Origin of the sequence: Neptuniibacter sp., assembly GCF_024231755.1 — a bacterium.
Classification (GTDB): Bacteria; Pseudomonadota; Gammaproteobacteria; order Pseudomonadales; family Balneatricaceae; genus Neptuniibacter.
Genome location: NZ_JAAEQH010000104.1, coordinates 1 through 55791 on the forward strand (window position 1 = coordinate 1; position 55791 = coordinate 55791).

68 protein-coding genes (1 of these 68 only partly in view) are annotated in these 55791 nt (G+C 46.6%); 62 read left to right on the forward strand and 6 right to left on the reverse strand.

Features of this window, described 5'->3' with window-relative positions; translation table 11 throughout:
• The first annotated feature begins 48 nt into the window (after positions 1-48).
• The 10 genes from GY843_RS04580 (at position 49) to GY843_RS04625 (ending at position 5045) form a co-directional block, all read left to right on the forward strand.
• A complete protein-coding gene (locus GY843_RS04580; protein WP_297306991.1) occupies positions 49-561 on the forward strand; it encodes an ASCH domain-containing protein in 513 nt (170 codons plus the stop codon).
• A 2-nt stretch (positions 562-563) separates the two neighbouring features.
• Complete coding sequence (locus tag GY843_RS04585) at positions 564-821, forward strand: hypothetical protein (RefSeq protein ID WP_297306993.1); 258 nt, start codon at positions 564-566, stop codon at positions 819-821.
• The gene (locus tag GY843_RS04590; RefSeq protein WP_297306995.1) at positions 818-1192 is read left to right on the forward strand and encodes a dATP/dGTP diphosphohydrolase domain-containing protein; all 375 of its coding nucleotides are present in this window, start codon (positions 818-820) and stop codon (positions 1190-1192) included. Before GY843_RS04585 ends, GY843_RS04590 begins: the two co-directional genes overlap by 4 nt.
• A complete protein-coding gene (locus GY843_RS04595; protein WP_297306997.1) occupies positions 1185-1502 on the forward strand; it encodes a hypothetical protein in 318 nt (105 codons plus the stop codon). The genes GY843_RS04590 and GY843_RS04595 overlap by 8 nt, the downstream gene beginning before the upstream one ends.
• 378 nt (positions 1503-1880) lie before the next feature.
• Positions 1881-2156, forward strand: a complete 276-nt coding sequence (locus GY843_RS04600; protein WP_297306999.1) for a hypothetical protein — start codon at positions 1881-1883, stop codon at positions 2154-2156.
• A 31-nt stretch (positions 2157-2187) separates the two neighbouring features.
• Positions 2188-2508, forward strand: a complete 321-nt coding sequence (locus GY843_RS04605) for a Gp49 family protein (RefSeq protein WP_297307000.1) — start codon at positions 2188-2190, stop codon at positions 2506-2508.
• A gap of 21 nt (positions 2509-2529) precedes the next feature.
• On the forward strand, positions 2530-2772 hold the full coding sequence (locus GY843_RS04610; protein ID WP_297307003.1) for a hypothetical protein: 243 nt from the start codon (positions 2530-2532) through the stop codon (positions 2770-2772).
• A 48-nt stretch (positions 2773-2820) separates the two neighbouring features.
• Positions 2821-3267, forward strand: coding sequence for a hypothetical protein (locus tag GY843_RS04615; protein WP_297307005.1), 447 nt, complete (start codon positions 2821-2823; stop codon positions 3265-3267).
• Positions 3268-3269: 2 nt separating this feature from the next.
• Positions 3270-3755, forward strand: coding sequence for a hypothetical protein (locus GY843_RS04620; protein WP_297307007.1), 486 nt, complete (start codon positions 3270-3272; stop codon positions 3753-3755).
• Positions 3756-3827: 72 nt separating this feature from the next.
• Positions 3828-5045, forward strand: a complete 1218-nt coding sequence (locus tag GY843_RS04625) for a hypothetical protein (RefSeq protein ID WP_297307009.1) — start codon at positions 3828-3830, stop codon at positions 5043-5045.
• A gap of 60 nt (positions 5046-5105) precedes the next feature.
• On the opposite strand, the gene GY843_RS04630 is transcribed toward GY843_RS04625, so the two are convergent.
• The 3 genes from GY843_RS04630 to GY843_RS04640 all read right to left on the reverse strand — a co-directional run bounded on the left by GY843_RS04630 (position 5106) and on the right by GY843_RS04640 (position 6473).
• The gene (locus GY843_RS04630) at positions 5106-5531 is read right to left on the reverse strand and encodes a PDZ domain-containing protein (RefSeq protein ID WP_297307011.1); all 426 of its coding nucleotides are present in this window, start codon (positions 5529-5531) and stop codon (positions 5106-5108) included.
• A gap of 132 nt (positions 5532-5663) precedes the next feature.
• A complete protein-coding gene (locus GY843_RS04635) occupies positions 5664-5990 on the reverse strand; it encodes a hypothetical protein (protein WP_297307013.1) in 327 nt (108 codons plus the stop codon).
• Positions 5991-6062: 72 nt separating this feature from the next.
• On the reverse strand, positions 6063-6473 hold the full coding sequence (locus GY843_RS04640) for a type II toxin-antitoxin system RelE/ParE family toxin (RefSeq protein WP_297307015.1): 411 nt from the start codon (positions 6471-6473) through the stop codon (positions 6063-6065).
• 270 nt (positions 6474-6743) lie between these two features.
• Here GY843_RS04640 and GY843_RS04645 point away from each other — a divergent pair, with 270 nt between their 5' ends.
• The 21 genes from GY843_RS04645 to GY843_RS04745 all read left to right on the forward strand — a co-directional run bounded on the left by GY843_RS04645 (position 6744) and on the right by GY843_RS04745 (position 20356).
• Positions 6744-7193 (forward strand): lysozyme, encoded by a 450-nt coding sequence (locus tag GY843_RS04645; RefSeq protein ID WP_297307017.1) that lies wholly within the window; start codon positions 6744-6746, stop codon positions 7191-7193.
• A gap of 11 nt (positions 7194-7204) precedes the next feature.
• Complete coding sequence (locus tag GY843_RS04650; RefSeq protein ID WP_297307019.1) at positions 7205-7420, forward strand: phage holin; 216 nt, start codon at positions 7205-7207, stop codon at positions 7418-7420.
• Entirely contained in the window at positions 7417-7764 is a 348-nt protein-coding gene (locus GY843_RS04655) for a hypothetical protein (RefSeq protein ID WP_297307020.1), read from the forward strand. Before GY843_RS04650 ends, GY843_RS04655 begins: the two co-directional genes overlap by 4 nt.
• A 186-nt stretch (positions 7765-7950) precedes the next feature.
• On the forward strand, positions 7951-8313 hold the full coding sequence (locus GY843_RS04660) for an HNH endonuclease signature motif containing protein (RefSeq protein ID WP_297307021.1): 363 nt from the start codon (positions 7951-7953) through the stop codon (positions 8311-8313).
• A 103-nt stretch (positions 8314-8416) separates the two neighbouring features.
• Positions 8417-9610 carry a site-specific DNA-methyltransferase gene (locus GY843_RS04665; RefSeq protein WP_297307022.1) on the forward strand — a complete coding sequence of 398 codons (1194 nt, stop codon included), beginning with the start codon at positions 8417-8419 and terminating at the stop codon, positions 9608-9610.
• The gene (locus GY843_RS04670) at positions 9610-10083 is read left to right on the forward strand and encodes a phage terminase small subunit P27 family (RefSeq protein WP_297307023.1); all 474 of its coding nucleotides are present in this window, start codon (positions 9610-9612) and stop codon (positions 10081-10083) included. The genes GY843_RS04665 and GY843_RS04670 overlap by 1 nt, the downstream gene beginning before the upstream one ends.
• Positions 10080-11741: a terminase TerL endonuclease subunit gene (locus GY843_RS04675; protein WP_297307024.1), complete on the forward strand. Its 1662-nt coding sequence runs from the start codon at positions 10080-10082 to the stop codon at positions 11739-11741. The genes GY843_RS04670 and GY843_RS04675 overlap by 4 nt, the downstream gene beginning before the upstream one ends.
• Positions 11735-11920 carry a hypothetical protein gene (locus GY843_RS04680; protein WP_297307025.1) on the forward strand — a complete coding sequence of 62 codons (186 nt, stop codon included), beginning with the start codon at positions 11735-11737 and terminating at the stop codon, positions 11918-11920. The genes GY843_RS04675 and GY843_RS04680 overlap by 7 nt, the downstream gene beginning before the upstream one ends.
• Positions 11917-13182, forward strand: coding sequence for a phage portal protein (locus GY843_RS04685; RefSeq protein WP_297307026.1), 1266 nt, complete (start codon positions 11917-11919; stop codon positions 13180-13182). The genes GY843_RS04680 and GY843_RS04685 overlap by 4 nt, the downstream gene beginning before the upstream one ends.
• Positions 13170-14114: a S49 family peptidase gene (locus tag GY843_RS04690; protein WP_297307027.1), complete on the forward strand. Its 945-nt coding sequence runs from the start codon at positions 13170-13172 to the stop codon at positions 14112-14114. The genes GY843_RS04685 and GY843_RS04690 overlap by 13 nt, the downstream gene beginning before the upstream one ends.
• A gap of 81 nt (positions 14115-14195) precedes the next feature.
• Positions 14196-15479: a phage major capsid protein gene (locus tag GY843_RS04695; RefSeq protein WP_297307028.1), complete on the forward strand. Its 1284-nt coding sequence runs from the start codon at positions 14196-14198 to the stop codon at positions 15477-15479.
• A 65-nt stretch (positions 15480-15544) separates the two neighbouring features.
• Entirely contained in the window at positions 15545-15775 is a 231-nt protein-coding gene (locus tag GY843_RS04700) for a hypothetical protein (RefSeq protein WP_297307029.1), read from the forward strand.
• Between the two features lie 68 nt (positions 15776-15843).
• Entirely contained in the window at positions 15844-16404 is a 561-nt protein-coding gene (locus GY843_RS04705) for a head-tail connector protein (protein WP_297307030.1), read from the forward strand.
• Positions 16401-16718, forward strand: coding sequence for a phage head closure protein (locus GY843_RS04710; protein ID WP_297307031.1), 318 nt, complete (start codon positions 16401-16403; stop codon positions 16716-16718). Before GY843_RS04705 ends, GY843_RS04710 begins: the two co-directional genes overlap by 4 nt.
• Positions 16699-17217: an HK97 gp10 family phage protein gene (locus GY843_RS04715; RefSeq protein WP_297307032.1), complete on the forward strand. Its 519-nt coding sequence runs from the start codon at positions 16699-16701 to the stop codon at positions 17215-17217. Before GY843_RS04710 ends, GY843_RS04715 begins: the two co-directional genes overlap by 20 nt.
• Positions 17214-17924 carry a hypothetical protein gene (locus tag GY843_RS04720; RefSeq protein ID WP_297307033.1) on the forward strand — a complete coding sequence of 237 codons (711 nt, stop codon included), beginning with the start codon at positions 17214-17216 and terminating at the stop codon, positions 17922-17924. The genes GY843_RS04715 and GY843_RS04720 overlap by 4 nt, the downstream gene beginning before the upstream one ends.
• 17 nt (positions 17925-17941) lie before the next feature.
• A complete protein-coding gene (locus GY843_RS04725) occupies positions 17942-18079 on the forward strand; it encodes a hypothetical protein (protein ID WP_297307034.1) in 138 nt (45 codons plus the stop codon).
• Positions 18066-18992, forward strand: a complete 927-nt coding sequence (locus GY843_RS04730) for a phage tail tube protein (protein WP_297307035.1) — start codon at positions 18066-18068, stop codon at positions 18990-18992. The genes GY843_RS04725 and GY843_RS04730 overlap by 14 nt, the downstream gene beginning before the upstream one ends.
• Before the next feature lie 101 nt (positions 18993-19093).
• Positions 19094-19519, forward strand: a complete 426-nt coding sequence (locus tag GY843_RS04735; protein ID WP_297307036.1) for a hypothetical protein — start codon at positions 19094-19096, stop codon at positions 19517-19519.
• Between the two features lie 65 nt (positions 19520-19584).
• The gene (locus GY843_RS04740; RefSeq protein ID WP_297307037.1) at positions 19585-19884 is read left to right on the forward strand and encodes a DUF1799 domain-containing protein; all 300 of its coding nucleotides are present in this window, start codon (positions 19585-19587) and stop codon (positions 19882-19884) included.
• Between the two features lie 52 nt (positions 19885-19936).
• The gene (locus tag GY843_RS04745) at positions 19937-20356 is read left to right on the forward strand and encodes a hypothetical protein (protein ID WP_297307038.1); all 420 of its coding nucleotides are present in this window, start codon (positions 19937-19939) and stop codon (positions 20354-20356) included.
• Positions 20357-20454: 98 nt separating this feature from the next.
• Here GY843_RS04745 and GY843_RS04750 read toward each other — a convergent pair whose 3' ends face one another.
• Positions 20455-20742, reverse strand: coding sequence for an Arc family DNA-binding protein (locus tag GY843_RS04750; protein WP_297307039.1), 288 nt, complete (start codon positions 20740-20742; stop codon positions 20455-20457).
• Between the two features lie 105 nt (positions 20743-20847).
• Here GY843_RS04750 and GY843_RS04755 point away from each other — a divergent pair, with 105 nt between their 5' ends.
• The 21 genes from GY843_RS04755 (at position 20848) to GY843_RS04855 (ending at position 42069) form a co-directional block, all read left to right on the forward strand.
• Complete coding sequence (locus GY843_RS04755; protein ID WP_297307040.1) at positions 20848-21012, forward strand: hypothetical protein; 165 nt, start codon at positions 20848-20850, stop codon at positions 21010-21012.
• A complete protein-coding gene (locus GY843_RS04760) occupies positions 21009-21797 on the forward strand; it encodes a BRO family protein (protein ID WP_297307041.1) in 789 nt (262 codons plus the stop codon). The genes GY843_RS04755 and GY843_RS04760 overlap by 4 nt, the downstream gene beginning before the upstream one ends.
• Complete coding sequence (locus tag GY843_RS04765) at positions 21794-22138, forward strand: Arc family DNA-binding protein (protein WP_297307042.1); 345 nt, start codon at positions 21794-21796, stop codon at positions 22136-22138. Before GY843_RS04760 ends, GY843_RS04765 begins: the two co-directional genes overlap by 4 nt.
• Positions 22139-22207: 69 nt before the next feature.
• The gene (locus tag GY843_RS04770) at positions 22208-22564 is read left to right on the forward strand and encodes a hypothetical protein (protein WP_297307043.1); all 357 of its coding nucleotides are present in this window, start codon (positions 22208-22210) and stop codon (positions 22562-22564) included.
• 258 nt (positions 22565-22822) lie between these two features.
• Positions 22823-28819: a DUF4214 domain-containing protein gene (locus GY843_RS04775; protein ID WP_297307044.1), complete on the forward strand. Its 5997-nt coding sequence runs from the start codon at positions 22823-22825 to the stop codon at positions 28817-28819.
• Positions 28816-29721: a hypothetical protein gene (locus tag GY843_RS04780; RefSeq protein ID WP_297307046.1), complete on the forward strand. Its 906-nt coding sequence runs from the start codon at positions 28816-28818 to the stop codon at positions 29719-29721. The genes GY843_RS04775 and GY843_RS04780 overlap by 4 nt, the downstream gene beginning before the upstream one ends.
• Positions 29721-30434, forward strand: coding sequence for a hypothetical protein (locus GY843_RS04785; RefSeq protein ID WP_297307048.1), 714 nt, complete (start codon positions 29721-29723; stop codon positions 30432-30434). The genes GY843_RS04780 and GY843_RS04785 overlap by 1 nt, the downstream gene beginning before the upstream one ends.
• Positions 30434-31744 carry a hypothetical protein gene (locus tag GY843_RS04790; protein ID WP_297307051.1) on the forward strand — a complete coding sequence of 437 codons (1311 nt, stop codon included), beginning with the start codon at positions 30434-30436 and terminating at the stop codon, positions 31742-31744. The genes GY843_RS04785 and GY843_RS04790 overlap by 1 nt, the downstream gene beginning before the upstream one ends.
• Positions 31741-32277, forward strand: coding sequence for a hypothetical protein (locus GY843_RS04795; RefSeq protein WP_297307053.1), 537 nt, complete (start codon positions 31741-31743; stop codon positions 32275-32277). The genes GY843_RS04790 and GY843_RS04795 overlap by 4 nt, the downstream gene beginning before the upstream one ends.
• Positions 32278-32284: 7 nt before the next feature.
• Entirely contained in the window at positions 32285-32677 is a 393-nt protein-coding gene (locus tag GY843_RS04800; protein WP_297307055.1) for a hypothetical protein, read from the forward strand.
• 42 nt (positions 32678-32719) lie between these two features.
• A complete protein-coding gene (locus tag GY843_RS04805; RefSeq protein WP_297307057.1) occupies positions 32720-33085 on the forward strand; it encodes a S24 family peptidase in 366 nt (121 codons plus the stop codon).
• Between the two features lie 405 nt (positions 33086-33490).
• Entirely contained in the window at positions 33491-33724 is a 234-nt protein-coding gene (gene acpP / locus GY843_RS04810) for an acyl carrier protein (protein WP_007019607.1), read from the forward strand.
• A gap of 195 nt (positions 33725-33919) precedes the next feature.
• A complete protein-coding gene (gene fabF / locus GY843_RS04815) occupies positions 33920-35158 on the forward strand; it encodes a beta-ketoacyl-ACP synthase II (protein ID WP_297307061.1) in 1239 nt (412 codons plus the stop codon).
• A 23-nt stretch (positions 35159-35181) separates the two neighbouring features.
• A complete protein-coding gene (pabC, locus tag GY843_RS04820) occupies positions 35182-36015 on the forward strand; it encodes an aminodeoxychorismate lyase (RefSeq protein ID WP_297307063.1) in 834 nt (277 codons plus the stop codon).
• Positions 36012-37037, forward strand: a complete 1026-nt coding sequence (gene mltG / locus GY843_RS04825) for an endolytic transglycosylase MltG (RefSeq protein ID WP_297307066.1) — start codon at positions 36012-36014, stop codon at positions 37035-37037. The genes pabC and mltG overlap by 4 nt, the downstream gene beginning before the upstream one ends.
• Before the next feature lie 19 nt (positions 37038-37056).
• A complete protein-coding gene (gene tmk / locus GY843_RS04830; protein ID WP_297307068.1) occupies positions 37057-37692 on the forward strand; it encodes a dTMP kinase in 636 nt (211 codons plus the stop codon).
• 2 nt (positions 37693-37694) lie between these two features.
• The gene (locus tag GY843_RS04835) at positions 37695-38690 is read left to right on the forward strand and encodes a DNA polymerase III subunit delta' (protein ID WP_297307070.1); all 996 of its coding nucleotides are present in this window, start codon (positions 37695-37697) and stop codon (positions 38688-38690) included.
• A gap of 16 nt (positions 38691-38706) precedes the next feature.
• The gene (locus tag GY843_RS04840) at positions 38707-39057 is read left to right on the forward strand and encodes a PilZ domain-containing protein (RefSeq protein WP_297307072.1); all 351 of its coding nucleotides are present in this window, start codon (positions 38707-38709) and stop codon (positions 39055-39057) included.
• A 98-nt stretch (positions 39058-39155) separates the two neighbouring features.
• On the forward strand, positions 39156-39935 hold the full coding sequence (locus GY843_RS04845; RefSeq protein ID WP_297307074.1) for a TatD family hydrolase: 780 nt from the start codon (positions 39156-39158) through the stop codon (positions 39933-39935).
• Positions 39936-40003: 68 nt separating this feature from the next.
• On the forward strand, positions 40004-40834 hold the full coding sequence (locus GY843_RS04850; protein WP_367183797.1) for a radical SAM protein: 831 nt from the start codon (positions 40004-40006) through the stop codon (positions 40832-40834).
• A gap of 134 nt (positions 40835-40968) precedes the next feature.
• Entirely contained in the window at positions 40969-42069 is a 1101-nt protein-coding gene (locus tag GY843_RS04855; protein ID WP_297307078.1) for a malate dehydrogenase, read from the forward strand.
• A gap of 116 nt (positions 42070-42185) precedes the next feature.
• On the opposite strand, the gene rne is transcribed toward GY843_RS04855, so the two are convergent.
• Positions 42186-44999: a ribonuclease E gene (rne, locus tag GY843_RS04860; protein WP_297307080.1), complete on the reverse strand. Its 2814-nt coding sequence runs from the start codon at positions 44997-44999 to the stop codon at positions 42186-42188.
• A gap of 521 nt (positions 45000-45520) precedes the next feature.
• Here rne and rluC point away from each other — a divergent pair.
• From rluC to GY843_RS04910, 10 genes are all read left to right on the forward strand, one after another.
• Complete coding sequence (gene rluC / locus GY843_RS04865; protein ID WP_297307083.1) at positions 45521-46486, forward strand: 23S rRNA pseudouridine(955/2504/2580) synthase RluC; 966 nt, start codon at positions 45521-45523, stop codon at positions 46484-46486.
• Between the two features lie 15 nt (positions 46487-46501).
• Positions 46502-47602, forward strand: coding sequence for a DNA-binding protein (locus GY843_RS04870; protein ID WP_297307085.1), 1101 nt, complete (start codon positions 46502-46504; stop codon positions 47600-47602).
• Positions 47603-47710: 108 nt separating this feature from the next.
• On the forward strand, positions 47711-48685 hold the full coding sequence (cysB, locus tag GY843_RS04875) for an HTH-type transcriptional regulator CysB (RefSeq protein ID WP_297307088.1): 975 nt from the start codon (positions 47711-47713) through the stop codon (positions 48683-48685).
• 102 nt (positions 48686-48787) lie between these two features.
• A complete protein-coding gene (locus GY843_RS04880) occupies positions 48788-49402 on the forward strand; it encodes a hypothetical protein (RefSeq protein WP_297307090.1) in 615 nt (204 codons plus the stop codon).
• A gap of 313 nt (positions 49403-49715) precedes the next feature.
• Positions 49716-50180 (forward strand): hypothetical protein, encoded by a 465-nt coding sequence (locus GY843_RS04885; protein ID WP_297307092.1) that lies wholly within the window; start codon positions 49716-49718, stop codon positions 50178-50180.
• A 28-nt stretch (positions 50181-50208) separates the two neighbouring features.
• A complete protein-coding gene (locus GY843_RS04890; RefSeq protein WP_297307094.1) occupies positions 50209-51684 on the forward strand; it encodes a hypothetical protein in 1476 nt (491 codons plus the stop codon).
• Positions 51685-51718: 34 nt separating this feature from the next.
• Positions 51719-52351: a hypothetical protein gene (locus GY843_RS04895; RefSeq protein WP_297307096.1), complete on the forward strand. Its 633-nt coding sequence runs from the start codon at positions 51719-51721 to the stop codon at positions 52349-52351.
• Between the two features lie 65 nt (positions 52352-52416).
• Complete coding sequence (locus GY843_RS04900) at positions 52417-52779, forward strand: roadblock/LC7 domain-containing protein (RefSeq protein ID WP_297307098.1); 363 nt, start codon at positions 52417-52419, stop codon at positions 52777-52779.
• A gap of 41 nt (positions 52780-52820) precedes the next feature.
• On the forward strand, positions 52821-53279 hold the full coding sequence (locus GY843_RS04905) for a PAS domain-containing protein (protein ID WP_297307100.1): 459 nt from the start codon (positions 52821-52823) through the stop codon (positions 53277-53279).
• A 12-nt stretch (positions 53280-53291) separates the two neighbouring features.
• On the forward strand, positions 53292-54041 hold the full coding sequence (locus tag GY843_RS04910; protein ID WP_297307102.1) for a phosphate/phosphite/phosphonate ABC transporter substrate-binding protein: 750 nt from the start codon (positions 53292-53294) through the stop codon (positions 54039-54041).
• Positions 54042-54123: 82 nt separating this feature from the next.
• Here the strand turns inward: GY843_RS04910 and acnA are convergent, their stop codons facing one another.
• A protein-coding gene (gene acnA, locus GY843_RS04915; RefSeq protein WP_297307104.1) for an aconitate hydratase AcnA crosses the window boundary here: on the reverse strand, positions 54124-55791 show its 3' portion. 1050 nt of this gene lie beyond the right edge of the window; only the last 1668 of its 2718 coding nucleotides appear in the window; its start codon lies off the right edge, out of view; it ends in the stop codon at positions 54124-54126.

Sequence of the window (55791 nt, forward strand, 5' to 3'; positions counted from 1 at the left end):
CGATGATATCCCTTTCCAAAATCCCTATAAGGGCATGGAGCTGGTGGTATGAGCGGTCATCCGGATTGCTTGGTATGCAAGGGGAAGGGGTTTATCTCCTCCCCGGTTCCAGGGGAAGTTGGAACTTGGCCCTGTGACTGTAACCGAGTGGATCTGGATAAGGCTATAAAGCAACTTTGTCTATCAGATAACGGCCATTTTGAGACACAAACCGTTTTGAGTGCAGAAAGTGAGACGCAAATGGAACAAGAAGAAAAACAAGCGATCGATTTTACGGCAAAGAACTTCGAACTAATCAGGTCTGGTAAGCGCACGACTATCCGTTTGGGTCGTAAAGACTACCCGCTGACAGGCTTTGATTTCACTTGTGATGGACTCCTTAGCGAATACACACCTGTTATCACTGAGTTACGACATATGCGCTTTAAGGGGCTGACTGTTCAGGATGCTATCAATGATGGCTTTAGTTCTATCGAGCAGCTTAGACAGGAACTAGAGCAATGCTACAGCCGCCGTGTTTCTGATTTTGACGAAGTAACCGTTGTTCGGTTTGAGGTGTGAGCATGTTCAAGGTAACTGATTTTTCTGGGCTGCCAGTAACTAAAGACCTGCGGTTCCCTCTGCCCGTCGAAGAGTACAAGAAGAACCCATCACCAGAGGGCGGTGATATATCGGTAATGGTACTGACTAACGAAGATGACACCGAAGTGCTGGGAACCATTCAGCATTGGAAGGATATGCCTACCGGTATCGTGTGTGGGCAAGAATTATTCGAGACGTTGTCGAGCCATAAAAACATTCCAAATGGGGCTAACGCATGAGTGATTACGAGCCTGGCTTAGAGCCGCAGGAAACAGACCCATCTGGTAAAAGCCAGCATGAAGTCGGTGCCAAACTGGACCACGGAAAGAATCGACTAGCGCTGGTTCTGGGTGGTTTCACTAACGCCCTGCAGGCAGTGGGTGAGGTAGGCACGTTCGGCGCGAATAAGTACACCGACAATGGCTGGAAGTCTGTAGAAAACGGTACCGAACGCTATACAGACGCAATGCTTCGCCACCAGTTTAAGGAGTTCGCTGGAGAGATTACGGATCCAGACAGCGAGAAAATGCACGCAGCGCATACCGCTTGGAATGCATTGGCTCGACTCGAGTTATTACTCCTGGAAGAGAAGGTCGCTGCTAATGCCTGAATATACCCAAGGGCTGGCACTGGATGGCGTTGCTGTTCTTAAAGATGGTGTTCGGTTAACTGCTGAGGAGGTTATGGCAGAACTGAATGGCATCAATGGTTTGATCGAATACATCCATTTCCTTGAGCGTAAGAACCTTGTCCCCAAAGAAGCAATCACCGAGGAGATAGCTGTTAAAGCGACAGCAGCTGCAGCTCGGGTGCTGGGAATCGACGCTGATGAGTCGCAACCCACCAAGCTGGAACGATCGCAACTTCGGGAAGTGGTTATTGCCACTGTGGAATCTATTAAGGATCAGCTAGGGCGATGAGACGAAACCTGCTTTGGCTGTATATGGAACACGCTTACTACGAACTAGGGTGGGAACAAGCATGAGCACAGTAACACTGCCTTGGAAGATATTCTCAGTGGTGTTTTGGGCCGCACTGGTTTTGGTGCCGCTTGGGTTATTAGCCCTGGCTATACGGAGCTGCGCTTAATGGATAAGGGTAGAAGACCTATGCGGATTATCAGTACAGACCATCTGCCATGGCGGTTCTTAGCGGTGGTGATATATACAGGGTGTTCTCTAATGTTTTTCCTGTTGCTGTCAGCTCTTGGTGTAAGTGACAGCAGGGCGATGATATCTGCAGTCGTGTTTGCTTCTTTGCTAGGAGCATTTAATAAGTTCGAGCCGAGGGGATAAGGGATGTATAGCTGTGCATCTGGTTGCGGTGGGACGGTTAGAGTTTACGGGTGTAAATGGTGTCCTGACTGTTACCCAAATTTCAGCATGGGGCATGCCTGTAAAGAAAGAGCCTTTGTCGTGGTGGCGGGGAAGTATGACGAATTCGAAGGCGAACAGATCGAAAACTTTAAATACTGCTCTGAGCCAATGTTGTTAGAAGATGCTGAGAAGGATTTAGAAAGATTTAAAGGCTATCCGTTTGCTCGGATTGAGTATCAGGCGGCAGATAACAGCTAGCAACCAATCGTTATACCTACGAGGTGAAATTATGAACGATATAGATATTGAAAAAGAGATTCAGGAAAAAGGTTTGAACGCTCCGCGTGTGCCACTGGACAACCTGCACGCGAAGATTAAAGAGGTCGAAATCGTTAAGCACGTTTCTGTTTCAGGGCAGGTCCTCCGTTGGGCGGTACTGACAATGGAAAACGGCTTTGCTGTGACTGGCAGTCCGTCATGTTCAGTATCTTGCGAAAATGATGATGTAGAACTTGGCGAGAAGATCGCTATCAAGAATGCAGAGAATGAGGTATGGGCGCTTGAAGGGTACGCGCTGAAGCAAAAGTTGTATGAACAACCCTCTACATAACTTTCTCATGGAGGATTGAACATGGAGCCAAAAGCAGGAAACGAGTATCCAGACAAGGATTTAACACCTGAGCACTCTAAGCGTAATACGCCAGACGATGAGCCTCTACACCCTGATATATCCGCTGCATATGACTATGTTGATTCAGTTCTGGATACGAGCGATTTCAAAGACTCATATGCATGGCACGGGTGGGCATTAAGAGAAGCTTTTCTAGCTGGCATAAGCCACGCAGAGAAGCACGCAGAAGGCAAACAGCCCTAAGTTAGTCGGCCATACGGTCTTATATGCACGCAAGAGGTCTACAAAATAATGAGAATCGGAATAGATCCGGACTTGATTAAAAGTGGTGCAGCTGTAGTGGTAGATGGGCAGCTGCAGGAACTCCACGCTCTGACATTCTTTGAACTGATCCAGTTCATTGATAAACACAGGGAAGGCACTCGGTTCTTCCTGGAAGATGTAGAGCATGACAAGGCTGTTTATATACGCCCCGGTACGAATCGCAAGCAGATGCTAAAGATTGCCCAGAACGTTGGGAGTGTTAAAGCGATTGGACGACTGTTGCATGGTTACCTGCAGGACTCCGGTGCTGACTATGTTCTGGTTAAGCCTCTGCAGGGTTACTACAAGCGAGCTAAGAAAGACGCGGATTTCTTTAAAAAGTTAACTGGCTGGGAAGGCCGAACAAACGAAGACAAACGAGATGCCGCTCTACTGGCATTGTATGGCGATACTTCCAAACTCAGACTGGGGTAAGCATGGCTTCTGAAAACATTAGAGCTGACGTTATCAATGTTGTTGACCGCTATATAGCAGTCAGCCTGGTAAAGGAACTGAATAAGGATGCTGGGTGGCGCTCTGAGCACATGCTAGGGCGTATGGCTGACTATTTAGGTCAACTGCCTCACTCGCAGGGTGGTGGTAACAGTAACGGTGCCATGATCCACCAGCTTTCTATGATGTTTGCAGAGCCTGACGATCCACATACTAAATGGGCGTGTGCTGCTATGGATTTATTGAAGCTTAAGAGCGAGCGTAACCATGATGCTCTATTCGGATATGTATTGCTCCGCAATCGTCCGGATCCGCTGGTGGAAGGTAGCGAGTGCCATACAGCTGCAGCGATCGGAAGGGCAGTGGAGATGTCTCGTTCTGCTCTTTATAAGAATCTCGCAGCGGCGGAAGAGTTTCTGATTAAGCTGATTGATATGTATGAGATGGGTGGTCTACTTAAGGCCGCATGAGAATATGCGTAGATGAAACTTTAAAAGCCTTCACTGACACTTCTTAGGGAATAATAGTGAAGGTATACTGGCTTGAACTTAGATTCATTTTCTACAGGGACGACGTTACAACACATGGAAACACCCAAAAACGAACAAGCGATAAAAGCTGTAGCTTATCGTGATGCAATCAACTTGACTCGCTCGCAGCTGGTGAGCACTACTCCTTTACTCGATCCTAACGATCCGTTAATAACTGAAATTGACGGATTGATTGAGACGTTCGACATTCTCCATCAGAAGTATCAAAAAGGTATAGCGCATTATCTGTCTGCATTAGAGAGCGTGCCTATTCAAGATAAGTGCATTAGTGTTACCAGAAAATTAGAGGCCCGAGGGGAGCCTTTCATTGATATTGCTGCCCAAGTAACAAGATACTGGGGGAAAGTGGATCCATCGTGCATTGAAGAGGCAAAGAGGATTGAAAGGCGAAACAGCTCTTCTTCTGATCTAAATTTATTAGACAAGCCCATCACAAGCCTTGAAGCAGATATTGAATCTAAGCCTACTACTGAACGATTAGCTCAGCTCGAAACCCAAGTCCGAGGCATTTCAGAAGCTATCTCCGCAGAGTCTCTTAAAGAACTTAAAGCCGAAGCGGAAACCAATATTGAATTAAGTAAGAACTATATAGCAGATGCTAAAGTGGCCTCGATAGCTACGAGGGCAGCAGCTGATAAAGCGATAAAAGAAATAAAGGACAGTAATTCAGAGGCTTATCAATACACGGTAGCTAGAGAGTATATTGAAAGCGCTGACGATGAAGAAGGACATGCTAACAAGTATCGATTGCTATCAGTGATTAGTCTCAGCACAGCGATCGCTTTGGTGTTCTCAGCATTATTCTTGCTGTCTGATACACAGACTATAACCCGGACAAGCTCTGAACCTACGGTCACAACTGTAATCCAGGAGGTTAGCTACACCTTTGACCCTGTTAAAGGTTATTTGCTGGGATCGTTGACCCTATTACTGACTATTCTCTCTGCGTATTTGGCGAGAGAATCGGCAAAGCATCGTATACAGATGAATGCTTATAGGCAGATTGCCATGAATACATCTGTAGTAAAAAATATTACAGGTAGTTTAGATAAGGATACAGAGGCTGAGATAGTCTCTAACCTTGCGAAATACTTATTCTCTAATCCCGTTGGGGTCGGTCTAACAGCGCCTAATGACGGCCCGCCAATCAATGTGGCAGAGTTAATTACTAAGCTGGTGGAAAAAATAAACCCACCTGACAAGCCATAGAGCTATTTGGTAATTAGAAGAAAGCCTTCCCGTTCATTATGAATAGGAAGGCTAAATTTTTTAGAGAATCATTGCTGCAAGGATGCCGTATATAAACATAACGATGGCTATGGCAGGTATCGAAGCGAGAGACCACTTAACCATAAAGAAGACCATAGATATAAAGCTCATGTTTATATCGGTAACCACAACTTCTTGAGGCAGTGGTTTGACCCGTTTCTTTGGCTTAACATCTTCCTCTGTACAGACTAAGCCAAGCGGAGCGGAAGTTGTTAGCTCAATTTCAATAGGCTCATCATTGCGTAATAGGGTTAATGTGACATTTTCTTTTCCTTGTGACTTAGCTTTTCCAACGCAAACCGATAGGTCTCTATTAGTCTGTATTGGGTTGCCATCGTAATCCTTTAATATGTCTCCTTGCTGAAAACCTAATTCAGCCGCTTGTCCCTGATCCTTGACCGTTTCTATCACTAAACTTTTAGACATTTAATAATCCTTATATTTCCCTAATGGTTTAAAAGCGGGATGGATTGTAGCACTTAATGCCTAAAAGGTTTGTCTGTGGGATGGGTGATCCGATCGGGTAGTAGGTGTTCGATCGGATCACATTTATAGGGGCTAGTGGCTTAAGCTGAATAGCTCGCCTGGCGAATGAATGCCTTCACGTTCTTGGCATAGTTTGAATAAGCGGAAAATGTTTTTGCAGGTTCCGTTGCCTGCTGGGCTTAACATTCGGCGTAGCCCTGATTCTTTCATTTGCATGTCTTCAGACACTTCTTTAAATGCCTGAGTACCGTTTAGGTAATCTCGAAACATTGAGTTGCCAACTGCAATGTCGCCTTCGAGATAGGATTCTAGTGCTTCAAGTAGTAATCCTTTTCTGTATTCTGGATCTTTACAGAGCTCCATTACGGTGTCTTTGAATTCACGAGTTAGTGCCATCACTCATCTCACTTTTTCATTATGGCGCTTTTATTATTCTTGTTAGTAGCTATACCTGATTAGGTTCGTCGATATTTAATTTTTTCGTTTGGTTTTCTTTTTTCGCTTTCTATTAGCGATATTAGATCGGTTTGGTTGTTTAGGTTTTCTGCTTAGGTAGTCCTGGTGGTAATCCTTTGCTTTATTAATAGCCGCTTGCTGGTCTGATTTATCACTGCCTGCAAACAGGATAATTAGATCGCCGCCTTCAGTTATGTAATAGATCCGGTAGCCGGGGCCATAGTCGATTCTATGTTCGTGTAATCCATTACCGTCCGTAATAGCTTTATGGTCACCAAAGTTACCTGCTTCCATTCGGGTAATTGCCTTGGTAACTTTGGTCTTAGCTCGTACATCCTTGAGGTCGAACATCCATTCTTTAAATGGGGCTTTACCTTCCTCTGTTTCGTACTCTTTTGCTTTACGCTCTACTACTGGTATCGGCATCTAAGGTGCTTATCCTTCTTATAAGATAACATATATGTTATTAAGTTCAATGCTACCTAGGTTTGTAGTTTGATGCCAGTGGGTTTAAAGGGAAAAATGCATAATTACTGTTTTTTTATCCATGCTGTAAAAATAATCAGTAAGTGTCTTGATTAAACGAGACAAATAACATACCCTAATTTGTAAGTTGGGAGAGTTGCCTAAAGGCGCTCTCCCTTTTTATTGGGCCTCGCTAATCAGCGGGGCTTTTTCGTTTCTGGAGTATGCAAAGTGATTAAGCGCCCTAAGACATGGCTGGCTATTGCATTGACTGCTGTAGCAGGTTTCGAGGGTGTCAGAACTAATGCTTATATAGATCCGGTTGGTATCCCGACAATCTGTTTTGGATACACGCACGATGTGCAGATGGGTGATACAGCAACAATTGAAGAGTGCAAAACGTTGCTGACCGATGAAGTTGTTGAGTTTGGTCTACAGGTTAGTAACTCGGTTACCGTTCCGCTCTCTAAGCAAGAACAGGCCGCATATACATCGTTTGCTTATAACGTAGGCATTGCCAACTTCAATAAAAGCACGCTTCTTAGAAAACTAAATTCAGGCGACCGAGAAGGTGCCTGCAATGAACTCCCTCGCTGGGTATACGCGAAAGGGGTAAAGCTACCAGGGCTGGTTAATCGACGTGAGTCGGAGCGGCATTTATGTTTATCGGGCATCAAGTAAGGGGTAAAGCTGTGAATATAGATCATCAAACAGCAGCCCTAGGAAAGATCGCGTCAGTTGCATCTGGTGCTTCTTATACTGTGTCGGGCGGTCTGGTTGCTGGGGATTACCTCCAGTTTCTAAACGCTAATTACGGCGCGATCGGTGTCTTTATTGGCGTCGCCACTTTTGCTGTTAACTGGTACTACAAGCGCCAAGAAATCAAAATATTGGCTAAAAAGTCATGAAATCCGTATTCGTCATGATCATGATGCTTTCTGTGAGTATGGCTTTGCTATACCAGCAGGTAAGCCGGAACGGCAAGCTAGCAGCTGAAAACAATCAGCTTCAACAAACCGTGGTAGATCAGACAGAAGAGATACATAAACAGCGGGAGCGAATCGTCGAGATTGACTCTATCGCTGCTGATGTACGCATTCAAAATGAAACCATTAGAAGGCAGAGCAATGAACTACGTCGTGCACTTGAAAGCGCCTCTGACTGCTCTGGCTCTTATATTGATCCTACTGTCGCTGAGCGGGTGCGAGAATACCGTAATAAAAACAGTGACCGTTCGGGAAAAGATTCCTGAGTCATTTCTGGTTCCATTAGAGCCTCCTGCCTTAACGGGAACGTATGGCGATTATATAGCCGACTGTGAAGCTGCCATTAAGAGTAGTAACACGGATAAAGAAGCGCTTCGGAAGTGGTCTGAGTAATCGGTCCCCCCAATCCCTCTGTTAACAATTCCTTAAGATGATTCATCGAGGTGTAGGCAGTGCCTAGACGTGCTCCTAAAGCGTGCCGTGTGCAAGGGTGTGGCGGGCTTGCCACAGCAAGTCACGGTTACTGCGACAAACATTCTGATAGAGCTAAAGCCTGGAGTAGAGGCCGTGGCGGTAGAGGTCGTGGTGGTAGAGAGTGGCGGCGAATAAGAGAGCAAATCAAAGAACGAGCTAATGGGCTGTGTGAAGAGTGCCTACGCCATGGTCGTCTTACTCCTGGGCAGGTCTGTGACCACGTAGTGCCAGAGGCAGAGGGCGGCACCACAACGGACGACAACCTGCAGTGGCTCTGCCAATCATGCCACGACAAAAAGACTCAAGAGGAAAGCAGGAGAGGTCGCGACCGTATCTCCTAGGGGTAGGGGGGGGATCAAAACTTCCCACCTTTCGATCCCGGACACCGCCGCCCAACGTTTTCTCACACGCGTGCAAAATTAGAGTAGGGGGGAGTCGCCACATATGAGCGATCTCAATCTGACGTATCAACCTGTGGGTGATCTTATTGAATACATCAATAACTCACGCACTCACAGCGACGAACAAGTCAATCAAGTAGCTGCCAGCATCAAAGAGTTTGGTTTTACTAACCCAATTCTGGTGGACGGTGAGAACGGAATTATTGCCGGTCACGGTCGCTTAATGGCCGCTAAAAAGTTGGGGCTGGATAAGGTTCCGACAATCGAGCTTTCGCATCTGTCCGATGCGCAGAAGAAAGCTTATGTCATTGCTGATAACAAGCTGGCTCTAAATGCAGGCTGGGATAACGACCTGTTAGCACTTGAAATTCAGGGGCTGGATGAACTCGGTTTTGATCTCGAGCTACTGGGTTTCTCTGATGATGAGCTTCAGGAGTTTAAGCTTGATGAAGAGGTCGAAGGTTTAACGGATGAAGATCAGGTGCCAGATGTTCCAGCAGAGGCAATTAGCCGTGAGGGAGACCTTTGGCTGCTCGGGAATCACCGTGTGTTGTGTGGTGATAGCACAAGTATGGATGCCATCGACAGGTTGATGGGTGGCGTGAAGGTCGACATGATTTTCACAGACCCACCTTACAATGTCGCTATCAATGGTAGAAGTGGAAAGCATGACGTAATCAAAAACGATGATCTGCCTGAAGCTGATTTCAACTCATTTATCGATGATGTTTTACAGAATATAAAGCTAATTAATCCGGCAGCCTATTACATCTGGTGCAATTGGGATTTCTATGGGGTTTTGCAGGAAAAGCTAGCTTATAAAAGCTGCATCGTCTGGGCTAAAAATGTTTTCGGGATGGGGAACGGATATCGCCACCAACATGAATTTTGCTTATTTAACGGCAAGATTGATGAGGTCATAAAAAATGAGAGTGATCTTTGGTCAATTAAAAAAGACACCAATTACGTCCACCCTACACAGAAGCCTGTCGAGTTAAGCGTTCGTGCTTTTGGTAACCACATAAAATTATTGAACGTTCTTGATCTATTCGGTGGGAGTGGTAGCACGCTTATTGGTGCCGAACAAACCGGCCGAAAAGCGTTTCTGATGGAACTGGATCCTAAATACGTTGATGTAATCATAAACCGCTGGCAAGACTTTACCGGCAAGAAAGCAATGCATGCTGAGCTCGGTAAATCCTTTGATGAGATGAAAGGCGATCGGGAGGGAGAATAATGGCTCAGGGCAGAAAACCATTACCAACCAACCTTAAGCTGCTAAAGGGTACCGCTCAGCCTTGTCGTATGAACAAGAACGAGCCAAAGCCGAAGTCGGATAAGGTTAAGATGCCAACCTTTCTATCTCCTGCAGCTAAAAAATGTTGGCGTAGAGTATCTAAGACATTATCTGAAGCAGGCCTTCTGACTAACTTAGATGTCGATGCTTTGGCGACATATTGTGAAGCCTTTGCAAGATGGGTAGATGCTAACGAGAAAGTCGAAAAAATGGGTGGTGTCATTAAATCACCAAACGGCTATCCAATCATTAACCCATATCTGTCGATTTCCAATAAAGCTCAAGAGCAGATGAAGACCATGATTACCGAGTTCGGTATGACTCCATCGAGCAGAACTAAGATCGACGTTAAAGTCGAAGAGGAAATCGAGGATCCTGTAGAAGCTTATCGGAAACGTAAGAATACACCGTGAGTGCAGGTGTAGCTGAAGGGCATCAGTATGCGTTAGATGTCGTTGAGGGAAAGGTTGTAGCGGGCAAATGGATAAAGCTCGCCTGCAAGCGGTACTTAGATGACCTAGAGCGCGATGATATTTACTTCGATGTTGACGATGCTCAGCATCATCTAGATTTTTATCCAATATTTTGCACCCACGTAAAGGGCAAGCTCGCTGGAGAACCCATTGAGCTAGAGCCTTGGCAAGCATTCGGCCTGATGAATGTCTTCGGGTGGAAAACGCTAGATGGTTTGCGCAGGTTCAGAACCGCTTACGAAGAAGTGGCGCGTAAGAACGCTAAGTCTACAAAGCTGTCTGGTGTTGGCCTGTATATGCTTGGTTTCGACGGCGAGGGTGGTGCTGAAGTATACAGTGCTGCCACAACCCGGGATCAGGCAAAGATCGTATTTAACGATGCCAAAGAGATGGGGCGAAAATCCCCACAGCTCCGTAGAACCTTTGGTTTTCACCAGAGCAATATCCACGATTTACAGTCGGCATCAAAGTTTGAGCCTTTGTCATCTGATGCGGGGACGCTGGATGGTAAGAACGTTCACTGCGGTCTAATCGATGAGGTTCACGCCCATAAAACCCGCGATGTTTGGGATGTAGTAGAAACGGCGACAGGCGCTCGAGAGCAGCCGTTGATGTATGCCATAACTACTGCTGGCTCCAACAAGCTGGGCATTTGTTATGAACTTAGAGAGTACTTGTGCAAGATCCTCGAAGGTGTTTTCGAGGATGACACATTCTTCGGTCTAATTTTTACGCTCGATGAGGGTGATGACTGGACTGATGAAAACTGCTGGATAAAGGCTAACCCTAATCTTGGAATCTCCAAGAAATGGGATGATATGCGCCGCCTCGCTAAGAAAGCGCAGGAGATGCCAACAGCACGGAATAACTTCCTCACTAAGCACCTTAACATCTGGGTAAACGCTGCTGTTTCCTGGATGAACATGGATAAGTGGGAGCGAGCGCCAAAGATAGCGCCTGATGAAACGCTGCAGCAGCTTCCTTGCTTTATCGGTACCGACTTGGCAAATAAGCTGGATATTGCAGCTGTAGTAATGGTTTTCCCTGATTCTGATGGGCATTACCACATTCTCTGCAAGTTTTACCTCCCTGAAGAAGCGATTCAGATAAAAGCGCGATCGATCGGGAATATGTACCAAGCTTGGGCAGATGACGGTTATATCACGTTAACTGAGGGCAACATTATCGACCACGAGTATATCGAGGACGATATTAGAGCCATTCTCAGCGAGCACGATGTTAAAGCGATCGGCTTCGACCCTTGGGGTTCTACACAGCTTTCCATAAAGCTGGCAGAAGATGGTGCGCCGATGGTTGAGGTACCGCAGACGGTTAAAAACCTCTCTGAATCCATGAAGGAAGTAGAGGCGCTTGTTCATGCCGGTAAGCTTCATCACGGCGACAACCCGGTTCTAAATTGGATGGCATCCAACGTGACTGCCAAAGAAGACAAAAACGAAAACGTCTTCCCTAACAAAGAACATAAAGACAACAAAATCGACGGCATGGTCGCACTGTTTATCGCAATGAACAGGATCCTCTGTTTTGAGGACATCGATCAAGACTCCGTTTACGACTCCTCGGATGTAGCATGTTAATAGCAATTATCACATTTCTGGTGGGCATTATCGGTGTCGGCTTGGTGTCTTTTGGTGCTTGGCAGATATTCCCGCCTGCGGGGCTTATTGTTTGCGGCACGCTTTGCCTAGCCTGGTCCTATTTGATGTCTAAAGCTGCAGCTAGTCGCAGTGTTACCCCAACCGAAGGAGACGAATGATGTTTATCCCTATGCTGTTCAAGGGCTCGTCTCCAATGCAAGGGAAAGCGGATTTCTCTAAATGGATCAGTTCAGTTTCCGGTCGAAACACTAAGGCCGGGACACACGTAACCACTGAAACAGCCTTGGCGCTATCAGCGGTTAGGGCGTGCGTTACCTTACTGGCAGAGTCCGTGGCACAACTACCTTGCGAACTGTATGAGCGAGATGAAGAGAACGGGCGCTCTAAAGCGGTAGATCATCCACTGTACGATGTAATCCGGTACCAGCCGAATCGTAAAGACACTGCTTTTGAGTACTTCGAACAGGTGCAAGGTGCTTGCGGGCTTGAGGGGAACAACTTCTCTCTGATAGAGCGCGATGAGCGCAGCTATGTCAAAGAGCTAATCCCGATCAACCCGAAGAAGGTCCGAGTGCTTAAAGGCCCTGACCTGATGCCGTACTACGATATCGAAGGCATTGATGGCTTGCTGCCGATGCGAATGGTTCACCACACCAGAGCCTTTTCGTTAGATGGCTATCTTGGGCTTTCACCGCTGCAGACTAACGCAGATGTGGTTGGTTTAAGTCTGGCCACAGAAGAGCACGCTGCTGCCGTTTTTAGTCGGGGTACCACTATGAGCGGTGTGATCGAGCGACCGAAAGAAGCTGGATCCATTAAAACTCAGGAAGGTGTAGATCGCCTGCTGAGTAAGTTCGCTGATAAGCATAGCGGTTTAGGCAATGCCTTTTCTGTTGCGCTGCTGCAGGAGGGTATGAGCTATCGCCAGTTATCCATGGATAACGAAAAAGCCCAGCTTATAGCGAGTAGGCATTTTGGTGTAGCTGAAGTATGCCGTCTGTACAAAGTGCCGCAGCACATGGTCCAGGAGATAGAAAAATCCACCTCTTGGGGTAGTGGTATTGAGCAGCTTTCGCTGGCGTTTGTGATTTACACGTTGCTGCCATGGCTGAAGCGTCACGAAGCAGCAATGATGCGCGACCTATTGCTACCTGAAGAGCGCAAGAAGTATTACATCGAATTCAATGTTTCTGGTCTGTTGCGTGGTGACCAGAAGTCACGATACGAAGCATACGCACTGGGCCGTCAGTGGGGCTGGCTATCAGTAAACGATATCCGCCGCATGGAGAATATGGCACCGATAGATGGTGGCGATAAGTATCTAACGCCTCTAAATATGGCTGATTCACAGCTTCAGCAATCGCTGAACGCAACACCTGAGCAAATGAAAGAAATTGAGGGCATCCTATGCAGGGCTTAATTAACTACCCACATATCGCAAGCATGGCTTTCAATACGCCACTGTATGCGACACCAGAGCTTATTGCTGGCGTTAAATCGGTTCTGATTCCACGTCTGACTGGTGGACAGGCTGAAACTGTTTCTCTGGAAGCGGCGAGTGAAGACGCTACTCCGTTGATGATGACGGAACAGGAAGACCGCGAAATTCGCCGTATGACAATCTCGGGTAATATCGCCGTGATCAATGTCCATGGCGTTCTGGTTTCCCGTCGTGGCACGATCGATCAATCTTGTTCTGAGCTGATTAGTTATGAGCGCCTACGAACTCAGATTTCAGCAGCGCTAAACCACGATATGGTTCAAGAGATCGTCTTGGATTTCCATTCCGGTGGCGGGATGGCGATGGGCTGTAAAGAGTTGGCCGACTTTATTCATGCAGCTACAGAGATCAAGCCTATTACAGCGATCGTTAACTTCGCTGCTTACTCCGCGGCATATTTCTTGGCCGCTGCTTGTTCGAAGGTGATTTGTAGTCCCACTGGCGGTGTAGGATCCATTGGCGTAATTCTGGAAACCTTCGAGGTCAGTAAGTGGGAAGAGGAGGTGGGTATCACTTACAACACCTTCTACCGCGGGGGCCATAAAAACGACATGAGTCCACATGAGCCGATTACAGAGCAGGCGGTTGCAGAGATAAATCAGAAGCTCGATAAGTCTTATCAAATTTTTACTGAATCTGTTGCTCAGTACCGCGAAATCGACCCGCAGCTGGTGGTTGATACTGAAGCGCGTTTGTTTGATCCGGAAGAAGCCCTGTCACTGGGTTTGATTGATGAGATCAGCCCCGCTCAGGATGCAGTAAACCAGATTGCACAGAGTTACGTTCAACAGGAAACACGTCCAAGCATTGGCCTCCGGGCTGCAGCGATCAATCTAGAATCCCAGCTCTAGCCCTGCGGCGGAGCTGAAAACCTGAACCGGCATTGAGCCGGTTTTTTTATGCCTAAAACAATCCAACAAAGGTAATAAACCATGAGTAAAATCGACCAACTCCGCCGCGAGCGAGCTGATGTAAACGATCAGATTCAGGTGCTTGCGAAAGCTGAAGCTGAAGGCTCCCTGACTGATGAGCAAGTAAGTCAGTTCGAAGAGCTTTCCGCTTCTTTTACTAGCCTTACGGCACAGATCGAACGACTGGAAACAGCTGAGCAGATGAATGCGCAAGCTTCGGTACCAGTAACAACTACGATCGGTGCTGCAGCTCCAGCTGTCCACGTTAAGAAAGAAGCCGAAACCTATAAAGGTTCTGCGTTCGCACGTACCGCTATGGCTATCGCTGCCGGTGATGGTGATCTTAACCTTGCCGCTAAATTCGCCCGCGATGAAATTCGTGACGCGAATGTAGCGATGGCGATCGAAACGACCAACGGTAGTGGTGGTGCGCTGATTCCTCAGAACACCCACGACGAAGTAATCGAGCTTCTACGTCCTAAGACTGTAGTTCGCCAGCTGGGTGCTCAAGCTCTGCCACTGCCTAACGGCAACCTGAGTATTCCTCGTATGTCCGGTGGTGCTACTTCCGGCTATGTTGGTGAGGGTGCTGACGTTCTGGCGACAGAAGCGACTACTAACGATGTTCAGCTGTCCGCGAAGACAATGATTACGATCGTTCCGATCTCTAATCAGTTGATTGGGCGTTCAGGTTTCAACACAGAGCAGCTGTTCCTGAACGATATGCTGAGTGCGATGGCTGTCCGTGAAGATAAAGGCTTCCTCCGCGACGATGGTACTAACAACACTCCTGCAGGCTTCAAGAAGACTGCAGAAGATGCTTCTCGTACTGTTGCGTGGTCTGGTACTGCGGATCTGGCAACGATCGATGCTTACCTTGATAGCTTGATCCTGAAACTGATGGAAAGCGATAGCATGATGCTGCGCTGTGGCTGGGCTCTGTCTCCACGCTCCTTTATGAAGCTGGCAGGTCTGCGTGACGGCAACGGCAACAAAGCTTATCCAGAAATGGCTCAGGGCATGCTGAAGGGCTGGCCGGTACTACACACAACCACAATTCCTGTGAATTTGGGTGTGGGTACAAATGAGTCTGAGATCTACTTCGCAGACTGGAATGATGTAGTTATCGGTGAAGATGACAGCATGAAAGTCGACTTCTCCCGCGAAGCTACCTACAAGGACAGCGGCGATAACCTGGTTTCTTCGTTTGCTCGTAACCAGTCGGTTATCCGTGTGGTTAACGAACACGATATCGGTTTCCGTCATCCAGAAGGTCTGGTGCAGGGCACAGCGGTTACTTGGTAATCCCTGTTTAAGCAGGCTCCAAGTGAGCCTGCTGTCTCTATCACAAATAAAGTAGGTAATTATCCATGACTGACCCTAAGAAAGCTCCAGAAAAGAAGCCTGCAGCTCAGAAGCCTGCAGCCCAGAAAACAGAACAGAAGAAAACTGCTGTTGAGTTCATTAAGCCACACGGTCGTTACGTCCGTGGTGATATCGCAGGGTTTGATCCTGAGACTGCTGAATGGCTGATCACTAAAAAATATGCTGTAAAGCCAGGTGAAGCACCAAAGGACGATTCTGAAGATCCAGCTGCTTAACTGCGACTAGTACGTTCACTCAAAGGCATTCAGTGAGTGCCTTTCGGTGAAAATTGAGGATTGAATTCATGCCAATTATCCAGGCTACACAACCTGCAGAGACACCAATCTCTCTGGTTGAAGCGCGATTACAGTGCCAAGTTGATGCTGATATCACAGATGAAGATACGCTCATCGAATCATTGATAAAAGCAGCCACAGGATTCTGCGAGAAATATACGGGCCGCCCCCTGATTACTCAGCAAAAAAAGTATGTCGGCTGTTTTGCTCCTGAGCTTGTGTTGAGTCCCAACCTTGTATCAGTCGAGTCGGTGAAATACCTGGATTCTCAAGGCGCACAGCGCACTGTAGATGCTTCCGACTACTTCGTTGATGTTGCATCGATAGAAGGGCAGGTTTCAGCATATGAGGTGTGGCCTTCTACTAAGGCGAATCATCCGCAGCCAGTAACCGTTAGTTTTACTTGTGGCTACGGTGATGCTGCTGATGTCCCTGAAGCGATAAAGCAATGTATTCGTTTACTGGTCGGGCATTGGTTTAACAACCGGGAAGCGGTTGGCAAGGTCGATGGCGAATTAGAGTTTTCAGTGTCGAGTTTATTAAGCCTTTACCGAGTTCCTGTTATATGAAATTGCCCCACCGCATAACAATCCAAGCCTATACCGAATCGGGAAATGAATACGGTGAAACAGAAAAGGATTGGGCTGATTACATAACGGCTTTTGCTAATGTCCGAATGATCAAAGCAACTGAGAATTTCTCAGCAGATCAGGAACAGGCAAGAGTTGATCTAACAGTAAGACTACGCAATCGCCCCTGGCTTACAGCTCAGCACCGTATCAAGTGGAAAGGCAATATTTATGAAATAGCTGGCCCACCCGTAGATGTCGACGGAACTGGGCGTTTTGTGGAGCTCGCTTGCCATGACCTCAATAAAGCTTGAATACGATGAAGCAGATGTTCTGGCAAGGCTGGAAAACCTGGAGTCTGAGCTAAAAGTTAAAGCGGTTCGTTCCGGATTAACCCGAGTTGCAGCTCCTCTTAAAAAGACCGCTAAACGCTTAATGCCCGTAGATGAGGGTGATCTGGCTAAAGCGGTAGGCCACAAGACAGTTACCAAGCGCCAGCAAGCCCGGTTAAACGTCTTTGAAGGCTCTTCAAATCGAATATCAGTAGATAACCCCGGCATTGCGATCATTGTAGGTGCTAACCGTAAGGTCAACGGCCTTAATCAATCATACAAAGCCACGCTTGTAGAGTTCGGGGTTAAAAGGAAATGGCGAACCTATAAAAAGCGCAGGCTCCGCAAATACCCCGGCTATCATTTCGGTGGAATTAAAGGCAAGTACGTAATGAGCAGAGCTTTAAGTCAAACCTCACCACAAATCGGCACTTTGTATTACCAGGGTGTTGCCAGATATCTAAACCGGATAGATGCATGATTGATAACATCATTACAACGCTCTCAGGCCAGTCTATTAATGCTGTAAAAACCAGTGACGCAGATATCTCCACTGTAGATACGGCGATTGGCTTGAAGGATATTTTCGGGCCATTGGTTGGCTCTAAGGTATACCCGCTGGTGCTTCCTGCTGATGTGGTTTTGCCAGCAATGATCTATCAGCAGGTTAATAGGCAACACATCGAAGTGGATGGCGAAAAGCTAGGGCGAATAGATACTTATGTGCTTAGCGTGAGAGCCTCTACATTCAAAGATCTTCAAGGACTTTGCGCGCAGATTGTTGATACGGTGGCTGGTCTGGCTGGACAATACGAAATCACAGACTTTGCTGTTGATTATGAACCGGATGAAAAGCAGTACAGGGGGCATCTGGAATTAGAAGTAACTACTCTTGCCACTGTATCGCAGTCTATTCCGGCGGCTCTTGTTTATGAGTTTGCTTCGCAAGCTCAGGAAAGCCAATACGATAATGTTGTGCGCCAAGCCGTAACAGATGTTTTTTCGGTTGTACTAGTGTGCGATCAAGATCAGCTCGAAACAGTTCGAAACCAAGCCTCTACAGCGCTGGTGGGATTGCAACCAAATCCCCAAAGCCACCCCATTCAATATCTATCCGGTAAGCGTTTAGCCCAAACAGGGCAGCTCGTTTACTGGCGAGAACAATTCTCCTTCATTCGTTACATCTAACCAAACCCGAGGTCCCTATGAGTAACCAAGGCGGACGCTATGAAATGCGGGACGGCCAGCGCGTGCGCGTTGGTGGAACCGAAGCAAAGGAGCGGGCTCAGCCTGCTAAAAAACCAACCAAAGTAAAAAAGGTAAAAGACAATGCTGAGTCGTAAGAAAATTCTACTGGCAAAGGTTGAGAGTACTTACGGTACTGATGCCACTCCTGCAGCAGCAGACGCTATTCTCACGAAAAATCTGGACATCACGCCATATGACGGCAACACAGTCCAACGTGACCTGGTGCGTCCAACGCTAGGTAATGAAGAAGCAATCAATGTAGCGCCTAATGTAAAGGTCAGCTTTGAAGTCGAGATTGCGGGCTCTGGTGCTGCAGGTACTGCTCCTGCTTGGGGTTCCGTGCTTCGTGCTTGCGGCTTCTCAGAAACGGTTAACGCTGGCACTGACGTACAGTATCAACCGGTATCCTCCAGCTTTGAGTCTGCAAGTCTGCACTATGAGCAGGATGGTCAGATTCATAAAGTACTAGGTTGCCGTGGATCCGTAAGCTTTGATCTGTCTTCTGGTGGCATTCCAGTAATGAAGTTTAGCTTCACTGGCCTGTACGCTAAGCCAGTTACAGGCTCGCTTACAGCCGATCTGTCTGCCTTCCAGGTGCCGCTGCCAGTTACTAAAGCAAACACACCGACCTATACCATTCATGGCTATAGCGCGATTGCTAATAGCTTTAGTGTGGATATGTCCAACAACGTAGTTCACCGTAACCAGATCGGTCATGAAGAAATTTCTATCACTGATCGTAGTCCAAGCGGCCAGATGGTGATTGATGCGCCAACGCTGACTGATAAAGATATGTTTGCGCTGGTGGAATCCCATAATGGCATTACAACTGATGCTGTTCAGGTAGTTCACGGCACAGTAGCCGGGAATATCGTTCAGATCGATGCACCTAAAGTGCAGTTGAGTGGTATCAGTGGCACTGACCTCGACGGCCAATATGCCTACCAGTTGAATACATCTTTCATCCCTGATGCGGGCGATGATGAGATCGTAATCACGGTTAAATAACCGGCCCCTTCAACCCTGCCTTCTGTCTATCCGTGGAGGGCGGGGTTTTCTCTACCAACGGATAGCTAAACGGATAAACCAACGGATATAGGACAGATACCATGTCATTTATTGTTAAGCCAGTAGAAACATTCACGCTTCCTTTGATCATTAAAGAGCCAACAGGGGTGGCAGAAACAAAGGAACACGACCTCGCGGTTACTTGGAAGCTTCTTTCTAAACCCGAGCGTAAAGCGTTACTGAAGGATATTGAAACAGCTAAAAAAGAACATCGCGAGCTGATTACTCAATTCGCAGCCGGTGAATTGGAAGAGCTGCCTGAATTCGAATTTTCAGATATTGCTCTCTGTGAGCAGTTGATTACGGGTGTTGATGGCTTACTAACTCCTGATAAGGAAGAAATTGAATACAGTGCAGAGTTGCTGCCTGAATTATTCGATATGGACTACGTTGAAGCAGCTTTCTCCGCGCAATTGGGCGAAGTTCTTTACGGTAAAGCTATTCGGGATCTGCTTGAAAAAAACTGATAGAGGCTGGCCGGTATTGGGCAACTGATACCGGTTCCAGCACCGACCCAGAAACCCTAAAGGAAATGGAAGAGGCGGGCGCTCCAGAGGAAGTTCTGCAACACTACCGTTCTTCTGAGGTTGAGAATTTTGTTCTTTACCAGGACAATATTCAAGCATTAGATCTGTTCCTTGGGTGCAGACCTCAGCGCCTTGTCATTAGCTCAATGAGCGGGGTTAAGCTTCTTTATGATGGTATCGACCGCAGCGAATTAGTTTCGCTGATGGATATCTATTCCATAAAGCCGAAGAAGCGACCATATGTGTTAAGGCAGGTTCAGCTGATTGAGACGGGTGCCAAGGAAAAGGCCAACGCAGAAAAGTAAGAATTTTACTGGTATGCTCCGATCATCATCACGGAACAACAAGGAGTTGAAGATGAGATTGGTACTCCCAGCGGTTGCAGTAATATTGCTTATAACAAGCTGCACAAACGAGGTGCCTGACCGGTTTCAAGAGCTAACAGGGGCTGTTACGGAGATAGAAAGGCTGGTTGCTTGCAAAAAAGTCTATGAGTGGCAAGCAGTTAATCTCATAATGTCCCGAGATTCGCTGAGTGAGAGCAGCGAGTTAAGACCTGCCTTTATTGAGATGATAAATAATACCTACCAAAAATATGGTGAATACTTTGTATTTTTGGAAACGCGAGACAGCGCTAAGACCGAGATGGCCGAGCGCAAGCTTCAAAAGCGATTCACCCAAGAGGAGTTTCGTCTACTAGTTAAAGAGTATGATGAGCTACTAGTTGCTCACTGTAGGGATTTCTATCAAACCTATGGAGTGAGGAGTCTTCGGTAGGAGTTGAAAGTTAGAGCGCGGCAACTTTTGAATATAAATGGGGCATATAGCCCCGTTTTTATTGCATGTCCGGCAAATGGAAGGAGTAGGGTTTCTGACTAGCTCTTTTCATCATCTGTTTCAAAGGTGTTGCAAATCTCAATTGCAGCGGACTTGGTTTCGTTATCCGAGTTTTCAGAGGCTTCTATTATTTTTGCAGCCCTCATAAGGTAGTAGGCCGCCGTCACGCCTTTACCGTTTTTTCTCGGTTCTGCGATAGATTGGTTAAGCCTGAAAATAATTTCAGCATTAAGTGAGCGGCCGCTTTCTTCTGCTGCTTTTTCTAAATGCTGCCTTAATTCCTGCTCCATTCGGAGTGGATAGCTTTGTAGTTTATTGGTACCCATATCTTTATTCTGAATCTTTTAGATATCTTTTTCAAAGAATCTTATTGATATCTGCTTTCTGTTTGCTATAGTGATATCACATAGAATCTGCTTGAGGTAAAAGAAATGCCAAAAAGACTCCGCGAAACATCTTATCCATTTCGAATGGAACCAGAGATGAGGCTACAGGCTGAAAAAATTGCCAAGCAAGAACGGCGTAGCCTGAATGCTTGGCTTCAAATAGCTGTAGAAGAAAAACTTGGTCGTTACAAAGATCAGGAGGCCGTATGAGCAACGTAATTCCGTTCGATTTTAAGGGGATTCAGATAAGGGCGCTTGAGATTGAGGGCGAGGCTAAATTTGTAGCTAAAGACATTGCATCCGCTTTAGGTTATTCGAATCCGCGAAAGGCAGTTATAGATCACTGCAAAGCAGCTAAACCTGTAGGGGGTAACGATTCGTTACCCCTGGACCCTCAAACCATTGTCATTCCTGAGCGCGATATGTATCGCTTAATAATGAAGTCACAACTCCCTTCTGCTGAAGCGTTTGAAGAGTGGGTTGTAGGAGAAGTTCTCCCTTCAATCCGTAAGACCGGTGGTTACGGTAGCGGCATGCCAGCAATTAATGATCCTAAGCTGGCCGCATTACTGGAACTGGCAGTAAAGCAGGACCAGTTAGAGGAGCGTCAGCAGATTCTTCAGGATCAAAACTTGAAGCTAGCGCAAGATAATCAGGTACTGACTGAGCGTGTTGAAAATGTTGAGCTTCAGCATCGGAATGGTGTGCCTGCAGGCTGTATTTCAAAAGGTGATGCATATTCGCTTTATGGTTTTGGCCTGTCATCCGATATTTTTCATGCAGCGCTTAAAAAACAGCAGGTAGAGCGGGTTAACTACATCCACACAACAGCTGAAGGTTTCACAACACCTACATACGCCTACCGCAATAACGGATCTGTTCGCCACGCGATAGAGGCTTTCATCAAAGATGCAGAGCAAGTTACTGAATGGTTTTGTGAGTCTCCAATGCTGGACGGAAAGCGATTCAGGTTTAAAAAGGAGAAAGCAGCGTGAATGATTATCCAAGCGATCTTTTAGATAAGTTCACTCTGCGCCTTCCGGAAGGTATGCGTGATGAAATCAGGGAGGCTGCGGTGAAGCGCGGACGGAGCATGAACTCTGAGATCGTTCTGCGCCTTCAGGCTACAGCCAGATCAGAACAAAGAGGAAATAAGCCACCTCCGTTCAATCTGCATATCTCTCGGGAGTTAATGGATCAAGTCGCGCTGACGGCCTTAGAATCCGGTAGATCAATAAATGCTGAAATCGTGTTTCTGTTAAAGCAGGTTCTTTCTGATCAGGTCACGCTAAAGCAGATTAACGAGAAGCTGGATAGGCTTTTAGAACGCAAGTAGTTAAATGGGACTTGGGAGATTCGGACCTCTCAAGCCCCGCATCAAATCTCTTAGGACAGAGGAAATGATATGAACAATATTAGCCTTAGTGCTGACGTTCGTCCATTGCCCAAACGGACCACGGCAAAAATAATTAACTTCCCGGTGCGAGCGAACGCTTCTGCAATGGGTTTGATTAAAGAATATAGAGAGCTTCGAGCGGCTTGTTCACACGCAGTTGGTGAAGAGTTCGAACAGAAAGGCAAGCTAATGAACAAGCATGTTGATCGAATGATTGCCTATGGCTTGAGACTCGTTGGCGAAAAAACGAAAGAAGAAGCATCGCTGCATTCATTCGCAAAGAAAATGGAGAATGCTGAGCAATTAGCTGGGCCTTCATATTTCATAGCGTGTGTGGAGGCTAGTTTCGAGCTTTTGCAGGCATGACGGTACTGGTGAATAGTAAAATTTTAAAGCCCGCGCTCAGCGGGTTTTTTATTGCCTGAAATTAGTACTTCAGCGCGTACGTTGTCGCGCTAACCCACGCAACGAGGCCAATCAAAGGATTGGCGAACCATATCCCGATATTAAAAAGCGAAAGAAGCGCCCACCAAGGCTTACCTGTGAACAGCAGGCAGGCAGCAGGGAATAGCAGAAACGCAATCAATAAATAATTAAGCATACCCCCAGTATAAGGTAATTTTGATGGCTAAAACATACTCAACAGGCCTGATTATAACGGGTGACTCTAAAGGTGCGGTGAAAGCAACCGAGCTAACGAGTGACTCTCTCAAAAAACTGGGGAAACAAGCCAAAACAACCAAAAGAGATGTTGGCGATTTCGAAAAAGCATTAGGGACTGCAGCCCATAAAGCAACTGCATGGGGTGTTGGAATTGCGGCAGCAGCCGTTTCTACTGAGAGCTTTTTCCGTCAGTTTGATGAAGTTGACAAAATCCATAAGCTAAATTTGCGAATGGATGCCAGCACAGAGGCGTTATCAGCTTACCAGTACGTTGCTGATCTATCAGGAACCACTATTCAGCAACTTTCTCTAGCCTGGCAGCGCCAGACACGCCGTATTTCGGAAGCATCTGCGGGTTACGGTGAAGCAAGAAGCTCCCTGCAGGAACTAGGTCTTGAAGCTGATCAATTAAAAGCTTTAGCGCCAGAAGAACAATTTTATGCGATCGCCACAGCTCTCGAGAAAGTAGGGGATAAGTCCGACCGTCTAAGGCTGGCAAATAAGATCTTTGATAGTGAAGGCGCTGCGGCTGCGCTACAGATTATCAATCAGGGCACAGATGCCATTGATGGCATGATCGCAAAAGCCCATGAGCTGAATGTAGTTATCAGTCAGGATCAGGCTAACGCCATTGCTGATTATAACGATGCTGTTACTGGGCTTTCTTATGCTTGGGACGGTGTAAATAAACAGCTTGCATATTTTGTTGCAGAGTCTTCAACAGGAGCGCTAAATGATTTTGCTGAAGTTCTGGCAACTTCTGCTGACGCAGCGGAGTATCTTGATGATGTAATGGCGCTGTCTGCTATAGCAGTAGCCAGTAAATATACACCTGCGCTCTTTGCAAAAACCAAAGCTAGAGTAGCTGATACGCTTGCGATCCGTGCCGCTGTTGTTTCTGAGTATAAATTAGCCAAGGCGCTGGCTGATAGCACAGCAGCGGATTTGGCAAAATCACAGGCTTCAGCTAAATCTGCTACAACTCAGCTCGCCTTAATGAAGGCCAGTGTTCAGCTTACAGCTGCAGAAAACGCTGCAACGGCAGCGAAAGACCGGCTAACTGCTGCAACATCTCGTTATAATGCTGTGGCGATAACTGGCGCTAGCGTAGCCACTAGACTAAATTCCGCAATGGCCTTTATGGGTGGCCCTGTTGGGGTTGCTATGCTTGCAGCGGGTGCAATTTCATATTTTGCGCTCACTGCAGACGGTGCGAAAGAGCCGGTTGATGTTCTCCGTCGACACACTGACGGATTGGGTGAATCACTTGATAATTTAAGCAAAAAAAGAGCTGAAGCTGATCTGATAGGTCTTAAAGACCAGCTTGATGAAATAGAATTCAAGCATCGAGCTGTTGCTGCTCGAATTGAGACGCTTCAAGGTCTTCAGGCTAATGGTTGGATTAAGCCAGAACAGCAGAATGAATTAATCCTAAAGCTTGCAGAAGAAGAAAAGTTACAGGCCAAATTAAATCAAGGTCTGGAGTTACAAGGAAAGCTTCGTGCAATCATTACCGGTGAATTCAAGAAGTCTACTGTTGCGACAGATGAGCAGGGGCAGGCTACCGGTAGATTAACGGTCGCCGACGAAAAGCGACTAGAGCAGATGGCTGCTCAGGTTACTCAGCTCGAAAAGCTCAGACAAGAAAAAGAATGGTTATTATCCAAAGAGCCGGAGAACGAAAAGCAGCAAAAGCTTATAGCTAAGGCGATAGAAAACAAAAACCGCCAGATTGCAGAAGAAGAAAAACGCCTCAAAACAAAAGTAGAGAAAAACAAAGAGTTACTACCGCAACTTGAGGAAGAGTTGCGCCTAATGAAACTCTCTGAACGCGAGCGATTCATTGAAAACCAATTGCGTGGTGCCTCGGCTACTGAGATGGCTAAACAGGGAGACCAGCTCCGCGAGTTACTGGGCATAATGTATGATGAGCAGCAACGCCTTAAGGATATTGAGGAAGCTGCGAAGGAAGCAGAAAAAGCTGCTGATCCATTCGCTGACGCCTGGGAAGAGTCTACAAAACGCATTGATGAGGCGTTTGCTAACGCTTGGGAAGGTGCGTTCGATTCCTTTGAAGATTTCGGCGATGCGCTACTAGATTCCTTTAAAAAGACCTGGGCTGAGATGGCGCACCTTGCCATGACGAAGCCAATCACTCTAAACATGCAGGCCGAAATGGAGCGGTCTGGGGGTGGTTTATCTGGAATGCTTTCTAGTAGCGCTGTAGGCCTAGATAGCTTTACCAGCTACTTTAACCCTTCTTCCGGCAGCATTACTAGAATGGTAAACAGTGTTGCTGGAGATTTCGGGTATGGCTGGGCCCCGGACGGCATGGGGCCTCCTACTCTGATAGACCCAAATAGCGCAACGGCTGGCGCTCTTAACTCGTTGGGTGCGGGTTTCTCTGCTTATGGCTTTGCTCAGGAACATGGCGTTCTGGGCGGTGTTGCTGGTGGTGCGGCCAGTACAGCTATTGCCGGTGGCATTGGTGGCTTAGCTTCTGGTGCGGGCTTTATGTCTGGCGCTAGTGGTGCGCTAGCAGGCTTAGGCCCTATGGGCTGGGCTGCCATCGGTGTTGGTGCTTTGCTTGGCGGCATGGGCGGCGGTGAAACCCGCTCTGGCCAACGCTACCTATATGACCCGGAAGAGGGCATTCGGATTAGCAAAACCCCATCTGGCGGACCGATTGCTAAAGATGAGATGACGGTAGCGGTCCAATCGACCATTGATAATCTGAATCGTCTGCTCGAAACGCTGGGCTCAACCGCTCATGTTGAATACCTAAAGGCTGAGCTGAAGACGTCAGAGAAAGGCCGTGGCGGTGTCCAAGTTCTTGGTGAGCTTTCAACAGGGGAGTCATTTGGCGAGCGTTACTTTGAAGATGGTACTTCTCACTCTCTTAGCAGTGAAGAGGCGGTAAAATTCTTCATTGAGGATCTACACCAAGCCACGATTCAAGGCTTGCAAGCGGCTGATATTGGCGGTGCTGTTGGGGAGTATTTGGCAGGCATTGCCGATCCTGAAACGCTCGGCCTTGCAGAAACACAGGTCATCGTTGATTACATCACCGGCTTTACAAAAGTTAATGAAGCGCTGGAAACCGGCTCCTCTCTATTCGACTTCCTACCGGGTAATGTTGATGATGCCGTAGCTGCGATCAGCGGTTTCTCTCTTGAAGGTGAGGCATTAACAAGTACCTTTGCCCGTGTTACTGCTGCATATTCTGGCCTGCTAACTGAGCAGGATCTAAATATCCTGCGCATTAACGAAAGCCGTCAGGCTATTGATGAATTTAACAGCACATTCGATGCGTCTATCAGCTCAGCTGATCAGCTTAAAGATTTTGCGCTGGGTCTGGACCTTACAACAGAATCAGGCAGAGAAGCTTTTGCCGCGGTAACCGCGCTGGCCCCAGCCATTGTCGATTATGAAAACCGTACTGGGCAACTTCGTGACACGATCACATCTTTCTATACCGACATCTTGGGTCGTGAGCCTGATACTGAAGGGCTAGAGCTTTGGCTGAATGCTGTTGCTGAAGGCACGTTCACGCTGGAAGAGGCGGCAGAAGCTTTTGCAAATTCAGAGGAAGCAGCTAGAAACGCTTTCAATGTCATCCAAGGGGATGCTGAGGCATTTGCGCAGAGCCTGGCAGATCAAAACCTGCAGGACTCGCTCTCTGAATACGATAAGGCGGTTAATGCTCTCGATACTTGGTATCAGGAGCAGCTTGAAGCATTCAACGGCTTTATTGATGCTGGCGCCACCTTTGCTGGTGGCTCTGAAGCTGTACTGGCTAACCTCGATGCCATCTTTGAGCGCGATCTGGCAGAGATTGAAGGGCGCTTCAGTGAATTTAGTGATGCGGTCGATGAGACTACCGATGCTATTACTGACAACACAGCAGATCTACAGGCTGCCGCCAGCGAGCGACTGCGCCTAGAGAATCAACTGCTTCAGCTTCAGGGTGATACCGAGGAGATTCGTAAACGTCAGCGCGATGCGCTTGATGAATCCAATCGGGCAATCTTCGATAAAATCACAGCACTTGAGGATCTACAGGCTGCAACAGCAGCTGCCGAGCAAACTGAAAGGGAGCTAGCATCCCAGCGCGAGGCGATCGCTTCAGAGCGTTATAACCTGGAAACGCAACTGCTACAGCTGCAGGGTGATATAACCGCGCTACAGGAACGTGAAAAGAATGCGCTGGATGAATCTAACCATTCCCTCTATGAGCAAATTAAAGCCCTAGAAAAACTGCAGGAAGAGGCTGAAGCAGCTGCCGCTGCAGAACAAGCGCTAGCTTCAAAGCTGGAAGCCATTGCTTCCGAGCGTTACAGCCTGGAAACTCAACTGCTACAGCTTCAGGGCAATATTACTGAGCTTCGTAAGCGTGAGCGTGACACTCTTGATGAATCTAATCAGAAGATCTTTGATCAGATCACTGCGTTAGAGGATTTGCAGGCAGAAACTGCTGCGGCTGAACAGGCTGAAAGAGACCTAGCATCTCAGCGCGAGGCGATCGCTTCCGAGCGCTATAGCCTTGAAACCCGGCTGTTGCAGTTGCAGGGCAATCTCGTTGCTTTGCAGGAGCGTGAGAAGGCCGCGCTAGATGAGTCTAATCATTCTCTATACGAGCAGATCAAAGCATTGGAGGCCCAGCAAGCAGCAGCTGAGATTGCCGCTCAAGAGCAACAGGATGCAGCAGACGCTATAGCGAAGGCTGAGCAGGAACTGGCTGATAAGCGCCAAGCTATCGCTTCAGAGAAGTATAACCTTGAAGGCCGCCTTCTAGAACTACAGGGCAACCTCGTAGCGCTCCAGGAGCGAGAGAAGGCAGCGATTGATGAATCAAACCACTCACTTTACGAGCAGATCAAAGCTTTAGAGGCTCAGCAAGAAGCTGCTGAAGCAGCTGCGAAGATTGAGAGCGATCTGGCTGCCAAACGAAATGCTATTGCATCAGAGCGTTATAACCTGGAAGGACAGCTTCTCGAGTTATTAGGCGATGAGGTTGCACTACGAGAGCGCCAAAAGGCCGCAATCGATGAATCTAACTATGCCTTATTCGATCAAATTGTAGCCCTTGAAAGCAAAAAGGCTGCAGATGCATTGGAGCTGCAAAGACAGCAGGAAGTAGAGGCGCAAAAGCAACAGCTACAGCAGGAAGCTAATGCTCAAGCTTTGGAGGCAGAGCGCCAACTTGCTGCACTCAGAGAGGCGACTGCAGCGGAGCGTTATGGCCTAGAGACACAGTTACTTCAGGCGCAGGGCAACATTACAGCGCTGCGCAGAAGAGAAATGGAAGCGTTGGCACCTGCCAACCGTGCGCTGTATCAGCAGATCAAAGCTCTGGAAGATCAAAAAACAGCTTCTGAGGAAGCTGCGGCTTCTAGTCGTAGCTTGATCGATGAGATTTACAGACTACGCGGGTTATCAGGTGGTGCCGAGGCTCTTGGCGTTGATTTCCTATCATCTCAATTTGAATCTGCTACCGCCGCCGCGAGGGCTGGGGATCTCGATGCTTTAGCCGACCTACCTTCAATTAGCCAATCGCTTGAAGCGGCAGCCGCTGCTTCGGCTTCAACAGCTTTAGATGTTCAACGCATGAACGCTTGGCTGGCGAATAGCATGGCCCAGACATTGAGCACCAGAGGGATAGAGGTTCCTCAGTTTGCGTCAGGTGGTAACCATCAAGGCGGCTGGCGAATCGTAGGCGAGCGAGGGTGGGAGCTAGAGCATACCGGCGCCTCCCAAATCATCAATCACAACGACTCAATGAAAATGCTTGATAACCGTGAAGTGGTTGCTGAGTTGAGAGGGCTGCGAGCTGAGGTCGAAAGCCTGCGTGCAGAGAATAAGGGGCTTCAATACACCATTGCCAAGAACACCGGCAAGGTCGTTAAGAAGCTTAATCAATTTGATGCAGAAGGAATGCCAGAGGTGCGTGCTTCATGAAGTATATCCAGCCTATAGAAATCACTGACGCTGAGCTGGTAGATAGTAATGTTCTCGAAGATGATTACGCCGTTTACGATCCGGGGACTCCATACAGTACCGGTGCCAGAGTAATTAGCCTGGTCACACATACCGTTTATGAGTCCTCCGGTGATGGCAATCAGGGCAACGACCCAGACGATAGAGCCAACAATGCGGTCCTGTGGACGGTTGTTTCAGCAACCAATCGCTGGAAAGTGTTTGATAAAAAATTAGCGGACCAGACGACAAACGCAGGCAGTATTACTTATGAAATCACGCCGGGCAAGATCGTAAATGCTATCGCGTTTTTTAATGTAGAAGCGTCTTCCATCAACGTGCGAATAACTGACCCTACGGACGGGGAAATTTATAACGAAACATACAGCCTGAGCGACAACTCAGGGGTGACTGACTGGTATACCTACTTCTTCACTCCTACTGAGAAAGTTGCAGAGGTTGTGGCTTTCGATCTGCCTAGTTACTCAACTCAAACAATTTTTATCACTCTTTCCGTTCCCGCTGGTGATGTGTCAGTAGGGGAAATAGTGCTTGGGGCTCAAAAAACAATAGGCGGTGCAGTGTTCGGAAGCGGCATCGGCATTGTTGATTACTCTCGAAAGGAGCGTGATGACTTTGGCAACGCCGTAATAGTTGAGCGTGGTTACTCCCAGACCTCTAGCTATGACGTTTCAATTGAAACTAAGAACGTGCGGCATATTCAGCGGCAGTTAGGCAGGCTCAGGGCTAAACCACTTGTATGGAGTGGCACAGATGATGGGGGCTATGGATTGCTTATCTATGGCTATTTCACAGATTTTGATATTCAGCTGTCCGGGCCACTTTTCTCGGACTGTTCAATTGAAGTAGAGGGTTTGACCTAATGAGCTCAACTATCGACCAGTTACCGGCTGCTCCACAGCGGTCAGATGATCCGGATTTATTCGCATCTAAATCAGATGCTTTTGTCGCCGCATTAACCCAATTTGTAACACAGGCGAATACTCTAGCGGCTAATGTGAATCTCGCAGCTGCCGCACCCGGGATGTCTGCCACCAGTACAACATCCCTAACGGTTGGTACTGGAGCTCAATCCCTAACTGTAGAAACCGGGAAGCAGTTTGTGCCAGGAATGAGTGTGGTCATAGCGTTCAGCGCTGACACGACTAACCGCATGGTCGGCACTGTGCAGAGCTATAACGACAGCACAGGTGCTTTAGATGTTGATATCACCCTCGTAGAAGGCAGCGGTACGCATGCTGATTGGGTGATTAGTCTCACCATTGCAATAGATGTTTCATTGTTCGCTCTTGCTACAGAAAAGGAATACATAGCTAGCGGCACAGGCGAGGCCTTTGATAGATCTAAAGGGTCTGTCTGGGTTTACACAATGACAGGTAATGCAGTGTTTCCTGACTCGTTAAGTAACGGCCAAAGCCTCACTCTTAACTTAAAGGGCACAGGATGGAGCTTTGCTCCTCCCCCGGGCTCAGTGTGGGTGAATATCGCAGATGCTGCATTGACCGGAAATGACCTGATCGTTGTCACCAAGATGAACGACCTATTGATATTGAATTACTGTGGAGCGTTACCATAATGCTAGCTCGTAGAATGCTATTAAGCGGAGGCGGTGGGCCGTCTCCATACTGGATAGGGAAATACGGTACAGCGGGGATTACGTGGTCAATCGATATTGATATAGCTGGAGGAATTGAAGCCGTATCATATGATGGCGGCACCTCTTGTGAGGTGGCTGTTTTTCAGGAAGGTGTGCTGGTCGACCAAACAGGTATGAATACTAGTTTGGTTAGCACCAATGATCGGGTTGGAGTTAATGTCAATCAAGGGAAGCTTGTTGTCTCAAGGCGTTTATCAAGCAATGTTTCCCATTATGTAATCAATCCAGATTACACTGAAATTATGCGGATATTTTCTGGTGATGGAGCGGGTTACTACAACGCGCATATAACCAGCGGGGGTGGAATGATAGGGCTAACAGCAAGCCCAACTAGTAACGCGCACGCGCTTTATTACGTTACTGACATTGGAAGCCCAAGTGCCGCCTGGATATTTAACTTAGGTTTTGCTAATTGGTTAGAGCCTCACACGGTTATTTTTGAGGATGATGGTACTCACCTATATGTTGTAGGTATTAACAGTGCAGCCAACGACTACCTAACAGTTATGAAGATTGATCCAAGCTCGCCTTCTATTGTTTGGCAGCGGAAGATTACAGTCTCATCATCTGACATGACCGATGTTAAGCCGACCATTCATATTGATGCTTCCGGCAATGTTATTGTGGGGTATTACTGTAATACGGACCTTTGCTTATCAAAGTGGAACTCTTCAGGTATCCATCAATGGAGCAAATACTTCAATTATGCTGCTCAGGGTTTCGCAAAGTCCTCAGTGTACAACTCTGCACCATGGGCGATTACAGATAGTTATGCTTATTGCCTGTGGCCGCACACATCCGATAAGAAAAAATGCCTTCTTTTCTGCTTTGATATTTCGAACGCGCCGACCGGGATAGAGTGGGTTAAAACCTTAACAAATACAGAGGCTAATGCTGACTGCACAAATGCAGTTGCAATAGATGCATCTGATGAGGTTGTCCGTGGCGCTTACTACAACACCGCAACAGCGGGATCGCATTATATATTATTCAATCTTTCAGCAGCGAATGATGGTGAAGATGATGGGGCTGTAAATGGCGTGACTGTTTCTTCTGCAGCTAGTGCCTCAATCAATATGGGTAATTTAAGTATGACCGAATCTGTTGATGTCACAACGTTTAGTGATATTTCAGGCTCGGCATCAGGCTTGGTTGATGGTACTTCCGGGCTGTCTACAAACTCTAATTTAGTTAATGATACTTGGAACGCAACGGAGATATTGGGATGACTTGGTATTTAAACGACAATCCAATTAATGACCGAAAGCTTCGAGAAGCAGTTGCTCCGACTCTGCTGCCTAAAACACTAACCGATCAGCACTACTTAGAAGCTGGTGCAAAGAAACTGGTTGAGACAGATGCGCCGCCTCATAATCCTGACACTCAACGGATCTTTTTAGAGGTGATGAAGGTCGATGGAAATCCAACACAAGTGTGGCAGGTTGAAGATATCCCTCAGAGTGAGCTGGAAGAGCAAGCGGAAGCTGATTTTTATGCCTTTGCAGCTTCTGTTAAGAATGAGTGTGAACGACGTATTTTCAAAGTAGCTAGCGCGAATACGCAGCAGACTCTGAATATGCACGCAACACTTGGCAATCTATCCGAAGAGCAGATGACAGTGCTAAGAGCGGGCATGGCATGGATTGATTCATGCGTGGCCAAAAGCCGAGCTCTTGTGGCTAATAAGGTCGCCGATTATCAGGACGATAAACACTGGCCGGCCCCTACTCAGGAAATGATTGATCTGGCGAATACATACTAGGTTTGTTATGCCCTGGCTTTATCAGATAGATAAGGACTTCACATACAGACACCCGGCGTTAGAAGGTATCGAATACCGTAACGAGTGGTGCTGTATTGAGGGCGGAGCCTTAACGATTAAAAGGGGCTATGCCCATGATGGCTGCAGTCCTAAATTCGATATATTGGGGCTGGTGGTTTTAGGCGTCCCGGATGGGCGTTCGCATCTTGGAAAGCCGATTACTCATGACGCTTCTTTGGTGCATGATGTGTTCTGTCAATTCAGGGATGAAATACCAATCTCAAAAGCTAATACGGTCCAGATCTTTAGGGATATGCTGGATGAGCCAGGCTTTAAATTGGCTTGGGTTTATTCTGCTTTTGTAGACTCCTTCGGCCCCCAAGACTTTCAAATAAAATAAAACTCCATAATAATTAGCTGTATATGCGTACAGGTTTTGATTATGAAATTTATTGCTTCCCCAGAAAATAGAGCTGATCTGAACGAAATCACAAACTGTCAGCATTTCACCGTTTATATGTTTACTGCTAGCGGTCCAGCAATGGAAAGGGCAGGTATATTCAACGGTGATTTGTTGGTCGTAGATCGCGCTCTTGAGCCACAGAATAATGATGTGGTCGTAGCTGCAGTAGACGGTGAATTTGTAGTTCGCCGCCTGCAGCTCAACCCTGATTTGCTCCTTCCTGATTGTGACAATAACCACTATCCACCCATCGTTCCGGAGACGACTCAATACGGTCATGATGTGACTTATTTGGGGATATTTGGTGTGGTTACTAACTCTGTTCATAGGTTCAGAAATGACTAAACCGGTACGTATTGAACAGTACGTATAGCCTCGTTTAAGGGACTGTCACTAAAATTAGCTTGACCTGTAACAATAAAAGCCCATAATCCCCGCCCCAAAAGTGGGACAACTTAAGCGTAAATCATTGATTTCCTTAGTCCCAAAAACAACATATAACCAATGGGTATATATACAGGAATTTGGCAGCAACTCTTTGATAAGAAAGAGGATTTCTGGGTTTAAATGTGTGTATATGGGGTAAAACCCTGTCGAAGGAATTGTTTTTTTCTTCGAATTGTTGATAATGTGCCGTCAGGTAGAGAATGAACTTTGCTTCTCAGCTTGATTTTGCTGGGTGGCTTTATATAAAATTTCTTTCCGCGTACCAGACAGGTATGTGGTGTTAATAAGAAGATAGGAAGAGATATGAGCAACATTGAAGAGCGCGTAAAGAAGATCATCGCTGAACAGCTGGGTGTTAAAGAAGAAGAAGTAACTCAGGAAGCTTCTTTCGTTGAAGATCTGGGCGCTGACTCACTGGACACAGTTGAGCTGGTAATGGCTCTGGAAGAAGAATTCGAAACTGAAATTCCAGACGAAGAAGCTGAAAAAATCACTACAGTTCAGCTGGCAATCGATTACATCAACGCTCACCAGTAATCGAACCGAGCAAGTATTTCTGACAAGCCGCCTATCTTTGGATAGAGCGGCTTTTCTTTTGCCTGTAATCCGGAAAGCAGCGAATAATCCTTATGTTTTCTCAGTGGGTTACACAACGGCGCATTAGACTTGTTCGCAGGTTCCCTAGTAAAATTGTAGCCTCCCATCTGTGTTATCTGTTTATGGAGATTTTCAATGGCACGTAGACGTGTAGTTGTTACCGGGCTTGGTATGGTAAGTCCTATCGGTAATACAGTAGCTGAAACATGGGATCAGCTACTGGCAGGGAAAAGCGGTGCTGCTGCAATCACCCATTTCGAGGCGGAGCCATTTGCTACTCGTTTTTCATCATCGGTTAAAAACTTTGATGTAACCCAGTACATGAGCGCTAAGGATGCGCGCAAAATGGATCTGTTTATCCAGTATGGCTATGCTGCTGCGGTTCAGGCGGTTGAAGATTCCGGTATCGAAGTCACTGATGAAAATGCTCCGCGCATCGGCTGTGCTATTGGCTCCGGTATCGGCGGATTACCAATGATCGAGAAAAACGTCGACATTTTGGCCAAATCAGGCCCGCGCCGTGTTTCTCCATTCTTTGTGCCTGGTAGTATCATCAACATGATTGCAGGTAATCTGGCGATTAAGTATGGCTTCAAAGGGCCGAATATCGCTATTACTACTGCTTGTACAACCGGTACACACAATATTGGCCAGGCGATGCGGATGATTCAGTATGGGGATGCTGATGTGATGTTGGCCGGCGGGGCTGAGATGGCGACTACGCCTCTAGGCATTGCTGGTTTCTCCGCTGCGCGCGCACTGTCTACACGTAATGATGATCCAGAAGCAGCAAGTCGGCCCTGGGACAAAGATCGCGATGGTTTTGTTTTGGGTGATGGAGCCGGCATTCTGGTAATTGAAGAATATGAGCATGCTAAAGCTCGTGGTGCAGAAATCTACTGCGAATTGACCGGCTTTGGCATGAGTGATGATGCTTACCATATGACTGCCCCTCCTGAATCAGGAGAGGGTGCAGCACTTTCTATGTCCAATGCGATGAAAGATGCTGCTATCGAAAGTAGCAAGGTTCACTATATCAATGCTCATGGTACTTCGACCCCAGCAGGGGATATTGCGGAGTCCAATGCTGCGAAACAGGTGCTGGGTTCAGCTGCTGATAGTGTACGTATGAGTTCAACCAAATCTATGATCGGGCATTTGTTAGGCGCAGCGGGTGCAGTCGAAGCGATCTTCTGTGTGCAGGCCATCAAAAATCAGGTTGCGCCTCCAACGATCAATCTGGATAACCCTTCTGAAGGCTGTGATCTTAACTACGTTCCGCATACTCCTCAGGAGTGCCTGATTGAAGCTGCTATGTCCAATTCCTTTGGTTTCGGTGGTACAAACGGCACATTGTTGTTTGAGAAGCTCTGAACGAGGCTGTAAAGCATACTGGTATGAAGCGTGTTTGGGTCAACGGTATTGAGACTGATGAGCTCTCTGTCTACGACAGGGCGTTTAGCTATGGCGATGGTCTATTTGAAACAATAAGGGTTGAGCGGGGTGAAGCTCAGCTTCTTAATGCCCATCTTCAGCGGCTGAAGCTGGGACTTGAGCGATTACGTTTTCCTGCCCAGGCTTTTGATCTGGTTTTGTCAGATCTTGAACAGCTTCCTCTTAAAGGTGATAGCGTGCTTAAGCTTGTTATCACACGGGGGCAGGGTGAAAGGGGCTATGCGCTGCCTCAACAGGCAAATATCACTCGTGTAATGATGTTGGCCCCGTTGAGTGATTTTTCTTCTCAAGCAGAGAATGGAGTTCATGCGTGCGTCTGTGAATATCAGATGGCTCTAAATCCAGCCCTTGCGCAGATAAAGCACCTAAACCGTCTTGAGCAGGTTATGGCACGTAGCGAATGGCAGGGGACAGACCAGTTTGCTGAAGGTCTGGTTACGGATCGAGAAGGTTATCTTGTTGAAGGAACAATGAGTAATCTGTTCTGGGTTAAGGATTCAGTGGTTTATACGCCTTCTCTTGATCGCTGTGGGGTAAAAGGCGTGATGCGCGATCATCTTATCCAGCTGATTCAACTACAGGGTTATGAGCTTTCAGAGGGTTTATACAAACCTGATGTGTTGGGCTGTGCTGATGAATTATTTATCTGCAACAGCTTGATAGAGGTTTGGCCTGTAGTGTCTGTTACTGCATCAGAGGATAGAGTGCAGGGTTATCCGATTGGCGCTGTTACTAAGAAGTTACAGCAGTTACTGCAACAGGAAAAACATCATTGAAGAAGTTTCTTATCGCGTTTGGCGTTCTTGCGACTGTATCAGGCATTGCAGCTGGTTGGTTTTGGAACGATTATCAAACTTATTTGAAAACCCCTCTTTCAATTACTGAGGATCAGGTCTTTGAGGTTGAAAAAGGCAGCCGTTTCAATAAGGTGCTATCAAAACTTAAAGAGAAAGACGGTACTGTAAACGATCTTTATTTAAAGCTTTATGCGCGTCATTCGAAGCTGGCATCGAAGATCAAGGCGGGTGAGTACATGCTGAAACAGGGCATGACTCCGGTTGCTTTTCTGAAGCTGATTACTTCGGGGCGCTCCATCAGTTACAACTTCACTATTGTCGAAGGCAGTACTTTTAAACAGCTGAAAGCATCACTTCTTGCCGCGAAGAATTTAAAAAATGATATCGCTGATCTCTCTGATACCGAGCTGCTAAAAAAACTTGGTATTGAATACAAACATACAGAGGGTGTTTTTCTAGCTGAGACCTACAGCTATGAGCGAAATAGTAATATCTCAACACTGTTATCTCGCGCGCATAAAATGCTGAAGCAGGAATTAGACGCAAAGTGGCAGGAGCGCCAGAAAGATCTTCCTTATAAAAATCCCTACGAGAGCCTGATTATGGCTTCTATCGTGGAGAAGGAGACTGGCCGTGCGGTTGAGCGTCCTATTATCTCCGGCGTGTTTGTGCGACGCCTGGAGAAACGGATGCGATTACAGACGGACCCAACTGTTATCTACGGTATGGGTGATGCGTATAAAGGAAACATCCGTCGTTCAGATCTGCGTAAACCGACACCTTACAATACTTATGTGATACCCGCTTTGCCGCCAACACCTATCGCGATGGTTGGTCGTGAAGCTATCCATGCGGCGCTCAACCCTACGGACGGAAAGGCGCTGTACTTCGTTGCAAAGGGGGATGGTAGTCACTATTTCTCAGCAACGCTGAGAGAACATAATAACGCGGTGAAAAAGTATCAGTTAACCCGTCGTAAAGACTATCGTTCATCGCCGTAGCTGCATATGATTGGATGCTATGAATAAAACAGAACAAGGCCGCTTCATTACCGTCGAAGGAACCGAAGGGGTTGGCAAATCAACAAATATTGATTTCCTTTGCAATCTGCTAAATCAGCAGGGGATCGAAGTTGTATTGACCCGAGAGCCCGGTGGTACTCCTCTGGCTGAAGAGTTGCGTGAGCTGTTATTGAGCCCGCGAGAAGAAAAAGTAAGCCAGGACACTGAGCTGTTGTTGATGTTCGCTGCTAGAGCGCAGCATATCGAGAATGTGATTCGCCCGGCGTTAGAGCGTGGTGCATGGGTGATCAGTGATCGTTTTACGGATGCGACATTCGCTTATCAGGGTGGTGGGCGTGGTGTAGATATGGAAAATATCCGTACACTTGAAACACTGGTACAACACGGTTTGCATCCTGATATGACCCTGCTGCTGGATCTGCCTGTCGAGATCGGTTTGCAACGTGCATCTGCCAGAAGTGAACCTGACCGCTTTGAGCGTGAGAAGCTGGATTTCTTTGAGAAGGTGAGACAGGCCTATCTGCAGCGGGCAGAACAAGAGCCAGGTCGGTTTGCTGTGATAGATGCATCTAAAGATATTCCTGCAGTACAACAGCAGATCTCTGATGCTGTTAAACAATTTTTAAGTATTTAGCCATGTCTGAATTGATTGCTGCATATCCATGGTTTACTGAGCGTTTTCAGCATTTAGCTAAGCTTCATGCGGATAAGCGACTGCCTCATGCGTTGCTAATTAATGGCATGTCAGGAATTGGTAAAGCTAGTTTTGCCAAATCGTTTGCTCAGTATCTGCTGTGTCAATCTCCAGTAAACGGGCAGAGTTGCGGTCAGTGTAAATCCTGCGAATTAAATGCGGCAGGCAGCCATCCCGATCTGTTTTTATTGTCTCCTGAGGAAGAAGGTAAGCAGCTCAAAGTCGATCAGGTTCGTGCATTAGGTGAGTTCATTTATAGCACTGCTCAGCAAGGTGGTTACAGAGTTGTGGTTATTGAGCCGGCTGATTCCATGAATATTGCCTCGGCTAATGCGCTGCTGAAAATGCTGGAGGAGCCAGGTGCCGATACACTTATCCTGTTGGTGACATCCAAAATGGGGCAGGTGCTACCGACAATTAAAAGTCGCTGTCAGCATGTGGAATGTCCTAATCCTTCTGAAACAGAAGCGATCAATTGGTTAATGGCTGCTACTGATCTGGATCAGGAGCAAGCGCGTAGTATTCTGCATATTAATCGAGGAGCACCAAAAGAAGCCCAAAAGTATATCGATGGCGGCTTGAGCGAGCATCGTGCTCAAGTGATTCGTGGTTTGGCAGATATACTTAAACAGAGGCGGTCTGTGATTGAGGTTGCACAATCGTTGCAGAAGCTGGATTTGGAACTCGTGCTGGGGTGGTTGTATAGCTTGTTGTCTGATGTGGCGCGTTGTGCCGCTTGTGAAGATGCGGATAGTCTACGTCAGGATGATGCTCGTAACATGCTTACTGCAGTTGCGAAAAAAACTGACCCCGTTAAAATCTTCAAGTTAGCTGATAAAGTTCATGAGGAACGCCGGGCGGTGATGCTCCGTCAAAACCCCAATAAGCAACTATTATTGGAATGTGTACTCTTAGAATGGGCTGGATTGCTCAAGTAAGGAGAATCAGGCAGTTATGGTCGCTGTACCACGTTTAAGCCACGGTATATTGTCTTTGACAATCAATACGAAGGAAGAGCTGTATCAGGCTTTTCTTCCTTATATCACCAATGGTGGCCTGTTTATTCCAACGTTGCGTTCTTACCATCTGGGCGAAGAAGTTTTTATGCTGCTTGAGCTGATGGAAGAGGGCGATAAAATTCCTGTTACTGGTAAAGTTATCTGGGTTACACCTAAAGGTGCTCAGGGTGGACGCATTCCCGGTATAGGCATCCAATTGTCACCAGAAGACTCAACGCTAGTAAATAAGATAGAAACCTACCTTGCTGGCGCACTTAACTCTGACCGTAAGACTAATGCCTTGTAAAGTTTAGCTTTGTAAAACTTGGCTTTGTAAAATAAGGTTATCGTAAATCCCATACCTGCCGGTGGCGGGTGTTTTAAGTTTAATTTGTAATTCCCTTTATGTTTATTGATTCCCACTGCCATCTGGACCGGTTAGATCTGTCTCCTTATGAAAATGATTTTGAAGCAATGCTGCAATCTGCCCATGACCGGCAGGTATCAAGTATGCTTTGTGTTTCTATTTCTATGGCGCAGTTTGGCCCTATGTACGAACTGATAGAGCCTCATAAGTCAATTTATGCTTCTGTGGGTGTGCATCCACTGAGTGCTGTGGATGAGCAGGTCAGCGTTGCGGAGCTAGTAGAACAAGCGAGTAAAGACAGAATTGTTGCTATTGGTGAAACCGGTTTGGATTATTTTTATCAGACTGATACACAGGAACAGCAGCAAGAGAGCTTCAAAAATCATCTACTTGCAGCAGGGCAGTTGCAGCTACCAACAATCATCCATACTCGAGATGCTCGGGAAGATACCCTTGCTATGATTAAAGAGTACGGCAACCTGGATTCTGCAGGGGTTTTGCACTGCTTCACCGAAAGTTGGGAGATGGCTAAAGCGGCACTGGATATGAACTATTACATCTCTTTCTCAGGGATCGTTACCTTCAGAAATGCTGCAGAACTGAGAGAAGTGGTTAAACAAGTTCCTCTTGATCGCATTCTTATCGAAACGGATGCGCCTTACTTGGCGCCTGTTCCGCATCGAGGCAAGAAAAATGAACCCAAATATGTGGTTGATGTTGCTCAATGTGTAGCTGACCTCAAAGGTGTCAGTTTGGAGGAGATTGCAGAAATCTCTTCGAAAAACTTTTATAAGTTGTTTAATAGAGCAGTGGGCTGATTATGTTTCTTTACCCGCCTGTAGATTATATAGAACCGGTTTTTCGTCCTCCCAGTGAGGCGAACTCATTGATACTACAAGTGACCAATGGTTGTAGTTGGAATAACTGTACTTTTTGCGAGATGTATACCGCTCCGCAAAAAAAGTTTCGCCCAAAGCCACAATCAGATATCGAAGAAGAAATAAAACGCTGTGCAGCTTCATTAGGCACTGTTCGCAGAGTTTTCCTAGCGGATGGTGATGCAATGGCGCTTTCGTTCAAGCGCCTAAAAGATATCTTATTGGCTATAAAGAAGTATCTACCCAGTGTTTCAAGAGTTTCTTCGTATTGCCTGCCGCGTAATTTGAAAAACAAATCTGCTGAAGAGTTGCAGGAACTGTATCAGTTGGGTTTGACGCTTCTGTACGTTGGTGCGGAAAGTGGTAATGACTATGTACTTGAGCAGGTAGATAAGGGCGAAACCTACCAGACAACCCTGGATGCTCTTTTAAAAATCAAGAAGACCGATATAAAGACCTCGGTTATGTTTATCAACGGAATCGGTGGTGATAAATACAGTGAACAGCACGCACTTGATTCTGCCAGGTTAGCCAATGAAACTCAGCCTGATTACCTGGCCACGCTTGTGCTGTTCTTTCGTGAGGCTGAGCAAAAATTCCGCCAGGGCTTCCCCGAATTTTCAGAACTCTCCCAGCGCCGGCTTATTGAGGAGATGCAGATCTTTATTTCTAATCTGGAATTAGAGAAAAGCATCTTCCGTAGTGATCACGCATCTAATTACCTTGTTTTGAAGGGGGTTCTTAATAAGGATAAAGACAAGCTTCTCTATATGATTGATGCCGCTTTGAACCAGGATAGTAGTGTTTTCCTGCGCTCAGAATCATCCCGCGGTTTATAGAATCTCCTTTTACCTACCAAATTGCTAAAAAATCAGTACCAGCGTAGGGGTTCCATTGCTGTGATATATGTTTATACTTTGGTATTAAATAAATAATATCCAGGTATAAGGATATAACGAGAGGTCATAAGTTTATGAGACGCCCTGTTCGAATTGCTGTTACTGGTGCAGCTGGTGCAATCAGCTATAGCCTTCTATTTAAAATTGCTGCGGGTGAAATGATGGGTAAGGATCAACCTGTCATTTTGCAGCTGGTTGAACTGCCACATGCGATGGAAGCTCTGCGTGGTGTGGCGATGGAATTAATGGATTGTGCATATCCACTGCTACACACCATTACTTTGCATGACAATGTCGAAGATGGATTTAAAGGTGCTCACTATGCACTTCTGGTCGGCGCCAAGCCGCGCGGCCCAGGTATGGAGCGTAGCGATCTGCTCGAAGAGAATGCTGAGATCTTTGCACGCCAGGGTAAAGCGCTGAATGATTTTGCTAACCGTGACGTAAAAGTTCTGGTTACTGGTAACCCAGCTAATACGAACGCGCTGATCGCAAGCCGTAATGCGCCGGATCTTAGCCCGTCTCAGTTTACTTGCCTAACCCGTTTAGACCATAACCGTGCGAAAGGCATTCTGGCAAATCACTGTGGTGCGACCACACGTGATATTGGCGGCATTATGATCTGGGGTAATCATTCGGCTACACAGTATCCTGATCTTCACCAGGCAACTATCCTTGGTAAGCCTGCAATGGGGCAGATCGATACTGGCTGGTATCGTGATGAGTTTATCCCTAAGGTCCAGAAACGTGGTGCAGAGATTATCGATGCGCGCGGTCAATCCAGTGCCGCATCTGCAGCTCAGGCGATTGTTGACCAGATGCGCGATTGGGTTCTTGGTACTGATCCAGGTGAGATTATCAGCATGGGCATTCTGAGTGATGGCAGCTATGGTATCACCAAAGGCGTATTCTTCTCGTTCCCAGTACGTTGTAACTATGGTCGTTACCAGATTGTTCAGGATATTGAGGTTAATGAATTTAGCCGTCAGCGCCTGACAGCAACCGAGCAGGAACTGCTGGATGAGAAAGCGGTAGTTAACCATCTACTTCCTGAAGAAACTAAAGCCTCTCACGAGAACCTGACTATCTGTCTGCGCTCGGGTGTAACACTGTATGCTGATGATGCGGGCCCGGATTCTGATAGCAAGTTTATGAGCACAAACCGAGTTATGTAACCGGAAAACGTGCACTAAGCAGAGCGAACTTTTAAGTAAAAAAGTAACGCAAACTAAAAAGCCCCTCAATGAGGGGCTTTTTTTGTATCTAAACTTTGCATCTAAACATTAGTTGCTTAACTGTCAGCTTCCTGACGTTTACGAACTTCCCTTGGGTCATTCGGGGCACGTCTAGTACGGCGTTTACGGACAGGAGCTTCTTGTTCTGGCTGAGCCTGAGTTTCCTGCTCTACAGTAGGCTCAGGAGTCTCTGCTTCAGCTGCGGGTTCAGTCTTTTCAGTTACTGCTTCAACTGGGGCTTCTTCTGTCTCTTCTTTAACAGTGGTTTCAACTGGAGCGGCATCAGCAGATGTTGCGGATGCAGGTTCAGGTGCTTCACTTGTCGATTCAGTCTGCTCTGGTTCGGAGTTGTCCGCAGCAGGGGCTTTATCTTCAGCTTCTGCTGGAGATGGACTGTTTTCAGGCGCGCTGCTGGTGCTTTCAGCTGAAGATTCAGGTTCGGATGTTTTTTCCGGTGCTGACTCAGTGGTTTCAGTAGCGTCCTTAGTTGCAGTCTCAGCTGTAGCTTCAGTAGCTGTTTCAGCTTGTACCTGATCAGGTGCAGAAGTTTTAGTTGCCTTTTCTGCTTTAACTTCAGGGGTCTCCTTTGTAGGATTCTCCTGTTTTTCAGCCGAAATATCTGCAGCAGGAGCCGCGTCTTTGCCAGCAGATGCATCTTTTGCTGAAGGCGCCTCTGCTGGAGTGTCTGCAACTACCTGCGATTCAGTTGCTGCTTGCGGCTGAGAGCCGGAGCGGGTAGCAGTGCGCTCTGAACTGCGACGACGACGACCGCGACGACGCGGGTTGCGTGGTGCTTCCTCTTTCTCTTCGGCAGATGTTTCATTTACCTGATTCAGGTCTTTCTTTGGCGTGGATTCGCCCTGATCAGATTCACCTTTGCGTTTGCGACGGCGGCGTCTACCTTTTTCTTCACCAGCTTCAGCTGTTGGTGGCATATCGGGTTCTGGTTGAACCGTAATGATCTCGTCGTTTTGCTTACGCTGCTTGTTGCGATCATTGTCGCGACGTCTGCGTTTGCGGCCAGAGTCGTTGCGATCGTTGCGCTCATTGCGTTTACGTTTCGGTTTTCTTTCTTTCTTATTCTCTTCTTTTGATTCTTCAACAGCAGGAGCTGGTTCTGCAGGTGCAGAAGAGCCGAAAATACCTTTAAACATACCGAATACACGGCTGCTCAGGGAGCTTGTTTCGGTAGGTGCTTGAGGTGCAGCTGGTTCTTTCTTAGCTGCGGCAGGCTCTGGAGTTGCTTCTGGGGCTGGAGTTTTTGGAGCTACACTGCGAACGGCTGCCTGTTCACGTGGAGCAGGTGCTTGAGTTGCCGCGCTGCCTACCTCCAGAGAGTCATTCTCTTCTGGTTCAGGCTGCATGGTATAGCTGGCATCATTCGTTGTGGCTACTGTATGGTCATCACGTAAGCGTACAACTTCGTAATGAGGCGTTTCCATATTCGGATTAGGAACAATTACCACGCGCACGTCCTGACGTAACTCGATGTCATGAACTGCATGACGCTTCTCGTTAAGCAGGTAGGTTGCAACTGTTACAGGCAGAATTGCTCGGATCTGGGCTGTACGATCTTTGCCGGATTCTTCTTCGATCAGGCGCAGGATGGAAAGTGCCAGAGATTCTGTATCACGAATAGTGCCTTGACCGCTACAACGAGGGCACACAACACCGCGCGTTTCCGCAAGGGAAGGACGCAAGCGCTGGCGCGACATTTCTAATAGGCCAAACCGAGAGATGCGTCCCATTTGAACACGGGCGCGGTCCAGTTTAAGCGCATCACGCAAGCGGTTTTCCACTTCACGCTGGTTCTTGATCGGTGTCATATCGATAAAGTCGATAACAACCAAGCCGCCTATGTCACGCAGACGAAGTTGGCGAGCAATCTCGTCAGCGGCTTCAAGGTTTGTGTGCAGCGCTGTTTCTTCGATATCGCCACCGCGAGTAGCGCGTGCAGAGTTGATATCAATTGAAACCAATGCTTCTGTCGGATCGATCACAATTGAGCCGCCAGAAGGAAGTGTTACTTCGCGCTGGAACGCCGTCTCGATCTGAGTTTCGATCTGGAAGCGGTTAAATAGTGGTGTTTGTTCAGAGTAATGCTTGATCTTATTTTCATAAGTTGGCATTACCTGTTTTACGAAGTTCTTTGCATCTTCATAGACCTGTTGGTCATCGATAAGTACTTCGCCGATATCTGAGCGAAGATAGTCACGTACCGCACGGATGACTACATTGCTTTCCTGGTAGATCAAGAATGGAGCAGGTTTCTCTTCGGAAGCCTGTTTGATTGCAGTCCACAAAGTCTGGAGGTAATCAAAGTCCCACTGTAGCTCTTCGCTGCTGCGACCAACACCCGCTGTACGAACAATAATGCCCATCTGTTTCGGGATGTTTACGCCTGACAAAGCTTCTTTAAGCTGTGTACGCTCTTCGCCTTCGATGCGACGGGAGATGCCGCCTGCACGAGGGTTGTTAGGCATCAGAACCAGGTAGCGCCCAGCCAAACTGATAAAGGTCGTCAGGGCTGCACCCTTATTGCCACGCTCCTCTTTATCAACCTGAACGATAACTTCGGTGCCTTCTTTCATCACTTCTTTGATGTTTGGGCGAGAACCACGCGTTGGTGGTTGAGTGAAGTATTCGCGTGAGATCTCTTTCAGAGGCAGGAAACCGTGGCGCTCAGCACCATAGTCGACAAATGCAGCTTCAAGGCTTGGTTCAATACGGGTGATTTTGCCCTTATAGATATTGGCTTTTTTCTGCTCGCGCGAACCGGATTCGATATCCAGATCATATAGGCGCTGGCCATCTACCAGAGCTACACGCAACTCTTCAGGTTGAGTTGCGTTAATTAACATTCTTTTCATAGCGTTCTCGATGTAGAACGCTTTTCACACAGTATCTAAGCCAAGCAAAACCTGTCTTTTGGACTCAATAATGTCCCACTGATGTGGCATAAATGCTTCATTTTAGGCCTTTCGGCAACCAAAACGACAAAATCTGCTCAAGCAAATAGTTTGGAGCAGGTATGATCTATCGCCCTTTCTCAGTGCTATTAATCAATACGCAATCGGCGTATCAATCGTCCGCAGTAGAGGAAACATCAGCCTATATATTTCTTCTTTCTAATTGTTACTGTCGGTGAGACAGGTTCCTGGCTAATGTGCGTCTCTACTTCCAACCGGTCTTACGGCCGACTGGGTGAAAAGCTTTCATAATTTATGTTCTTTGTTGCCGTGTTCATCTGGATCTGAACTTTTATTCCAGAGACTTACTCGCTGATTTAAGGCATTTGAAAAAAAGATAAAGCCAACAGCTTACGGCAGCGCTAGAATATAGCAGCTATCCCATTAGGCATCAATTCGCTAATTTGGTTTTCATATTAAACATGTCGCAGCAGAGCAGTTCTGAGAACTCTAAAGTTCGTTTCGTTGAAATTACAGAAGATAATGAAGGGCAGAGGGTCGATAATTTTCTGATTACCGCCCTTAAAGGTGTACCCAAAAGTCTTGTCTACCGGATATTGCGTAAAGGTGAGGTAAGGGTAAATAAAAAACGAGTTAAACCAGAATATCGTGTTCAACCCGGGGATCTGGTCAGAATACCTCCAGTCAGGGTGGCTGATCGCAAAGAACCTGCAAAAGTGGGCTCTAAACTGATTGATCAGCTTGAGGCAGCCATTCTTTATGAAGATAACGATCTGATCGTGGTCAATAAACCTTCAGGACTAGCTGTCCATGGTGGGAGCGGGATCAGCTTAGGGCTTATCGAAAGCTTTCGGCAGATGCGTCCTCAGTGTAAATTCCTTGAGCTAGTTCATCGTCTTGATCGTGATACATCGGGCTGCATTCTGATTGCCAAGAAAAGAAGCGCTCTGAAGCTGATGCATGAATCCCTGCAAAAAAGCCGAATTACCAAAATCTATCATGCGCTTGTGATTGGTTCATGGTCAGAGCGCAAACGTAAAATAGATGCTCCTTTGCGTAAAAATGAACTGAAATCGGGAGAGCGAGTCGTAAAGGTGGCAGCGGATGGCAAGGCCTGCCTGACGGAGTACAAAGTACTATCCCGCTTTGGTCGTGAGGCAACATTGGTTGAAGCTCGACCTATTACAGGGCGAACACATCAGATAAGGGTTCATTGTCAGTTTGCAGGTCATCCTATTGTCGGTGATGCAAAATACGGAACTGACAATGATAATGATGCGATGAAAGCACAAGGTTTTAATCGACTTTTTCTTCACGCAGCGGAATTGAGATTTCCACTGCCATCAGGTGGTCGCAAAGTTGTAGTGGCGCCACTTGAACTTCCGTTGCAAAAAGCGATTGGTAAATTAAAGAGTAAAAATGGCTAACAGGCTTTTCTCTAAATGAGTGACATAGTTTTAAGAGACAATATTTATAACACTGCCGATCGTTTGTTACTGGCAGGCATTCAGCCCACGACTGAACTTATTTCTCAGTCTATCGATGCACCAAGTTCGGAAGTAGAAAATCATTTTAAAGAGTGGTGGTCATTAGTTCCTGAGCGTTTATCAATAGCGGGGGAAGTACTGTCGGTTCCTGATGTCCCTGATTCATTAATACAGGCCTTCTCTCGTGTCTGGCAGCAAGCAGTTCAGGAGGCAAATAGTAAGCTTGTTGCAGAGAAGCATCGCGAAGAGGTAGGGATCGATGCTGTAAAACGTGAAGCTGACGAAACAATTATGGAGTCCCGAGGGAAACTTCAGGATCTCGAGGATAGACTTCGCGCCGAGCAGAATAAGCGTGAAGAGGTCCATTCGCAGATAAAAGGTCTTGAGGCAGAAATAGAAGTTCTGAAGGCTAATTTGGCTGCGGAAACGTCTCAGCGTAAGCAAGAAGAGCAGTCACGCTTAAATGTTGAGCAGGAATTGAATCATCTGCGAAAAACCTACGATGACAGTAAGAGAACTTTTGATCAGCGGATTAAAGACGAGCAGCGGCATACATTGGATGCGATTAGTAAAGCTGATGCTGATGTCCGTTATTATCGAGGGGCGCTTGAGAAGCTGCGTGATGAGGTGGGTAAAAAAGAATCAGCACTGACAAAGTCTATCCATGACCTCCAGGCTGAGCTGGCACGTAAAGATGTGAAAAGTGATACCCAGAAAACTCAGATTAAAAGTCTTGAGGATGAGCTTAAGCGAATTAAGACAGACAGCTCAGGTCAGAGTCGGGATCTCTCTAAAATCAACTCAAAGCTCTTATCTGAATCTAATAAAAACAAGCGCTTAGAAGATAAAATTAAAGAGATTGAGGAAGAGCTCAGAAAGGCAAGGCAGAAGCAGGTTGCGACTTCAAACGAACAATCCCGCCGTGAAAGTAATATTCGCAGCCAATATAAGGATAAAGAGGAAGAGTTGGTGCGATCTCTGGCTAAAATATCCAGCCTGGAGAAGAAAATCATTGCTCAGGACGAAGAGATTAGAAGATTAAATAGCCGGCCTTAAGTCTGTTAGGCCGCTTCTGTATCTTTGGATTTTATTCTAAGCTGTTATAATAATCTTCAAATTGATTACAAGAGCGATATAAGATCGCGCGGTTTTCAGGAGTTTTTGATGAAATTGCAGCAGTTGCGGTATATCTGGGAAGTAGCTCGGCATGATCTTAATGTGTCGGCTACAGCACAGAGCCTTTATACCTCTCAGCCGGGAATAAGTAAGCAGATCCGCCTGTTGGAAGATGAGCTTGGCGTCGAGGTCTTTGCCAGAAGCGGCAAACACCTCACACGTGTGACTCCAGCGGGTCAGGCAATTTTATCAATCGCAGGTGAAATCCTTCAGAAAGTGGAAAGTATCAAGCAGGTTGCCCAGGAATTCAGTGATGAACGCAAGGGTAGCTTGGATGTAGCAACTACACATACTCAAGCACGTTACGCTCTACCACCGACCATAACCGGATTTATGAAGGAGTACCCTGATGTATCGTTACATATGCATCAGGGAACCCCAATGCAGATCTCAGAGATGGCAGCTAATGGTACTGTAGATTTTGCAATAGCCACTGAAGCGATGTCTCATTTCAGTGATCTGATCATGATGCCGTGTTATCGCTGGAACCGTTCCGTGGTTGTTCCAAAGGACCATCCACTGACTCAGGTTTCAAAACTTACGCTTGAAGATCTAGCCGAACAACCGATCGTTACCTATGTATTCGGTTTTACGGGTCGTTCGAAACTGGACGAGGCCTTTATAAATAAAGGGCTTGATCCAAAAGTCGTTTTCACTGCAGTAGATTCTGATGTTATCAAAACCTATGTCCGCCTTGGATTGGGTGTTGGTATTATTGCCACAATGGCTTTCGATGAGAAGCAGGATAGTGATTTGGTTGCATTAGATGCCAGCCATCTATTTGAAGCAAGCACGACTAAAATAGGTTTCCGCAAAGGAACCTTCCTGCGTGGCTATATGTTCGATTTTATTCAGCGCTTTGCTCCTCATTTGACCCCTGATGTTGTTCGTGAAGTACAGGCGTGTAGTAATCGAAATGAAATTGATGAAATTTTTGAAAATCAGGTTTTGCCTGATCTGTAAATCAGCTCTGCGTTTAGCATGATGAAAAGCTCTGTAATCAGGGCTTTTTTTATGTCTGAGATTCAGGTTTATACTTAAATTACGCAAGTAGAGGAGTGTGTCTTGGATTTACATCTATATAAAGGCGAATGGGTTCAGGGTGAGTCGGATTTAGCTGATCTCAACTTGATGCTGGTTTTTCAGGTGAACTGCCCGGGCTGTTTGGCCCACGCTTTACCTTTGCTCCAGGTTTTAGCGGATGAATATCCCGATATTAACTGTTTTGCCTTATCTACCGCATTTGAAGACTTCGCATTAAACACTTTAGAAAATACTCAAAGCCTAATCGCAGAGGGTGAGCTGACGCCTGCAAGTAAGCGTTATTTTTCGCGACTAGGACAGTTCGAGTTGCCTTATCGGATTGAAGTGCCGGTTGTTATGGATCTCTTCCTCTCTGGTGATGAAATTTCAAGTCTAACGGTCAGCTTTATCAAAAATATTGATCAAGGCAGTTTATCAAGCAAAATGTCTCAGCAGCTCCGTCATCAATTCAATCAGAGGTTCCTGCCAGTAGCTATGACCGGAAGAACCTTTCTCAATAATGAGATGCAGGGAACGCCCAGTTGGTTCGTGTTTGATAAGAAGATGAATATTCTGGAAAGCTGGTTTGGACATAAGGAGAAGGAGTGGGTTAGGGCAAGAGTCCAGCATTCTATTGATGGCTTGAGCTTGGATTAATTGCTCACTAGCTAAGTTGAACTAAGTAGTTTTGAAATTGTTTGTGGGGAAGAAAAAGCGGGAATTTCTTAATGTTAAGAGGAGTAGGGTATTTCAGCGCTAATGCTTTCAATGCAAACGATTGATATCAACAGCATTCAGATTATTCTTAAACTATTATTATTGTGTGGTTTTTGTACTGTTATTTGAGATAAAACACTCAAAAGTAAGAAATAAGTGCCGATAGGTTTGTAATCTTGCAGCGCGCGAGATATAAAAAGCAAACGCCTGTTTGGATATACTCCAATAACTACAACAAAGCAGGAGCACATTTGTGAATTCTCCGATTTGGGATGCCCTAGCTGATTGGGAACTTAATGCCGATTTTGACAGCCCTAATACGTCGCGTATCCAGGCTGCATTTGATGCCCAGCATTCCAAGTATCTTATCTACAAGGGACATCAGGGCAAAAGGATTCTTTATCACTTTACCCGTATGGTTGCAGCTGATCCGGATTCCTTAAGGCTACACACTAAACGCATCTATCTCTCTATAGCCTGTTTTCATAGAGACTCGTTGGAAGGAGCTTTCGCTGATTTCCTTTTGGTTCTGGGTAAGAGAGGCCCGAAATTACGCCAACGCTTATTTGAACAAGCACGTTCGGTTATGAAACCCAAGGTTCGTAATATTATCCAACGGGCTATTGAAGAGGATGACCTGAGTGAGCTGTCTAAACTATCTACAAAGTATTCTGTGTTGATCGATGGGCGTTTTCAGCCTGCTAGCTTAAATACATGAGGCTGATACAGGTTAAGGGCAATAGTTAATGAGCGCTGTCGATAAGCAGAATTTGCTGAAAAATATCAGACGAGTGGCTATTGATGGATTCACTGGTCCTAATCTTGCCATGCTTGAATATTGTTTATCGTCTGCTGTTGACTGTGAGCTTGTTAATTCTGTTGATGCAGATATTGTGATTTTAAATGGTGATCAGCCTGTTGCAGAGGTTGATCTACAAAAAAAGGCCCTGGAGCGTTATTCGGGATCTAAAATTGTTATCAGTGTAAAAGATCTGGAGTGGCCTGGGTTTATTCTGCTCAAGAAGCCTCATACATCGGATCAGTTGTTAGCAACAATCCGCTCCATTAAAACCGCTATAGGACAAAATAAAGAAAAGGTTGTACCAGAAAGTAAAGGAAGTAGTGTAATACAACCGGAGAATCTGGATTTTTATCGCGGGGGGAAATACTCCCGCAAGCGTCAGGGTGAAGCGTTAAAGCAGAAGTTAATGCGTGGAAACCTTGTAGTGAATGCTGCTGATCGCCTGGTGCAAAAGATCGAAATTGATCTTAAGGCTCAGGAAGCAGAGCTACAAGCGAAGCTCGAAGAAGAGAAACGCAAGCAGGTGGAGCGTGAGAAGGCTAAACGGAAAGAGCAAAAAATACGTGAACTGAAAAAGAAGAAGCTTGAAGAGAAGCGGCTAGAGGCTAAACGGAAGAAGCTAGCTGAGGAAAAGGCGAGAAAGCTTGAGGAAAAGAAAAAGCAGCTTGCTGAAGAAAAAGCGACAAAGCTTAAGCAGCAGTTAAAAGAGCATCAGCGAAAAAAACAGCAAGCTAAAGCCCTAAAGCAACGCCAGATAGAAGTAAAAAAGAAAAAAAATAAAGAAGATTCCCGTGCAGCAGAAGTAGCAACTGATGCACCTTTGACTGAGCAGATAATTCTACAACGTTGCGGCAATTTGGCCGATGTGGATATGACTCAGCATGAAGAGCGGCGAAGAATTTTCTTGAATCCAGAAGGTTTACTTTTGGGTACAATGAAGGAAGCGGAACAGCTTTCCAAGAAACTAGAGCGTGTAGTAGAAATATCAGGCTTGCCTGGGAAAATGCTGGTATCAGCAGAAGCGGGTGAATTTTACTTTACCTTTGCCGATGATTTCCTGAATCAGCTTTCTCTTACTAAGTTTGGTTTTGCTGAACTTGAATTAGAGCCGCTTGAAGACACTGAGTTTGACGCTGGTGAATTCTCCAGCGAGGCTGTCGATTCGTTACTTTGGAAGGTAGCTATCTGGACAGCAAGAGGAAAAATATTTCAGGGAATGGACCCCGAGAAAGTGCTACAACTGAAAACGCAACCCGATTTTACCCGCTTTATCATGCTGCCTAGTGGTAAGGAGATCAGTGATCTTTGGTCAGGGCATCAGTTGTCTGCGTTAGATGTTGTTAGGATACTGGATATCCCTCAGCGTTATGTATTTTCGTTTATGTCAGGGGCTTTTTTGCTAGGATGGTTTCAGGAATGAAGCCACATATGACGAATGGTTTCGGAGTTAATTTGTGACAAGTGCAACGATCCAGAATCAATTTATACAGATTTGCCCTGCCGGGGCTTTTTACGCGACGGTTGGTTCTGAGCCTGATGACGCCCGTGCGTTGTTATTGCAGCTTTTAAGTTCGGATGTTTCATTACCATTTAGTGAAGAGTTGGTGATGGAGCTTTCCGATCTGGAACGGGATGAAGCTCAAGAGTTATTCCAAAAGCTACAGGATAAAAACTTTATTCAATTGGTTAAAAATCCTAGCCGGGTTATTAGCGAGCCTTTGGAGAAAGCTTTACCAGAGTTGCTAGCTGGCTTGTCCAGTTCAGGAAAAGTGGCCCTGGCTGATGACCACGGTTTCTGTTTGGGTTCTACTGGATATGAAGCTGATCATGCCGACGCTCTCTGTGCTTTAGCTGCAGATTTGAGCTCTTTACATGAAAGGCACCGATTATTATTGAATCGTGACCTCACTATGATGGGTGAGTCATGGGGAATGCTTGATCCTGTAGGTTTAAGTCAGGTAGGTTTTTGGGTGATTCATTTGGGACATCAGCGCTTTGTGCTGGTCATCGATCAGATGCCTAAATTGAATCAGGGGAATTATGTCGATTTATTAAGTGTTTTGGCGAGACGTTATCTGGACTATTGATATTCATCAATGAGCTTTTTTCAGATTACTGTAATTTTATGCCGTTACGTTAAAGGAGTATGTATATGCGCTCAGAAATGTTGACCTCTATTTTGAGTGACTTAAATGGGACTTCAGCTGAGATTGAGGCTTCCGCAGTCATTTCAACAGATGGTCTGATGATCGCAGCACTTCTTCCAGCAGGGTTGGATGAAGATCGAGTAGGTGCAATGAGCGCTGCAATGCTTTCATTGGGGGAAAGAACTGCCACAGAACTGGCTCGAGGCGAGCTTGAGCAGGTACTGGTAAAGGGTGATGACGGTTATATTCTGATGACTCATGCTAATGATGAATCAGTTCTGACTGTTGTAGCTAAACCGAATGCCCGGCTTGGTCTTATCTTTCTGGATGTTAAGCGTGCAGCTGAAGCAATAGGCAAAATCCTTTAACTTTTATCCACTTTCTATATATCTATGCAGGCGTTTAATAAATGTCAGAGCAGGGTAATGCTTCGCGGGAAGCTGTCATTAATTATTTCGATGGTAGCTCTCGTACTGCAATCATTCATGATCGAGAGGTCCCTTACCCAGAAGGGAAGCTGATCGTTTCCAGAACGGATACGAAAGGGATTATCACTCATGCCAACCAGGCATTTGTTGATATGTCGGGTTACACTCAGGAAGAGTTAATCGGTCAAAACCACTATATTCTTCGTCACCCGGATATGCCAGCTGTAGCCTTTGCCGGGCTGTGGGAAACTCTCGAAGCCGGGAACAAATGGCATGGATATGTCAAAAATTTGCGTAAAGATGGCGCCTATTATTGGGTTAAAGCAACAGTAATCCCCAATATTCGCAACGGTGAAGTTGTTGGTTACACCTCTGTCAGGCGTAAACCTTCACGGAGCAAAATTGCTGAAAGTGAAGCGCTATATGCCACACTGAAATAAGGTAGATTATCAGTGATTTTGAATCTCACCGTTAGTCCGGACTTTGCCCCTGACCACATATCAGGCTGGTTTATTTTTAATACTTGGTTGCAGCGACAACTGGGCACCCGTGTACATTTGGAACTATACGATTGTTTTGACAAGCAACGTGAAGATATTCAAGCAGGCAAATACGATATTGTATACGCCAATCCATTTGATGCTTCTATGCTGGTGCGTGAATTAGGGTTCAAAGCTGTTGCTCGCCCTAAAGCTAAGCCTGATGAAACTATCATAGCTACCCATGCTGATAACGATGATGTTAATTGCGTAGAAGATCTATCCCCAGGTTGCAAGCTGGTCGCAACGGACGACCCAGATGTAAACCGGATAGGCATGATCATGTTAGAACCGGCTGATCTGGATTCTACCAATACGTCAGTTAAAACAGTTGATAGCTATGTAATCGTAGCTAAAAATGTTCTAAAGAATGATGCAGATGCCGGTTTCTTTTTAAAAGACGCTTATGATGAACTCTCAGACCTTATTCGCAACCAGTTGAAAGTATTGGTTAGCAGTGAGATCAGTGTTGTGCATCATGCCTTGTTAGTTGGGCCTCGTTTGCAACAGTTTATCCCTCAGATCCAACAGCGCCTTATTAAGATGGAGCAAGACGAAAAAGGCAAGGGGGTTTTGGAAAGCATGGATCTGGAAGGTTGGGAGATCATGACGGATGAAGAAACCGAGTTTATGATCGACCTGATCGATACCTTGATCGATTAATCTGTGTTTCTTTTGAAGTCAGTAACAATAAAAAACCGCCGTAAGAGGCGGTTTTTTTATTCTTAGTCTTGTTGTGTAGATATTATGTGTTAGAGGCGATGATATCGCGTAATACCATTGGCAAAATACCTTTGTGACGAATCTGATCCAGCTCAGACGAAGTATCAACACGGGAGGTTAACTCCAGCTGCTGAGATGAGCCGTCTGCTCTGTTAATGGTCAGGCTAACAGTGCCGCGTGGCTCCAGAGTATCGATACCATTCAGATCGAAGGTTTCTGTGCCGTCCAAGTTCAGCGATGCACGTGTTACACCTTCTGGCATCTGTAGCGGTAATACGCCCATGCCTACCAGGTTGGATTTGTGAATACGCTCAAAGCTCTCTGCGATAATTGCTTTAACACCCAGCAGTGCAGGACCTTTTGCCGCCCAGTCACGGGATGAGCCAGTTCCATAAAGCTTACCGCCAAAGACAACAGTAGATGTACCTTCGTTACGGTAGCTCTCAGCAGCGTCATAGATAGACATCTGTACTGGAGCGGCATCAGATGAGTAATAGTTAGTGACCGCGCCTGTGGTGCCTGGCAGTAGCAGGTTTCGAGCTTTTACGTTGCCGAAAATACTACGCAGCATCACGTGGTGGTTACCACGGCGGGCACCCAGTGATGTCATGTCTTCGTCAGCTACGCCTTGCGAGCTTAGGTATTCACCTGGAGGGGAGTCCGGACGAATACGGCTTACCGGTGAAATATGGTCGGTCGTTGTGTTGTCATCACACATTACCAGCATACGTGCAGCCGAGATGTTGTTCAGTGAATCTTTAGGTGTTTCCAGTGAGAAGCCATCGAAGAATGAGATCTCCTGGATGTAGGTAGAATCCGGCGCCCAGTCATAAACAGGGCCAGTAGGGGATTCCAGGTTCTGCCATGTCGCAGGGCCGTCCAACGCGTTTTCATAAGTTTCACGGAACGCTTTCGGGTCCATGCACTCAAGCATGGTCTGGCTGATTTCAGCGTTGCTTGGCCAGATGTCCTTAAGGTAAACATCGTTACCTTTAGCATCCTGACTGATCGGCTCTTTAGTCACATCGATATTCACGTTGCCAGCCATCGCCATCGCAACTACCAGTGGTGGCGACATCAGGAAGTTGGTGTCAACATCCGGATGGACACGGCCTTCGAAGTTACGGTTACCGGACAGTACCGACGCGGCGATAATGTCGTGGTTTTGTAGGGCTTCTTCGATGCTTGGTGCCAGTGGGCCTGAGTTACCTACACAAGTGGTACAGCCGTAACCTGCCGTATTAAAGCCCAACGCATCCAGGTGTTGCTGCAGTCCTGCTTTAGTCAGGAAGTCTGTCGCAACAGGGGACCCCGGAGCCAGGGATGTTTTAACGCCGTCAGGTACCTTCATGCCCAGTTCGTTGGCTTTCTTAGCCAGCAGACCTGCGGCAATCAATAGGCCAGGGTTTGAGGTGTTGGTGCAGGCGGTAATCGCGGCAATCACGATATCGCCGTCTTTTAGCTCGCGCTCAGGCAGCGGTGCGAAAATACCCGCTTCGTCTGCCTTCATTGGTGTAACTTTTACAACTTCAGGGTTGCGGTCGCCTTCAGCAGCGGCTTTGCGGAATACGTTACCGATCTCAGCCAGTGGTAGTCTGTCCTGAGGACGTTTAGGACCTGCGACAGACGGCTCAACGGTAGATAGATCAAGCTGCAGAAGATCTGTGTAGCGAGGCAGCGCCTGACCCTG

Excerpts from the sequence above, each read along its gene's own strand:
- GY843_RS04580 (WP_297306991.1), top strand. The coding sequence starts at position 49 with ATGAGCGGTCATCCGGATTGCTTGGTATGCAAGGGGAAGGGGTTTATC.
- GY843_RS04585 (WP_297306993.1), top strand. The coding sequence starts at position 564 with ATGTTCAAGGTAACTGATTTTTCTGGGCTGCCAGTAACTAAAGACCTG.
- GY843_RS04590 (WP_297306995.1), top strand. The coding sequence starts at position 818 with ATGAGTGATTACGAGCCTGGCTTAGAGCCGCAGGAAACAGACCCATCT.
- GY843_RS04595 (WP_297306997.1), top strand. The coding sequence starts at position 1,185 with ATGCCTGAATATACCCAAGGGCTGGCACTGGATGGCGTTGCTGTTCTT.
- GY843_RS04600 (WP_297306999.1), top strand. The coding sequence starts at position 1,881 with ATGTATAGCTGTGCATCTGGTTGCGGTGGGACGGTTAGAGTTTACGGG.
- GY843_RS04605 (WP_297307000.1), top strand. The coding sequence starts at position 2,188 with ATGAACGATATAGATATTGAAAAAGAGATTCAGGAAAAAGGTTTGAAC.
- GY843_RS04610 (WP_297307003.1), top strand. The coding sequence starts at position 2,530 with ATGGAGCCAAAAGCAGGAAACGAGTATCCAGACAAGGATTTAACACCT.
- GY843_RS04615 (WP_297307005.1), top strand. The coding sequence starts at position 2,821 with ATGAGAATCGGAATAGATCCGGACTTGATTAAAAGTGGTGCAGCTGTA.
- GY843_RS04620 (WP_297307007.1), top strand. The coding sequence starts at position 3,270 with ATGGCTTCTGAAAACATTAGAGCTGACGTTATCAATGTTGTTGACCGC.
- GY843_RS04630 (WP_297307011.1), bottom strand. The coding sequence starts at position 5,531 with ATGTCTAAAAGTTTAGTGATAGAAACGGTCAAGGATCAGGGACAAGCG.
- GY843_RS04640 (WP_297307015.1), bottom strand. The coding sequence starts at position 6,473 with ATGCCGATACCAGTAGTAGAGCGTAAAGCAAAAGAGTACGAAACAGAG.
- GY843_RS04655 (WP_297307020.1), top strand. The coding sequence starts at position 7,417 with ATGAAATCCGTATTCGTCATGATCATGATGCTTTCTGTGAGTATGGCT.
- GY843_RS04665 (WP_297307022.1), top strand. The coding sequence starts at position 8,417 with ATGAGCGATCTCAATCTGACGTATCAACCTGTGGGTGATCTTATTGAA.
- GY843_RS04670 (WP_297307023.1), top strand. The coding sequence starts at position 9,610 with ATGGCTCAGGGCAGAAAACCATTACCAACCAACCTTAAGCTGCTAAAG.
- GY843_RS04680 (WP_297307025.1), top strand. The coding sequence starts at position 11,735 with ATGTTAATAGCAATTATCACATTTCTGGTGGGCATTATCGGTGTCGGC.
- GY843_RS04685 (WP_297307026.1), top strand. The coding sequence starts at position 11,917 with ATGATGTTTATCCCTATGCTGTTCAAGGGCTCGTCTCCAATGCAAGGG.
- GY843_RS04690 (WP_297307027.1), top strand. The coding sequence starts at position 13,170 with ATGCAGGGCTTAATTAACTACCCACATATCGCAAGCATGGCTTTCAAT.
- GY843_RS04695 (WP_297307028.1), top strand. The coding sequence starts at position 14,196 with ATGAGTAAAATCGACCAACTCCGCCGCGAGCGAGCTGATGTAAACGAT.
- GY843_RS04700 (WP_297307029.1), top strand. The coding sequence starts at position 15,545 with ATGACTGACCCTAAGAAAGCTCCAGAAAAGAAGCCTGCAGCTCAGAAG.
- GY843_RS04705 (WP_297307030.1), top strand. The coding sequence starts at position 15,844 with ATGCCAATTATCCAGGCTACACAACCTGCAGAGACACCAATCTCTCTG.
- GY843_RS04710 (WP_297307031.1), top strand. The coding sequence starts at position 16,401 with ATGAAATTGCCCCACCGCATAACAATCCAAGCCTATACCGAATCGGGA.
- GY843_RS04715 (WP_297307032.1), top strand. The coding sequence starts at position 16,699 with ATGACCTCAATAAAGCTTGAATACGATGAAGCAGATGTTCTGGCAAGG.
- GY843_RS04720 (WP_297307033.1), top strand. The coding sequence starts at position 17,214 with ATGATTGATAACATCATTACAACGCTCTCAGGCCAGTCTATTAATGCT.
- GY843_RS04725 (WP_297307034.1), top strand. The coding sequence starts at position 17,942 with ATGAGTAACCAAGGCGGACGCTATGAAATGCGGGACGGCCAGCGCGTG.
- GY843_RS04730 (WP_297307035.1), top strand. The coding sequence starts at position 18,066 with ATGCTGAGTCGTAAGAAAATTCTACTGGCAAAGGTTGAGAGTACTTAC.
- GY843_RS04735 (WP_297307036.1), top strand. The coding sequence starts at position 19,094 with ATGTCATTTATTGTTAAGCCAGTAGAAACATTCACGCTTCCTTTGATC.
- GY843_RS04740 (WP_297307037.1), top strand. The coding sequence starts at position 19,585 with ATGGAAGAGGCGGGCGCTCCAGAGGAAGTTCTGCAACACTACCGTTCT.
- GY843_RS04745 (WP_297307038.1), top strand. The coding sequence starts at position 19,937 with ATGAGATTGGTACTCCCAGCGGTTGCAGTAATATTGCTTATAACAAGC.
- GY843_RS04750 (WP_297307039.1), bottom strand. The coding sequence starts at position 20,742 with ATGGGTACCAATAAACTACAAAGCTATCCACTCCGAATGGAGCAGGAA.
- GY843_RS04755 (WP_297307040.1), top strand. The coding sequence starts at position 20,848 with ATGCCAAAAAGACTCCGCGAAACATCTTATCCATTTCGAATGGAACCA.
- GY843_RS04760 (WP_297307041.1), top strand. The coding sequence starts at position 21,009 with ATGAGCAACGTAATTCCGTTCGATTTTAAGGGGATTCAGATAAGGGCG.
- GY843_RS04770 (WP_297307043.1), top strand. The coding sequence starts at position 22,208 with ATGAACAATATTAGCCTTAGTGCTGACGTTCGTCCATTGCCCAAACGG.
- GY843_RS04775 (WP_297307044.1), top strand. The coding sequence starts at position 22,823 with ATGGCTAAAACATACTCAACAGGCCTGATTATAACGGGTGACTCTAAA.
- GY843_RS04780 (WP_297307046.1), top strand. The coding sequence starts at position 28,816 with ATGAAGTATATCCAGCCTATAGAAATCACTGACGCTGAGCTGGTAGAT.
- GY843_RS04785 (WP_297307048.1), top strand. The coding sequence starts at position 29,721 with ATGAGCTCAACTATCGACCAGTTACCGGCTGCTCCACAGCGGTCAGAT.
- GY843_RS04790 (WP_297307051.1), top strand. The coding sequence starts at position 30,434 with ATGCTAGCTCGTAGAATGCTATTAAGCGGAGGCGGTGGGCCGTCTCCA.
- GY843_RS04795 (WP_297307053.1), top strand. The coding sequence starts at position 31,741 with ATGACTTGGTATTTAAACGACAATCCAATTAATGACCGAAAGCTTCGA.
- GY843_RS04800 (WP_297307055.1), top strand. The coding sequence starts at position 32,285 with ATGCCCTGGCTTTATCAGATAGATAAGGACTTCACATACAGACACCCG.
- GY843_RS04805 (WP_297307057.1), top strand. The coding sequence starts at position 32,720 with ATGAAATTTATTGCTTCCCCAGAAAATAGAGCTGATCTGAACGAAATC.
- acpP (WP_007019607.1), top strand. The coding sequence starts at position 33,491 with ATGAGCAACATTGAAGAGCGCGTAAAGAAGATCATCGCTGAACAGCTG.
- fabF (WP_297307061.1), top strand. The coding sequence starts at position 33,920 with ATGGCACGTAGACGTGTAGTTGTTACCGGGCTTGGTATGGTAAGTCCT.
- pabC (WP_297307063.1), top strand. The coding sequence starts at position 35,182 with ATGAAGCGTGTTTGGGTCAACGGTATTGAGACTGATGAGCTCTCTGTC.
- tmk (WP_297307068.1), top strand. The coding sequence starts at position 37,057 with ATGAATAAAACAGAACAAGGCCGCTTCATTACCGTCGAAGGAACCGAA.
- GY843_RS04835 (WP_297307070.1), top strand. The coding sequence starts at position 37,695 with ATGTCTGAATTGATTGCTGCATATCCATGGTTTACTGAGCGTTTTCAG.
- GY843_RS04840 (WP_297307072.1), top strand. The coding sequence starts at position 38,707 with ATGGTCGCTGTACCACGTTTAAGCCACGGTATATTGTCTTTGACAATC.
- GY843_RS04845 (WP_297307074.1), top strand. The coding sequence starts at position 39,156 with ATGTTTATTGATTCCCACTGCCATCTGGACCGGTTAGATCTGTCTCCT.
- GY843_RS04855 (WP_297307078.1), top strand. The coding sequence starts at position 40,969 with ATGAGACGCCCTGTTCGAATTGCTGTTACTGGTGCAGCTGGTGCAATC.
- rne (WP_297307080.1), bottom strand. The coding sequence starts at position 44,999 with ATGAAAAGAATGTTAATTAACGCAACTCAACCTGAAGAGTTGCGTGTA.
- rluC (WP_297307083.1), top strand. The coding sequence starts at position 45,521 with ATGTCGCAGCAGAGCAGTTCTGAGAACTCTAAAGTTCGTTTCGTTGAA.
- GY843_RS04870 (WP_297307085.1), top strand. The coding sequence starts at position 46,502 with ATGAGTGACATAGTTTTAAGAGACAATATTTATAACACTGCCGATCGT.
- cysB (WP_297307088.1), top strand. The coding sequence starts at position 47,711 with ATGAAATTGCAGCAGTTGCGGTATATCTGGGAAGTAGCTCGGCATGAT.
- GY843_RS04890 (WP_297307094.1), top strand. The coding sequence starts at position 50,209 with ATGAGCGCTGTCGATAAGCAGAATTTGCTGAAAAATATCAGACGAGTG.
- GY843_RS04900 (WP_297307098.1), top strand. The coding sequence starts at position 52,417 with ATGCGCTCAGAAATGTTGACCTCTATTTTGAGTGACTTAAATGGGACT.
- GY843_RS04905 (WP_297307100.1), top strand. The coding sequence starts at position 52,821 with ATGTCAGAGCAGGGTAATGCTTCGCGGGAAGCTGTCATTAATTATTTC.